Raw genomic sequence first — 40,642 nt, forward strand, 5'->3', positions numbered from 1 at the left:
GTCTAAGTCAAAACTCAATACGGTAAAAGGTGAAATGGCACGATTAAAGCGGATCATATAAGCTCCTGGCTAGTCGGTATTTGAACGTTTTTTAGCGCGAGGGTGCGTGTTGTCATACACTTTAGCTAAATGCTGAAAATCTAAATGGGTATACACTTGGGTGGCCGATAAACTGCTGTGACCCAATAACTCTTGTACTGCTCGCAAGTCACCCGATGATTCTAAAATATGTGATGCAAATGAATGGCGTAATTTATGTGGGTGTACTTGGCTGCTAATACCTTGTTTTATTCCCCACTCTTGCATGCGAAGCCGAACGTGACGTGCTGAAATACGGCACTTTTTGCTACTGACAAATACTGCAATTTCTTCTGGATGAGCAAATTGAGGGCGTAGTTTAAGCCATTTATTTAATGATTCTAGCGCCTTGCCTCCCACTGGTAACAGGCGTTCTTTGTTGCCCTTACCGCGGACTAATATTTCCCCCGCACTGCGATTTATATCTTGTATATTGGCACCAACTAACTCACTAATGCGTAAGCCAGATGAATACATCAGCTCCATCATCGCCTGATCGCGAACTGCAAGAGGATCATCATCGTGAATATCAAGTAACCGTGCCATTTGGTCTACATCAAGGTTTTTAGGCAGGGGTTTGGCAAACTTGGGGCCTTTGATTGCTTCTGCCGGATTATGATAATGGTTTTGTTGACTGATATCTTTGGTTTTTAAAAACTTATACAAACTGCGAATGCAGCTGAGCTTTAAACTAATCGTACGGCCACTTAGTTGCTTGCTTCTAAGTTGCATGCTGTAACGGCGTATATGCTCACCCTGTACGCTTGACCAATCATTACACAGTTTGCTGAAATACAATGCAGCGAAGTTAAGTTGGCTGGTGTACTGGCTGATAGTGTGTGGTGAGTATTGTCTTTCGAAGCGCAGATAATCACTAAATAATAGGATTGGCGTGCGCCACTTATCGCTTAGTTTGTCACATAATTGCTCAACATTTGGCGGCTGCTGCTCGCTCATGCCTGCTCTAGTTCCAATTCCAACAGTCTAAGTTGCAGTGAGCGAACAAACTCAAGTACAAATAAACTATCTTTTGCCGGTTCGAAGTGGTTTGCATCATCACTGCCAAAGGCCAAAATAGCGATAGGGTGCTGACTGTTACCAATTAAATAGAGCGCAGTTGATTGTGTAGCAGGGCTGAACAGTAAATCTCGCTCTTGCTGATTTACGCGACCCAGATAAACGCCATTATGCTCTAAGCGGTGTTCAATTAGTTGCGCAAACTTTTTATCATACTTAAGCAAGTGGCATTCATTAATCGCCGGATTAGTACAAATAATATTGCGTAAGTTTATTGCTAAAGTTTTAAAGTCGTAGTTAGTCCAAAGCTGGCGATGACACTCGCTGAACAAGCTATAAATTAGCTCATTTTCTTTTGCGTGCTTAATTAAGCTGTCAATTTTGCTTTTCAACATGGTGTTGTGTTCACGCAATTGACGCTGTTGGATGTGCACCAATGAGGTTGCGCCTTGTACTTGCTGCAGCTCAAGTTGGGCTAATAGTGCTGGATTTTGAGCTAAAAACAATGGGTTTTGTTGTAAAAACTCACTCACTTGCTCACTAGTTACTTGGTCGTTTGAGTTACTCATAAAGCGACCTGCCCATCAAATACATGCTCTGCAGGGCCGGTCATTCGCACTGGATGGCCTTCACCTTGCCAGCGAATTTGCAAACTACCGCCCGGTAAATCGACCTGTACTGTAGTGGATAATTTACTTTGAATTTGGCCAATTACCATTGCTGCACATGCGCCTGTACCGCAGGCGAGCGTTTCGTTAACGCCACGTTCCCAAACTCGCAATTTAATATGCTCAGAATTAATCACTTGCATAAACCCCACGTTAACGCGCTGTGGAAAACGTTCATGATTTTCAAGTAGCGGGCCTAAAGTGCTGACGTCAGCTGTCTCTATATCATCAACTTCAAGTACACAATGTGGGTTACCCATTGATACTGCACCACTAAATACGGTGTGTTCTTCTGCTCGAATAATATAAGTCAGTTCACGCTTAGTCGCTTTGAGTGGAATTTTGCTCGGTTCGAAATTAGGGTGACCCATATTGACGGTGACTTGGCCATCTTTTTCTATGTATAAGGTTAAATTACCTGATTTGGTAGATACGGTGACTTTATGTTTATTAGTAAGGCCTTTCATCCGTACAAAACGGGCAAAACACCGAGCACCATTGCCGCATTGTTCTACTTCGTTACCGTCAGCATTAAAAATACGATAATGGAAATCAAGATCGGGAGAATAAGGCGCTTCAACCATTAATAGTTGGTCAAAGCCGATGCCGAAATGGCGATCTGCCAGTTTTTTTATTTGGTCTCGTGACAAGAAAACGTTTTGTGTAATGTTATCAATTACAACAAAATCGTTGCCTAGGCCGTGCATTTTGGAAAAATTAACTAACATAGCGCTCTAATTCGGGTTGCTCTGCGCTAATCATGCCACAGAGCAGCCTCGTTACAAAAAGTTTATGGTAAAATTTTCTCGCCTTGCCATAGACTTTCCAGAGTTTCACGCGCGCGGATCAAATGACTCTGCTCGCCATCGACCATGATCTCTGCCACACGTGGCCGTGAGTTATAATTTGAGCTCATGGTAAAGCCGTAGGCACCAGCGCTGCGCTGGGCAAGTAAATCACCTTGTTGTAAGGCTAACAGGCGATCTTTACCTAAAAAGTCACCGGTTTCACACACCGGACCGACAATATCAAAGTTGTATGTGGGTGTGTCGTCATTACGCGGTGTTACCGGCACAATTTTTTGCCATGCTTGATATAAAGCAGGGCGCAACATATCGTTCATACCGGCATCAACGATTGCAAAAAACTTATCTTGGTTTTGTTTTATAAACTCAACTTTTGTAACCAAAATACCCGCATTGGCAGCAATCGCACGGCCCGGTTCAAAAATAAGCTCTAAGTGTTGATAATCAGTTAAACGATCGGTGATATGTGCCACATATTCACTTGGATGCGGTGGCGCTTCGCCATTGTATGGTACGCCTAAACCGCCGCCAATATCTAAGTGGCTGAGTTCAATACCGTTGGCTTTTAAATCGTCAATTAGAGCCAGTACTTTGTCTAGTGCTTCGAGAAATGGTTTGATTTCAGTCAGCTGTGAGCCAATGTGACAATCAACCCCGGTGATTTTTAGGCCAGGCAATGACGCAGCATACTGATAAACACTTGTTGCAGTAAGAATATCGATACCGAATTTATTTTCTTTTAAACCCGTTGAAATATACGGATGGGTTTTCGCATCGATATCAGGGTTTACACGAATTGAAATTGGCGCGACTAAATTAAGTTCACTGGCAACGTGGGAAATACGATCTAGCTCTGAGACAGACTCAACATTAAAACATTTAATCCCGAGCTTGAGTGCGTAGGCAATCTCGTCTGCTGTTTTGGCAACCCCTGAAAAAACCACTTTACTAGCGTCGCCTCCGGCCGCAATGACGCGGGCAAGCTCACCTTTAGAAACAATATCAAAACCTGAGCCCAAGCGTGCCAGCACATTTAAAACAGCAATGTTTGAATTGGCTTTTACAGCATAGCAAACTAAGTTTTTATGATTGGTCGCGGCCTGTGCAAAGGCAAGGTAATGACGCTCAAAGGTTTTGCGAGAATATATATAACAAGGCGTACCGTATTGTGCGGCGAGCTCCTTGACAGCGATGTCTTCAGCATGCAGCTGATTATTTTTATAGTCAAAAAAGTCCATTATTGGTCCTGTTTCGATTCAATTGTTGATGACTGTGTTTGCGTAACTGGAGTTGTTACTTGTTGTGGTTTATTTGGCTCGGCTTTATCTTCTGGCAAATACAGTGGCCCGCTTTGTCCGCAGCCAGCTAAAGTGATGAGTAGTACACCAAGTGGGGAAAGTCGTTTTAATTGTTTAAGATGCATCTCTTTCATTAGATTAATCGTGTTGCTGGCTTTATAATCGCAGATTAACAGAATATCTAAAAAATGCAGCTATTCGCGGATGAATTTATTCCTGTTACACTAGCTGCATGCAATTCGTACCGAATATCTGGCTAAATGCCCGTAAAAGGAAACAATAATGACTGATCATGAATACCACCAATTAGCCGAAGCTCTTATGTTTACCATTGAAGAACAAGTGGATGACTGTGAAGCTGACTTAGACTATGAATCTGCACAAGGTATTTTGGAGATTATTTTTGCTGATCGCAGTAAAATTGTGATTAATAAGCAAGCTCCTTTGCATCAAGTATGGGTTGCGACTAAGTTTAATGGTCACCATTTTGAATTGCGTGGCGATAAGTGGATTGATAATCGCTCGGGCGCAGAATTTTGGCAGTTTATGAATGAAGCAACAACGCGTCAAGCTGGCCAAACGGTAGAATGGCAATCAGCACTATGAGTTTAGAGTTTGTAGAATACGCGGCAAAAGGCCAGCATCAAGCAACGATTATTTGGTTACATGGTTTAGGCGATTCAGGCGATGGATTTTTACCTGTCGCATCGCAACTTGCATTGCCTGATGAATTAGGTGTGCGGTTTGTGTTCCCGCATGCTCCGGTACAACCGGTCACCATAAATGGTGGTATGGCAATGCGTTCTTGGTATGATATTAAATCTATGGATCTAGACAAGCGTGCTGATGAAACTGGGGTACGCGAATCAGCGGCGAAGGTTGAGCAGTTGATTGAGCAAGAGCTTGGTAAAGGTATTCCTGCAGATAAAATAATATTGGCTGGTTTTTCTCAAGGTGGCGTTATTGCGCTACATTTAGCACCGCGTTTAACTCAGAAACTGGCAGGTGTAATGGCGCTTTCGACTTATATGTGCGTGCCAGATAAGTTAACGGCTGAAGCTAAACATACAGATTTGTCGGTATTTATGGCTCATGGTAGCCAAGATCAAGTAGTACCTTATGATGCAGGTCGTCATGCGTTTGACATACTTACAACGCATAACATGGATGTAAGTTGGCAAGATTACCCAATGGGCCATCAGCTCTGCGGGGAAGAACTAATGGCTATTCGCCACTGGTTGATCGCGCGCTTAAGTTAAATAGTGTTGAGTAGCCGAGGCTAAAATGAAACAAAAAATAGTGATCACTGCAAGTATGAGTCGAGAGGCTGCACCTATCGCGCCTGAGGTAACCTATCAATGGCATTGGCAGCGCATTGTTACCGTTACGCTACTGATGATATTTGCGTTAGTTATTTTTACTTATAGCCTGTTGAGCTCCGTTAATGCTGAGCAAAATGATCAACAACAACCCCTTGATAGCCCCGCCGAGTCTGTTGCACAGACAAGCGAAGAAGACGCGCCTTTAGCATCTTCAACAACGGTAGCAGACAATACAGAGTTTGAGGTAATCAGCGAAGCGTCGACACTCACTGATATTGCTGATGATGGTAATGATGCTAGTGTAGTGGATGATAAAAGTGAATCGCTAAAAATGGCGATGATAACTGATAGCCCAGAGCAGCAAATTGTTGATAGTAATCAGCCCGAACAAAGCCAAGCACTTGCAGCTAATACTATTGTTGCTACAAATACCAATAATGAGCCAGTAGAAAGTGACGTTAGTGCGGAGCAACCAGATAGTTTTGCTACATCCGCACATATTGCCAGCGTTGCTCTTGGTGCAAAAATTGATACCGACAAAGTAAGCCGCGCAGTATTGACCCGTGAAGTGGTTGATCGTGAACCCGTTAATGTTTTTAAAGCGGATGTGCGTTTAAATGAATTTACTGAAACAATGGCATTTTTTAGTGAGCTTAAAAATATGCAAGGGCAGACGGTCAAGCATGTTTGGCGCTATGAAAATGAAGTGCTAGCTAGTATTGAGCTTGGTGTAACGTCTCCTCGGTATCGCACTTACTCTAATAAAACTATTTTACCTGAACAAGTTGGCAACTGGCGTGTTGATGTTGTTGACGAACAGGGCCATTTATTGGCACAAAAAGAATTTCGCATTTTAGCTGAGTAAGTGTTTATTCACCTTTAGGCTCAGCAAAGAAAATTAATTGGACTCCTTTTATGACTGAAAACGTGACAAAAAAACCTCAACTTATTCGTATCGCTACGCGTAAAAGTGCATTAGCACTGTGGCAGGCTGAATTTGTAAAGGCACAGCTAGAGCATTTCCATGCCGGCATTACTGTTGAGCTAGTACCAATGTCGACGCAAGGAGATATTATTCTTGATACACCACTTGCAAAAATCGGTGGCAAAGGACTATTTGTTAAAGAGCTTGAGCAGGCCATGTTAGATGGCCGTGCAGATATCGCTGTGCATTCAATGAAAGATGTACCTGTTGATTTTCCTGAAGGGTTAGCACTGCATACAATTTGTGAACGTGAAGATCCACGCGATGCATTTGTGTCAAATACCTTTGCCAACATTGCACAGCTACCACAAGGTGCTATTGTTGGTACATCGAGTTTGCGTCGTCAGTGTCAAATTCGTGAACTGCGTCCTGATTTAGAAATTCGTGATTTACGCGGTAACGTCAATACTCGCCTAGCTAAGCTTGATGATGGCCAATATGATGCGATTATTTTAGCTGCTGCTGGCTTAATTCGTTTACAGATGCATGACCGTATTAAAGCATTTATTGAACCAGAAGAATCGTTACCAGCGAATGGTCAGGGCGCTGTAGGTATTGAATGCCGTATTGATGACGAGGTTACCCAAGCGTTACTTGCACCACTTGAGCATAACGAGACACGTATTCGTGTTAATGCCGAACGTGCAATGAATCGCCGTTTAGAAGGTGGTTGCCAAGTACCAATTGGCGCTTATGCTTTAGTTGATGGCGAGCAAGTACATTTACGTGGTTTAGTGGGCGCAATTGATGGCAGCGAAATTTTACGCGCTGAGATCAGTGGTAAAGCAATTGATGCTGAACAGCTTGGTGTGCAACTGGCTGAACAGTTACTTGCTTTAGGCGCAGATAAAATTTTAGCTGAAGTATATAGAGACGCATAAATGTCACAGATCCTGATAACTCGCCCACATGGAAAAGGCGCCGACCTTGCAGAGCAACTGTCGCAAGGGGGTTATCAGGCGACTTTATTTCCGGTTTTGAAAATTGATTACTTAACCCCAGATAATACTCAACTGACCCCTTTACTGAATGCAGATAAAATTATTTTTATCTCCCAAGATGCTGTCAAAGCATTGTTGGCACTTAAACCCGATATCAATACTAAAGCGCAATTTTATGCCGTAGGTGAACAAACGGCAGAGGCCATTTGGCAGGCATTCGGCGTACGAGCAGCCGTGCCTAAACTGCATGATTCTGAAGGATTACTGGCTTTAAAATCATTACAGCAAGTTGATGGTCTAAATATAGTGTTGGTCAAAGGTAAATATGGCCGAGCAACGATTGCAAAAAACTTAAAGCAACGTGGGGCATTTTTAAATAATTTAGTGGTTTATCAACGAGGCCCTGTAGAAGGTAATGCAACTGACTGGCTAGACCACTGGCAAAGCCTTGATGTTAAAGGTATAGTCATAACAAGTAATGCGGCAGTTGATGCGATTTTTCGTGAACTGGGCGCAAAACAATTAGAGTGGATCAGACAGTGCCAGTTTTATGTTGCCAGTGCTCGCATTAGTGAATACCTTGCGGCGCAACAGATTGACTCGGCAAATATACACATTGCTGCAGGTGCAAGCGATAGCGCTATGTTTACTTGTATTAGCGAAGGTAACATTATGAGTGAAGATACAAAGCCAACATCACAGCTTGCTGACCCTAAAGCAACGCCAAGCAGTTCAACCAAGGCGAATGCTAAGGTTGCAGACTCTGCTTCGGCAACAAAAAAAGACTTTGCTATGAAACAAGAAACGAACCAAAAAAACAAACAAAAAATAAGTAAAACTGGCAGCTTAGCATTACTTATCTCGTTGATTGTGGCCTCTGGTGTTGGTTTTCAGTTTTACCAAAAACTTCATACACAACAGCAAGCAAATCTGTTAGTTAATCAGTTATCAGCTGACAACCAATTACTCGGTAAAGAGCTGCAAGCAGTGAAAGTTGCGCAGCAAACCTTGCAACAAGCGCTGTTTAATAGTGAGCAAAAAGTTGCTGCTAGCTTAGCTGAAAATGCAGATAACACGGCAAAACAATTAGCAGCCGCCTTGCAGCGTGCAGAGCAACAAACATATAGTCTTAATCCACAAGAGGTGACTAGTTTGCAGCGTATGGCTGAGTTTAAACTGTGGGCTGAGCATGATTATAATGGAGCGGCGGCAGTATTAACTCGATTAGATACGTTATTAGCAGAGCATCCAGGAACTGGCGCTATTCGCCAAGCAATTTATCAAGATTTGCAAGCGCTTAGCACTGTTGAGCCGGTTGCAATAGAAGCAATTTATTTAAAGCTGCACGGTGTACTTGGGCAAGTAGATAAGCTCGTTTTCAATGCGGTGGCATTACCACAAGAAGTAGATCAAAAAGAGCAACATGTATTGAGCGAAAACGTTAGTGATTGGCAGCAAAATTTAGCTAATTCGTGGCAGCAATTTAAAGATAACTTTATTAAAATTCGCCAACGTGAAGATATCGCTATTGAACCTTTATTGACAGAGTACGAGCGTCATTTGATCCAACAGCGATTAAGTTTATATTTATCGCAAGCTCAAGATGCGCTTTTGACTAAACAAGCCAGTATTTATTTTACTGCTCTGAGTCAAGCCGAAGTATTAGTAAAAGATTATTTCCAACATGATGAAGCACTAACTAAAAGTACGCTTAAAGCGCTGCAGGAGTTGAGCAAAGAGCAGTTAAACTTTAGTCCAGCTATCACTTTGCAAAGTACTGAGCAGATCAAGGAGTGGGCAAAATGATCCGCTTAATATTGGTTATTTTAGCAGTTGCTGTATTACTTGCTTTATCGCCTATGTTAATAGGTGAAGTGGGTTATGTATTAATTTCGTTTAATAAAACTACTATTGAAGGGTCTATCGTTGCTTTTTGCGCGACCATTTTGGTTATCGCGCTGGGTTTGTATTTAACTTATAAGCTTATTCGTTATATTTTGTCTTTATACAGCAATACTCGCCATCGTTTTTTTGCCCGTAGTGAGGAGCGTAAACAAGCGGCGATTGAACAAGCTGTATGGAGTCTGATCAGTGGTGATAGCGAACAGCTAGAACTGGCATTGGGGAACAATAGCGTGGCTGATAATTGGCAAGATGTGCGCTATGCGTTATTAGCTAAAGCGGCTTTACAAAATAATGACACAAGCAAAGCGATTGGATTACTTGACCAAATTTCACCAGAAAACCAACTAAAAGCGGCTAAACTCTGGTTAGCCAGTGGTGATTGCAGCACAGTAAGCAGTGAATTAAAAGCGTTAGCGGAAGCTAAAAAAGCCACCGCGCTGGAGCTGAAATTGTATGCCGAAGTACTTGTGCAACAGCAAAAATGGACTGCGCTTGAGCAGTTTATGCCGCGTTTACTAAGTAAAAAAGCGTTAACAGATAGCCAATGGTCGATATTATTAACCACCTACTTTATGGCACAGCCAGAATCGCAATTAACCGATAAGTATCAGCAACTATCTAAAAACGTAAAAGTAAAAGCGCATAGCTGTTACTTAGCTGCGATGGCAAAAGCTGGGCGTTTAAATGAGATTGAATTAAGTTTACTTAAAATGCTGAAAAAACCAGAGCAGCATATTGAGCTTGCACATATATTAAAAGTGTCCGCCCCTGGAGACGCATTAAAGTTACAGGCGAGTTTACAAGATACTTTAAAAAAAGAGCCGGATAATCAAGCATTGTTACTGGCACTTGCATGCTTAGCTAATGCTCATGGTGAGTATGAGCTTGCTGCTCGGGTGTTCGATAAAGCGTTAAACACAGAGAACAGCAAAGAATATTTAGTACAAGCACAGCTTAGTTATAGTAAAAGCGCACAACCCCAAAAAGCACTCGACCTTTATTTGTAATTACAGTTAGTTGAGGCCTGAATAGGAGCGCCAGAGCATTGCAAAATATATTTACTCTGACGTTTGGTTTAACTTTTGCTTATTTTATTACTGGGTTTTTCAGTAATTCGCTGCTCGCTATTGATGGTTATGCTGTGGCTTCGTGGCCACCATCAGGCATTGCCCTTGCAGGGTTTTTATTGTGCGGGCGACGCGCCTTAGTTGGGGTTTTGCTCGGTGCTTTACTCACCAATATGATTCATCTCGATCGTGTTGCTGATATTCTGCATTGGCAGGTTTTCTTACAAGCTTTAGCTGTATCTTTTGCAGCCGTTTTGCAGGCCTGGGTAGGCTGCTATTGCATCGTTAAAATAATTAAAGCTCCGCTAGACTTATCCTCTTTAAAACACAGTGTACAAAGCTTGATCATTGCAGGGCCTGCTTGCTGTGTGATTGCTGCAGCGATAGGCACTAGCTTATTGGTGTCCAATAATATAATACCGGTACATACCGCTTTTGATAACTTTGTGGCGTGGTGGATTGGCGACAGTATTGGGGTGTTAATTTTTACACCGTTAATATTGGCGGCTTTTAATTACGAGCAGATGCGCCATCGCTTACAAGTAATTTTACCTTCAATCCTTATTTATGTCGTTATAAGTATTAGCTTTTATGCTGCGGCAAGTGTGAAAAAAGACAAAGATATTCAAAAGCAAGAAGCAAAAGTAGCTGAAGTGCGGTTGGAAATAAATCATAAATTAGATGAGGTATCGGCGCATTTAGCTCTGCTTTCTACTTTTTTTGCCAGTAGTGATGAAGTCAGTTACGCTGAATTTAAGCGTTTTACTACAACTCAACTTAATTACAGCAATGAAGTACTTGCCCTAGAATGGGTGCCAAATGTACCTTTATCAACGGTTGCTCAATACCAACAACAAATTCGTCTAGAAGGCTTTAATGAATTTTATATAAAAGAGCAATCACCCCAGCAACAATGGCAGAGTGTGACGAAACGGGACAGTTATTACCCTGTACAGTATGTACATCCGATGTTGGGTAATGAAGGGGTAGTAGGTTTTGATTTAGCCTCAAATGCGCAAATCCGTGATGTGATGATGATGTCAAAAGCATTGAATGAGTTGATTATTAGCGAGCCGATGAAGCTTGTACAAAGCAACAATGATGATACTGGGGTATTATTTTTCTTTCCGGTTTTTGGTGACTTAGATATGCAAGGTGATTTTAGGGGCTTTGTGGTTGGCGTTATTAACTTAGCGCGCTTGGCTGATACTTTGCAGTTTAATCATCGCAGTCAAATAAGTATGCACTTCTACGATGTGACTGATGCGCAGCAGCGACAACTAATCTACCGCGCATCTCGCACCGATAGCGAACTGCTGAGTGAATACCAGTTAGTTATCGGGCAGCGAATTTGGCAAGTTCAGTTATTTGAACCAACAACACAAACGTCATGGATAATGTACTGGTTTGCACAAATATTAGGGATGTTATTTGTTTGGTTACTGATCACTTTTTTAATCTCAGTGACCGGCACCAATATTCAGGTGCGCGAGCAAGTTGCTCAACAAACACGAGTGTTGCGTCAAGAAAAACAAAAAGCAGATGAAGCAAGTCAAATCAAAAGCCAGTTTTTAGCGAATATGAGTCACGAAGTACGTACTCCGATCAATGGCATTAAAGGTCTGCATTATTTAGCGCTGCAGCAGCAAGATTGGCAACAAGCCCGCCATTATATTGAACAAGCTGATGGTGCGCTGAGTGTGTTGCTGCGAGTATTAAATGATGTACTCGATTTCTCTAAAATGGAAGCTGGCAAACTCGATTTAATACAAGAGCCTATCGAGTTAAATCAGCTTATTGATGAATTAGTTAATTTGGTGCAATTCGACGTTGACATTAAGTCGCTGAAATTAATATTAGAACTAGATAACAGCGCAGATCTACAGCTAGATAGCGACCCAATACGTTTAAAGCAGGTCTTGCTAAATTTATTAAATAATGCGATTAAGTTTACCGCTACAGGCACAATCACACTCAAAGTATGGCAGCAGCAAGACGTCACTTACTTTAGTGTCAGTGATACTGGTATTGGTATTAGCCAAGTAGCTCAACAGCAACTTTTTCAACCATTTGCACAAGCCGATAGCTCTACCTCGCGACAGTTCGGCGGTACAGGTTTGGGGTTAAGTATTTGCAAAAAGTTGGTTGAATTGATGGGAGGAAATATTAGTTTAGTAAGTGAGGAAGGACAAGGTTCAACTTTCACTTTTACCTTACCACGTATCTCGCCTCTCACTAAAGCCGAGCAATTAGAGCCTCTCTTTGCTGAGATTGACACGAGTACTTTATCGCTTGCTGAATTTAAGATCCTATTGGTGGAAGATAATCCGCTAAACCAACATGTTGCTACCGCTATATTAAAAACCAAAGGGTGTATTGCTGATGTTGCCAGTGACGGTTTTGAAGCCATTGAGAAGGTCTCTGAAACCCGTTATGATTTAGTGCTTATGGATATTCAAATGCCTAATATGGATGGTTTGCAAGCCACTAAAGTGATTCGTGATGAGCTATTTATACATCAGCTTCCTATTATTGCTCTGTCAGCAAATGCTCATGATGATGATGTTAAAAAAGCTCTCGCAGCTGGTATGGATGGCTATTTAACAAAACCAATCGATGCCGAAAAGCTATTTAAAACCATATGGCATTACCTACAACAGAGTACTGATTAATTTTTAGTACTTTTATCGATCGGGGCTGACAAATGACCTCAATAATACAAACAAAATGATCTAAACTTGAATTACCGATTTAAGTGCGTATGATCCGCGCAAATTAACTGAACTGAGTGCTAATTATGATCAATAAAAAACTCCCTTTGCTAGATATCCATCGCCATTTAGATGGTAATGTCCGCGCGCAAACTATTCTTGATTTAGGTCGTCAGTTCAATATTAAGCTGCCTGCTGATAATGTTGCAGACTTAATACCGCATGTGCAAGTTATCGATCCTGAGCCTAACTTAATGGCCTTTTTACAAAAGCTTGACTGGGGCGTCACGGTATTGGGTGATTACGATGCGTGTCGGCGTATTGCTATCGAAAATATTGAAGATGCGCAAGCACAAGGTCTTGATTATGTAGAGCTGCGTTTTAGCCCTTACTACATGGCACAAAGCCAAGGCTTACATCCACAAGGTGTGGTTGAAGCTGTAGTTGATGGTATTAAAAGTGCGACTCAAAGTAGCACGGTTAAAGCTAACCTGATTGGTATATTATCACGTACTTATGGCACTAAAGTTTGCCAGCAAGAGTTAGATGCCTTACTCGTGTTTAAAAATGATTTAGTTGCAGTGGACTTAGCTGGTGATGAAATTGGCTTTCCGGGCGAGTTATTTGTCGATCACTTTAAGCAAGTACGTGATGCTTACCTTAGCGCAACGATTCACGCCGGTGAAGCTCTGGGAGCTGCCAGTATTTGGCAAGCAATCAATGAGCTAGGTGCTGAGCGTATTGGCCATGGTGTCAAAGCTATTGAAGATGCCAAGCTAATGGACTACCTACGTGATAAACGCATAGGTATTGAATCGTGCCTAACTAGTAACGTGCAAACCAGCACAGTAGCCAGTTTAGATGTGCATCCACTGAAGCGCTTCTTAGATCATGGTATTTTAGCGTGTATTAATACCGATGATCCCGCAGTGGAAGGCATCGAAATTGAACATGAATACATGGTTGCAGGACCTGCTGCAGGCCTTACTCAGGCTGATATGGAAAAAGCCCAAGCCAATGCACTTGATATTGCATACTTGAGTGATGCTGAAAAACAGCAACTAAAGCAAGCAGTCGCTGCTCGATAGTTACGATGCACAAGCCATTAAATTATGCGCCTAATGCTCACGTTGGCAGCTTAGGTAGTTATCAAACATGGCTTTAAGAATATCACTACGGCCTATCATGCCTATGACCGTAGTGCCTTCTACAACAGGGTAGTTTTTCGGCTTACCGGTTTTCATTTGCTCTGCAAGTTCCATTATGTTGGTGTCGCCGTTGACGGTTACAACCTCGGTTTGCATCAGTTGTGAAACCTTAACCACACCGTCACAAAAATAACTATTTTGCATTAACGGTTTTAGCAGTTCTTGCTCAGAAATAAAGCCCACTAAACATTTATTATCATCAAACACTGGCGCTCCCAGTAGTTTGAATTTTTGTAGTTCTGCAATTGCTGTGGTCATCTCGGTTTCAGGGGTTATATGCGGTAACTTGCGCTGCATAAAATCTTTTACTTTGGTGTTTAACATTTGGGTCTCTCCCAATTAATGAGTTATTCAAAGTATGGTTAAGGATTGGCCGTTTGTGAAATTGTTTATGTTGATTGCGCTGATAGGTAACAACAATCACAGCTAAATTTAATTATGAGCCAGACCATCAGAGTGAGTTTGGTATTTGGCTTTCACTAACTCCATATAATGCGCTAAGCTTTTTTGTGAATTAGTATCAAATGCCTTGGCGAGTGGAATAATGCTTTGAATACGATCTAAGCGAAACTCTCGGTAGTCACTGCGCAACTGACAATAAGCGATAAGAGTCCACTTTGCGCCCCAATATACCAGTCCTAAAGGGTCGACAATACGCTGAGTTGGTCGTTGATTAACATCTAGATAATGAAATTCAATGCAGGTTTTATTAGTGATGGCTTTACGAAGTATCAAAGTGGTCGTTTGGTGGCTTTTATCGTGATGAAATGCAGAGACTAAATACGGCAGCTCTGCAACGCGTTGCTTTAACTTGTTAGGCAACACAGCATTAATTTTAGTCATTGCAGCTTGGGCATTCGCCGCTAACTGTGGATCAGTCCAAGCGCTGACCATTTTACTACCTAACAACAGTGCTTGTAGCTCCTCAAGAGTAAACATCATCGGTGGTAGGTCGTAATCGGTAATTAAATAGCCAGTGCCTGCCTCACCTTCAACGGGCACGCCCGAGCTCTGTAAGTGCTGAATATCGCGATAAATTGTTCGCTGAGATACCTGTAATTTATTGGCAAGTTCGTTTGCAGTGATCGCAAAGCGGCGACTCTTAAGTATGTTTACTAATTGAAATAGCCGCTCTGATTTGTGCATTGGTTATCCTTGTTTTCAAAAATACAGTGTTAGCTTTGTTGGCAAGCTGTTTGGCTAAGCACTTCAAAACGCTCCAGCTTTATCGATTCTTTTGTAATGAGAGAAGTGTACTGTTGGCAAATAGCATTATCAAAAAATGTATCACGCAGTTTTTGGGCATCAGCAACCGTAGCAAAATAAATGATACTACTATATTGCTGGGTATCGGCTTGTTTAGCAAGGGAGCGGTAAAGTACGCCTGATTGGTTATCAATATAACGCTGAAAATCATTATTAGCGATATGGAACTGCGCTAAATTTGTATCAGTCTTTAGTTTGAAATTTACAACTTCGATTAAATTTGTGGTCATCATAGTTCTCCTTGTTTAAGAAGAGCTAAGTAAATCATAGCGGGCTGTCAGGGAGTGTCAGTAACCAGCTTACGGATAAAAATTAAGCTGGTTACTCTGGTTATACTATTTTATAAATGCAAATGCATCGGCGTACATGTTTTCGCGAATTGCACCATGTGCTAGGAAATCATCGCGGACAATACCTATCATGTCAAAACGCCCTGCCATGTAAATATCATATGGGGCAAGCGATACGATATCGTTCATCACCGCTTTATGTACGTAGCCTGTGTGGCCTGTCCAGCTAGCTGTTGGGTTTTCAACTACTGGTATAAAGGTAAAGTTTTCACGGCTATCGGCCCATGTTTGCATTTCAGTATGCGCATACAAGGCTGACTCTTCACGCACACCCCAATAGAACAATACCGGACGCTCACAACCGATTTCACTTAAATGATCAGCTATAGATTTTGCGTATGAAAACCCAGTGCCGCCAGCGAGTAAAATAATTGGGCGTTCGCATTGGAGACGCAACTGTGAAATGCCTAAGCCGGCTTCAATCAACACCTGAGTTTTCTCAGCATGGGCTTGGCGAAGATGCTCTAAAGTTTGCATTGCATATGAATCAACTGCAGATGCGCCAATATGGAGTTCTAGCTCATCAGACTGCGAAGGGCGGCTGGCAATTGAAAACGCGCGCTTGTCTTTTTCGCCAAGCACTACTTGCAAATATTGGCCAGCTTCAAAGGTGACGCTTTCAACAGGTTTTAAAATTACTTTGTGAACAAATTCAGTGAGTGGGCTGATAGCGACAACTTCAGCGTGTAATGTTTGCATGTTTTACCTTAAATTAGCGGATACGCACTTTATTTGAACAATAATAACATATCCGCATAGTGAGTTTATAGCCTCTAAAAGAGCTGTTAAAGAATATCTAAGCTTTGCCAGATTTCATCGACGCGATCTTTAGTCGCTTGATCCATCACAATGGGTTCGCCCCACTCACGAGTGGTTTCGCCGGGCCATTTATTAGTGGCATCCATACCCATTTTTGAACCAAGACCTGAAACCGGTGATGCAAAGTCTAAATAATCAATCGGAGTGTTTTCAATTAGAGTAGTGTCGCGGGCGGGATCCATACGTGTAGTAATCGCCCAGATCACGTCATTCCAATCACGTGCGTTAACGTCATCATCACAGACAATGACAAACTTTGTGTACATAAACTGACGCAAGAACGACCATACCCCCATCATCACGCGCTTGGCATGACCTGGATATTGTTTTTTCATTGTCACTATCGCCATACGATATGAACAGCCTTCTGGCGGTAGATAAAAATCGACTATCTCAGGAAATTGCTTTTGTAAAATAGGTACGAAGACTTCATTGAGTGCGACCCCTAAAATTGCCGGCTCATCTGGTGGACGACCAGTAAAAGTGCTGTGATAAATAGGATCTTTACGATGTGTCATGTGGGTCACGGTCATAACAGGGAAGTTATCAACCTCATTGTAATAACCCGTGTGATCGCCATAAGGGCCTTCAGGTGCCATTTCGCCCGGCATTATATAGCCTTCAAGAACTATTTCAGCACTGGCAGGAACTTGTAAATCATTGGAGATCGACTTAACTACTTCTGTTTTGCTACCACGTAGCAAGCCGGCAAAGGCGTATTCACTCAAGGTATCTGGCACTGGCGTGACGGCACCTAGGATTGTCGCCGGATCAGCACCCAATGCTACCGATACCGGATAAGGTTGGCCTGGGTTTTCTTTACACCATTCTTGAAAATCGAGAGCACCGCCACGGTGTGATAACCAGCGCATAATGATTTTATTTTTACCGAGTAATTGTTGGCGGTAAATACCTAAGTTTTGGCGTTTTTTGAAAGGTCCTTTGGTGACGGTTAAACCCCAAGTGATTAATGGAGCCACATCACCAGGCCAGCAGTGTTGAATTGGCAGCTTAGTTAAATCAACATCATCGCCTTCTAGAATAACTTGCTGACAAGGCGCTTTTTTAACTTCTTTGGCAGGCATATTTAATACTTGCTTAAACACTGGAATTTGGCTAAATGCTTCTCTAATGCCTTTTGGTGGCTCTGGCTCTTTTAAAAATGCCAGCAACTTACCGACTTCCCGTAGTTCGCTAACGTGTTCTTTACCCATTCCCATGGCAACACGCTCTGGTGTACCAAATAAGTTAGCTAGTACGGGGATATCATAACCTTTAGGGTTTTCAAACAATAAAGCGGGTCCCTTAGCACGTAGTGTGCGGTCGGCAATTTCGGTCATTTCAAGATAAGGATCAACTTCTTGGTGAATACGCTTCAGTTCACCTTTTTTTTCTAATAAATCGATAAAATCACGTAGATCTTTGTATTTCATTGTGGGCCGCTTTAAAGCTTAAAAGACTGTTGGCATTATACTTAAATAAAGACGTTAAGCGAATTAATGAGGTGTTTTTAGAGCGCATTTAAGCGATCATTTTTGTTACATTATAAGGTGAGTAAGCTATAGTTTAGGACAAATGTTTGAAATGAGTTTTTGATTAATGGGTGGGCTTATCGTAAAAACATTTATCAAGGCTGTTCTTCTTTGCTGTGTAATTACCTTTGTAGATCAAGTAAGTGCTAAGCAATCATTAAATTCCGCGCTCAATGTGCCGCTTTTTAATGAGCACAGTGCCGTGATGTTAGTGGTAGAACCGCAAACGGGTGAAATTAAATTTGCTAATAAAGCAGCGGCAGCATTTTATGGTTACAGTATTGCGCAATTGCAAACAATGCGTATCCAGCAAATTAATATATTTACTGAGCAACAAGTTGCACAGGAACGCCAAGCTGCTCTGAGTAAAGGGCAAAACTATTTTGTTTTCAAACACCGATTAGCGAGCGGTGAAACACGTACCGTTAGCGTTTATTCAGCCCCATTTACAATTGAAAATAAAGATTTTTTATTTTCTGTCATACATGATATTTCATCTCAACGTAACCTTGAAAAAGCGCTTTGGCATTATCAAGAAAATCTTGAACAATTGGTTGCCATTCAAACTAATGAAATAGAACAAAAACGCACCGATCAATTGCTGTTAGCGCTAATATTTATTTCTGTACTGATAATACTGTTAGCGACTTTAACCTTGTTAGCTTTGCGATTACGCAGAGCTAAAGAGTCGGCGCAAAAAGATAGTGCGACGTTAAAGGCGATTTTCAATAGTATAGATGATCTGCTCGTTTACACTGATACCGATCATGTGGTTATTACAGCCAATACTACGGCTGTGCAGAAGTTAACAGCAGGCGAGCCACTGAAAGACAAAAATATTTACTCATTTACTGAGTGTCCGAAAGGAGTTGTTGGGGTTGATAGTGAGTTTCAATTTCACGGAGCTAAAGAGGTATTTTGGGGAGAGGCACGAGTAACCGCAGTTATCGACGAAAAAAATAGCAAAATTGGTGAAATACATTTAATTCGTGATATCACTTTAAAATTAAAAGCACTTCAACAACAACGACTCGCGAGCACGGTATTTTCAACAACTAATGAAGGTATTTTAGTTTCTAATCGTGATAATGAAATTCAAGCTGTAAATAAAGCCTTCACACAGATCACCGGTTATCAAGAACAAGATGTGCTTGGTAAATCACCTGCAATATTAAATTCGGGCCATCATAAACCATCGTTTTTTAAAGTGTTATATCGACGTTTAAATGAGGCTGGGCACTGGGAAGGTGAAATATGGAACCGCCGCAAAGATGGTAGTATTTACCCGAGCTGGGTCAATATTTCGGTAGTATTTGACGAGGAAAAAGACATTGAAGTTTATGTTGCCTTATTTAATGACATTTCTTTACGCAAAGAAAATGAACAGGAAATGTGGCTACAAACTAATTTTGATACCTTAACGGGTTTGGCAAATCGCTATCATTATAATAGCAAGCTAGATCAAGAAATGATCCGTGCGACAGCTGATAATAAGCGTTTGGCAATTTGTTTTATTGATTTAGATCGGTTTAAAAGCGTTAACGATACCTTAGGGCATAATAGTGGTGATTTACTATTACTTGAGGCTGCCAAAAGGCTTAAAGCATGTATGCGCAGCTCTGACGTAGTTGCCCGTTTAGGTGGCGATGAGTTTGCGCTATTACTGCCAGGGATCAATAAGTTAGCAGATATTGAGCGACTAGCTACAAAAGCTCTGCTGGCGCTTAGTTCTTCATTTAAAATTGGTGAGCAAGATGTATTTGTATCCGGCAGTATGGGGATCACTATTTTCCCCGACGATGGCAGCGATCGAAAAATATTACTACGTAATGCTGATAGCGCTATGTACAAAGCTAAAGCGCAAGGGCGAAACTGCTTTGAGTTCTTTACCAGTGGCTTGCATGAACAAGCGACTGCTCGCAGTAGGCTCGAAAATGCTCTTCATAAAGCGCTTAGTAATAACGAGTTTACCATTTATTTTCAGCCAATTATTAGCCACGATAAAAAAACGGTCGGCTGTGAAGCATTATTGCGATGGCATAGTGCGGAGCTTGGCGATGTTTCGCCGGCACAATTCATTCCTGTATGTGAAGAGTTAGGATTAATCATTCCAATTGGTGAGTGGGTACTCAGAGAAGCATGCCGCGAAGCTGCTAAGTGGTGTGGTTGTTTCGGTGATCAGTTTTTTGTTACGGTAAATATGTCTAGCGTGCAATTTATTCGCCAAGATATTGAAGCGTTAGTTAAAAGTGTTCTACAGGAAACGCAGTTATCAGCTCAGTGTTTAACCCTTGAAATTACAGAAACGCTACTTGCTGATAATAGCTCAAATATTTTGCAGCAGTTGCAAGCATTACGCGCAACCGGCGTGGGTTTAGCAATTGATGACTTTGGCACCGGTTACTCATCGTTGAGTTATTTAAAGCGTTTTCCGCTGAGTAAGTTAAAAATAGATCGGGAGTTTATAAAAGACTTACCGGATGATCTTGAAGATTGTGCGATGGTTAGTGCAATAATTTCAATGGCTAGTAACCTACAGCTCAAAGTTGTTGCCGAAGGAGTTGAAACCTTTGCACAGCTGGCTTTTTTAAACGCTCTAAATTGTGATTATATTCAAGGTTTTTTATACAGCAAACCACTGCCTGCGGCACTATTTGATAAATACATTAGGGAGTTTATCGCGGAGCAAAATAATAAATAAGTTGCTACACGCCACTGCAACGTTATTTCTGTGGCGTGTATTTATCATTATCACAATAGCTGCAGATGGGTTTTATATTCAGAGTTAGAACTTAAATCTTTCTACTGCGCTGGTTAATGAGTGAGCGAGTTGGTTAACGTCTTCACTTTGATTGGCGAGTGACTTTGCATGTTCGGCATTCGTTTGTGCTTGCACCGTTACTTGCGCCATAATCTGTTTTATCTCATTGCTGTTATCAAGCTGGTGATGTGATGAACTAGCAATTTGCATACTCATTTGGTTAATTGTCACTAAAGTACTTTTTATTTTATCCACCGCTTGGTTTAATTCACTACTATTTGCTACACATTCTTTTGCTTGTTGTTGCCCATCGTTAATTTCATGATGAGCAGTATTGGCCTGATGTTGCAGTGTTTGGATCATTGTATGTATTTCGCTAGTCGAGTTTTGCGTTCGTGCAGCTAAAGAGCGAACTTCATCTGCCACAACAGCAAAGCCTCGGCCATTTTCTCCTGCACGGGCAGCTTCAATAGCAGCGTTTAGCGCAAGTAAATTAGTTTGTTCAGCAATACTGCTAATTGTATCCACGATTGCGCCAATTAATTGTGTGTGTTGGGTTAGCTCATTAGTACTTTGTACAGCTTGATCAAGCCGAGTCAGTAACGCTGCAATACGCTGGCTGTTACGATCAGCAATCTGATTTACATCATTGGCAAACTGCGAAGCGTTAGCAACTTCATTAGAGGTGTTATCAGCTCGTTCACAGACCGCTTGGGAATTACTATGCATGCTATGCGCCACCGAGTCGGCCTCTGCAATACGATCTAATTGCTGCTGTGCTGCTTCGGTCATATGTTGGCCTTGTGCACTGGTTTGAATTGCTGATTGATCTAAGGTGTGGGCGTTATCACTTATCGCACTTAGTAATGTACTTAGATCATCGCTTAATTGATTGATATTGTTTAAAAGTACACCAAATTCATCATCATTATGGGGCTTTGTACGTTTCGATAAATCCCCAGAAGCGATACGTGATAGTGCTTTATTTACAGCATTGAGTGGTTTTAACATTGCTTTGGTGGTTAAAAAGCAGATCAAGGCTGCAAACGAAATAAGCACTAAACTTATAATAATCGCGAGTCGCGAACCTGTAGTGATCACCGACTGAGCATCCGCCTGCAAGGTATCAAAGCGTTTATCGGCTAAATGATTTAACTCAATAATGAGCTGCTCGGTAAGTTGAAACTGTTGCTGGAATGCAGCAAAGGCTTGCTCGGTCGCAACTTTGCTGGTCAAAAGAGTACTTTGTTGCTGGTACAGTGTTGCCAACTGTTGATTAATTAAGCTGAGAAGGTCTTTTAGGTTGCTGAAATTTGTTTGATTTTTTAACTCACTCGCTTGCTGTTGTAGGTATGTAAAATTAGATTGGATATTGTCTAATAAAAAAGCGGTATCTTGTTGGTGTTCTGTGAGTGTTTGTAGGGAACTAATGTGGTTGATGCTCTTAACATTATTGCCTAAGGTGAATAGTAAGTCGTCAATGCGGGTCGCGGTACCAACAATAGCGGCTAATAACGATTGTTGCTCCGGTGTTACTTCGATTAGTTCTAAATCAAGTAAGCCACTACTTAAGTCAGCAAGATTATTAGCGTAATCATTTGCTAATGAGGTAACCTGAGTTGCTGCTGTTAGGCCTTGTTGTTTGGTGTTAAACATTGTTGCGCTAGTGGTACTAAATTGCTGATAGCGTTGTGTTATTTTCGATAGTAATTGCAGCATTTGCGGTTGGTCGTGTAGCTGAGAGCTTAATTCTTCTAGCTTGGTTTTAAATAAAGCTTGTTCTTCATGAGTTCTCTGTTGCTGCTGTTGCAAACTGGCTTTACTTGTTTGGCTGTATGCAACGGCATTAAATTTGGTGATTGATAACAGCGATAACCGCAAGGCATGACTTTGCTGTTGTACCGGTACAGCTAAAGTTTCTATATCCGAAGTGGCGTGATTAATTTGTCCTAATGACCAGTAAAAAAAACTACTGCTGGCGAGCATTAAAAAACCAATTGTGGCAAAGGCAAAAATTAGTTTCGTTTTAATAGCAATAGCGCGCATAGTAAACCCGTAAATACTTAATTATTTATGAGTGTAGCAGTATTTTTATAAATTATAAGTTTGGCGAGCGATTGTATTACTCTAAATTACAGTGATATTTGTTGCCATCAATTATCAACATAGCTTCATTCCCTTTGGTCCAAAACAGCACATCTTCATTGGTATATTTTACGCCCGAGGCACTGATTTGTTTGGTCAGCGAATGATCTACTTGATTGTAATTTAGCGTGGCACTTTCTTCATCATTACTGGTAATAACGGCGCTTAGCTGGCTATCGCAGGAGAAAGACTGACTATTTAATTGTTCTGTGCATGCACTGAGGCTAATAACACCGAGTGCAATTAATAGGGTTTTATACATTAACAAGTACCTTGGCTAAATGTGTTGAGCAACTAGCATAGCAAACGAAAATTAACCTTTGGTGAAAATACTCGTTTAGGCTATGTTGATAATTATAAATTTTTTAACTGCAAAGGAAATGAGATGGCAGGTACTAACCTATTGACATTATTGGACGATATCACCACTTTATTAGATGATATTGCCACTATGAGTAAAGTCGCCACGAAGAAAACTGCGGGTGTTTTAGGGGATGATTTAGCTTTAAACGCGCAACAAGTGACAGGAGTCACTGCCGATCGTGAGCTACCGGTCGTGTGGGCGGTAGCGAAAGGCTCATTTTTAAATAAAGCTATTTTAGTTCCTGCAGCGTTATTAATAAGTGTCTGGCTGCCTTGGCTTATTACACCTTTATTGATGGTTGGTGGATTATTTTTGTGTTTTGAAGGTGCAGAAAAGTTAGTTGAAAAGTTATTACCAGCTACGAAAAATGATGATGTAGATGCTGTCGAAAATTTAGATTTAGTTGAGTACGAAAAACAAAAAGTAAAAGGGGCTATTCGAACCGACTTTATTTTATCGGCAGAAATAATAGTTATCACTCTAGGCACCGTGGCGGGTGCAAGTTTACTAAATCAAGCGCTAGTCTTAAGTGTTATTGCGGTGATCATGACCATAGGCGTTTATGGGTTAGTGGCAGGGATTGTAAAACTCGATGATGCTGGTTTGTATTTGCTTAACCAAGCACAGCAAACAGGAAACCGTTTTAAAGCATTATTAGGTAAAGGTTTATTAGCCGCAGCACCACGTTTAATGGCGTTTTTAGCATTTGCAGGTACGGTAGCGATGTTTTTAGTGGGTGGAGGAATTTTAGTGCATGGTATTAGTGTGTTGCATCATTGGCAAACCGCTGTTGCTGAGTTTGCACTGGCAAACTTAGGTACGCTGGGAGAGATTATTGCGCCTTTACTGTTCGATGGTTTATTAGGTGTATTAGCCGGTGCGATTGCTGTGTTAGTTCATCATGGAATTGTCAGCATGAAAGCAAAAAAGCCAGCAAAGTAAATTTGCTGGCAATGAATTAGCAAGGGAATGCTATGAAAGTTATTTGCTTGAATTAATTAGTGTTCATGTTTTGATTCAGCAGCTATACCTAACCAGGTAATTTGATTAGGGATAAAATCAAGGTTAAGAATAGTTTTAGTCGTTTGCTCATGGGTGTCGATACTTAATACTGTTTGGCTGTTTGCATCACTGATATATAAAGTATCGTCGGCCGCTGAGGCCGCGAGTGCATAGTTACCAGCTGGGTTTTCGAGTACTTTAAAGCGTGCGCTGACTTGCCAATCATCTTCAGCATGTAGCACTGACAAGAAACCATCACTTTCAAGTACATAAAACTCGCCGGTAATCCTATCCAGTGCACTTGCTAATACGGTATTTTCAGTATTTTGTTGCCATGCAAGCTGTGTCATTTCAGCTGATGCTGGGTCGATGGTGTAAAAAAGCTTACTTTGTGCAATACCTAAAAATAGTTCGCTGTGTTCACTCGCTTTAATTGTGCCAATACGCGTACCTTCAGCAAAGTTGTTGAGATTAGCTACTTTGGCTGCGTTAAACACATTATCTTTTTCAGTTATAACTAATACACCATCGCTACAGCCAAAAGCGATATGCTGGTGATTTTGCGCACTGCCATGTAGTGCAGGGCAATCCACTGCAAACCGCTGTTCTTGATGAAAGTGATCACCATGAATATGCAGTTGTTCAACATAATTTGGCAGCACGCTAGTTATATCTTCGCTGCGATAAGTTGTGATTACCGATTCACCGCGAATTTGCGCTGTACCATGCATGGCATTGTTAAAGCTATGTGCTGCTAACGTTTTCCCAGCAGCAAGTGATTCATCACTTAATAACACAAAGCTTGCAGGGATCCCTGCATCAAGATCGCCATCAAAAAACAGTGCAGCTTGCTGTCCACTAACATCAAAGTGGGTTGGTTTACTATCGTTAAAGATTAAATCATGCAGCTCGGGTTGCTGTTCATAACTATGTTGGTGATCACCATGATCTTCTGTAAATAATCCACCGTCAATGAACTCAACATAATTTTCTGCTCGCTGGATCAATACTGCATAACGGAAATTAGGACTGGCATATAGACCACTTATTACGTTGCTGGTATTAAAGGTCTCCAGCAACGAGTTGTTGTCAGCGTTAAAAACAGATACGTTAGCAATATCAGCATGGCTAATCGCTAATCGCCCTTTTGCAGTGATTTCAGTGTGGTCATGGTCATCTTTCTGCTCAGCATTTTTATCTACAAGATCATCAATTTCACTGTTACAGGCACACAGTACAGCAACCATAGAGGCAATTAAGCAAGTTTTAAAGTTAGGTAAAATCATAAACAGTCCGGTGTTTTGTTATAATATATCGGTAATGTTATAATGTAACCTTAACAAAGTAAATAAGTACTCTTCGTTCTTTACTTACGTATTTGGATGGATATCTATTTAAAACCTTATTGGGTACAATTGTAGCAATTATAAAAATATAAATTTAAAAGAATGTTGTATGAGCAAAATGATGCAGTTGATTGTTGTTATTACTTTGTGTGTTGTCAGCTTCATGAGTGATGCAAATCAATCAGCTCCAGCAGTCGATGACTTCAGCCGCAGCAGTGAATATAGCCAAGTTAAAATCTCTCCTAATGGGAGCTACCTTGCAGTAATTATGCAACCTGAAGGTAAAAAAGTGCTGGTTATTTTAGATGCTAAAAAATTTACAATTCACCACGCTATTAATTTTGAGAGCAATGCCCAAGTTGGTGCTTATCATTGGGTAAGTGATGATCGGGTTGTAGTTGCAAAAGAATACTTACACGGCTGGCAAGATCACCCTGAATATTATGGTGAATTATATGGCGTGAATGCTGATGGCTCAAAAGCTAAGTACTTAGTTGGCTATCTTGGCGAAATGCAAACTGGCTCTCATATCAAAAAAGCCACACCACTTTATGGCACCTCTTATTTGCTGGATCCTTTAATCCACGATGAAGATAAAATGCTTATAGTGACTTACCCGTGGACATCAAGTAGTGAACCGCACACTGTTGTTTATGAGGTTGATATTTTTTCAGGGAAGCGTCGTAAAGTTACGCGCTCCCCGTCACGTATGGCCAACTTTTTGACCGACCATGAAGGAAATGTCAGAGTGGCTGTTTCCAGTGATGATTATATTAAGTCTACAATACATACCCGTGAAAAGTCAGGTGGAGATTGGCAAGCACTTGATTTAGGTGATTTGACTTACAGTGATGTGGAGTTGCACGCTTTTGATAGTAGTGGTGATGCTGTCTATATCACAGCATCAATAAGTGGTGAAGCTCAAGGCTTATATAAATTGAATCTAAAAACCAGAGCAGTTGATTTAATTCATAAAGAAGAGAAAGTCTCACCAAAGCAAATATGGGTCGATGAAGCATCAAAAGAGCTATTTGCGATTGAAACCGAACTAGGTTATCCAACTTATGCTTTTGTCGATGGGCAATCAGATAAAAGCATGCGTTTAAAATCATTAATCTCCGCTTTACCTGGTGAACAAGTGCAACTCGTTAGCAGTACTGAAGATGGCGACACTAATATTATTTATGCCTCTAATGATCGTAACCCTGGACAATATTATTTATTCGATGCCAAAAGTAATAACTTACGATTTTTGTTTGCATCCCGTCGTTGGATTGATGCAGAACAAATGGCGCAGACCAAGCCTGTAAGTTATACCAGTCGAGATGGTTTAACTATTTATGGCTACTTAACAGTACCGAATAATACCATAGAAAAAAACTTACCTTTAGTGGTTATGCCACATGGTGGTCCACATGGCCCGCGCGATTGGTGGGGATTCGACCTTGATGCACAGTTGCTTGCAAGCCGTGGTATGGCCGTACTAAAAGTTAATTTTAGAGGTTCAGGTGGTTTTGGCCGTAACTTTGAGCATGCTGGGCATCGAAAATGGGGAGCTGAAATTCAATTTGATATTATAGATGGTGTGAAGTATTTAGTTGAGCAGGGTACAGTTAATAAAAACAATATCTGCATTATGGGCGCGAGCTTTGGTGGATACTCAGCGTTACAAAGTGCGATTTTAGAACCTGATATGTTTAAGTGTGCGATTGGCGTTGTTGGCGTTTATGATTTGCCCTTAATGTTTAAAGAAGGGGATGTTGCGGAGCGCGATAGTGGCCAACGTTATTTACAGAATGTATTGGGTACAGATGAAGCGCAACTAAAGGCTTTTTCACCTAGCTATAATATTGATAAGTTAAAGGCTCCAGTGCTGATAGTGCATGGTGGTGAAGATCAGCGTGCACCGATTGAGCAAGCCGAATCACTGATTGCGGCTCTTAAAAAAGCTAAACATCCTTATATATATGAACTGCTTAAAGATGAAGGGCATGGTTTTTATAAGCAAGAACATCGCACTCGTTATTATCAACAAGTGCTGACCTTTTTAGACTAACACTTAACAATGTAACAGTCGTATTTACGTGTTAAATGGCAAGCTAAAAGCTTGCCATATTTATATCCACTTGTTGTAGGTAGTTTGGCTATATTAACAGGAATACTCAAGGCACAGCTCTTTGAGTTGTAATTTGGCTTTGTGGTTATTTTGCCCTGCAGCTTGTTGATACCAATAAATAGCTTGGCTGATATCTTTTTCTACCCCTTCACCATCACGATACATTTGCGCAGTATTAAGCTGACCCCATTGTGAGCCTTCTTTGCTGGCGAGTAAAAAGCTTTCGAACGCTTCAGGAAATAACCCATCTTTGTAATAGATGATGCCTTGCTGATTATTTTTATTAAGCTTCACCCCTTCATATAGCGGTTTAGGGCGTGGTGGGAACATCACAAAACCACCATATAAGCTATATGCGTAAGGGCGCAGTACATCATAAATAGCACCTTCATCATATAAACGCTGTACTTCGCTGCGCGGTAAAGTAATTGTTTTTGATGAAAAATAATCTTTTTGTACCAATAAGCTGGTACGCATAGCCATAGTAATGCCGCTGTCGCGTTTATAGCGATAATTGCTGATTTGAAAGGTGATATTTTGGTCATCAAACTCGAGTACTTGGGCTACTTTTAGGTTTTCAGGGCGCAATGGTTCGTTAGAAAACTTATCAGCATGTACCAAGTAAGTATCGAATGCTTGTGGCTGGCTGAGTATTGCTTGTTTGGCTTTTAGCTCATCAAGATGTTGTGTATAAAAGTAAATAGATAACCAGATAAGTAATATCGAGCCTATAAAATATTTGATCAAAGAAAGCTTTTCTAACCATGGCAGTTGCATAATTGAAAGCTGTACATTGTGCTGGCAATGGCTACACTGGTATTGATAATGCCATGCTAATGGCAGCATAGGGACAATTGAAAAACGCAAAAAGCGGCTGTGGTTTTGTAGTCGATAGTCATCATGATGACAGTGTGGGCAGGTTTTTATTTGGCTGAAAAACGACAATGAATCGCTGGTATTGAATAGTAGCATATGACCTTTTTTCCCTTCCTTGTTTTACGTTAAATTAAAACAAGGAAGGTTAGATGCAAAGCAGAAAACTGTAAGAAAGTATGTTTGGTTAGCTTATTTGCTTGCTACAGGCTTTGCTTTAATTGTAGTTTTAGCATCAGCTGCCATTAACGCAAATACAGCATATGCTGCGGTATTTTGCTTAAGTTTAGCCGGATCGATCTTATCAAGCGTATCATCAGCAGTGTGATGGTAGTCAAAGTAATCAGTACCGTCTTGGTGCAGCTCAAAAATTGGCGCGCTGGTGGCATTTTTAAATGGAATTAAATCAGGCCCACCATTAGCGCTATTTTTACCTATGTATTCAACATTTAACGGCGCAAGTTGCTTGGCTATTGCACGCACTACTGGCAACGAGGCTGCAGATACATTCGATTCAAAGCCATACACTACATCAGCACCAAAGTCAGATTCAGCGGCGGCAACAATTTTATCAAGTTCATTTGCATGCTTTTTAAAATAAGCTTTAGCGCCCCATAATCCTAGCTCTTCGGCGGCAAATAACACTACACGAATGCTGCGTTTAGGGCGTTTTATTTCACTAATATGTTTGGCAGCAGCCATGGTTAACGCAACGCCTGCACCATCATCAAGTGCGCCAGTGCCTAAATCCCAAGAATCTAAATGACCGCCAATCAGTACGTATTGTTCAGGGTTTTGTGTGCCATTGAACTGACCAATCACGTTATAGCCAGTACCTTGGCCGCGATCTTCAGTTTGCACATTGATATTTACGGTAACATTTTTACCTAGTGCAACTAAGCGAGCTAGCTGATCTGCATCAGGATTAGCAATGGTCACATTAGGGATTTTCGTAACACCTTCTTGATAGTGACTGCCACCGGTATGAGCAAAGCGGTGATGTGCGGTGCTAACAGAACGCATCATATAACCAATCGCGCCTTTTTTTGCAGCCTCAACTGAACCTGTTGAGCGAGCACGAACAGCAGGACCATAACCATTGCCATCAATATGGCGGTTCATATGGTAATTTATATAAGCTATTTTACCTTTTAAGCTGTTTGCTGGTGCTGCGATAAGTTCATCAAGCGTTTCAAATAATACAACTTCAGCGGTAATGCCATCTTTTGGTGTGCTAACGCTGTGGCCTAATGCTGTTAGGTGCAAAGGTTGCTCGCTTGGCGTTAAAATTTTGCCACTTTCACTAAAACGACGCCACTCAGGGAAGGTTGCCTCTTCTAGCCATACTTTATCAAAACCAAGCTCTTTAAATTTAGCTTGGGCCCACGCAACGGCTTTTTTATCATTTTCTGTACCAGGTAAGCGAGGTCCTATTTCAGTAGTAAGCGATTCAAGCAATTGATAGCTTAACTCGCTGTTACTGGCATTAGTTCTTAGTTCGGTGACTTGCTGAAGTTGCTTTGCGGTAAATTCAGGCTCGGCGGCATTGGCTAAAAAGCTGCCGGCTAGCAGTAATCCGGTGATGATTTTTTTCATTATTGACCTGGTTATATTTTCAAGTGAGGGTTATTAAAGCATTTAATACTGAGCAACAAAAGTAGATGAGATAAATGCCTATCGGTGGTGATGTTATGGTGAATGTTTATTGAGAATATGGTCAGCTTAATGGTAGCAATTTGTATATTCTGCTATTATGCAGCATAACTAAGTCGGGCATCTGCAGCGGCTTTTCATGTTTACTTATTGCACTGGAAATTACTTTGACCGCTACAGCTTTTTCATCACTCGCTTTACCATCAGGTTTGGTCGATAACTTATCGACTTTAGGTTACACCCAAATGACCGCTGTACAGGCGCAAAGCCTGCCGCCAGTGCTTGAAGGTAAAGACATCATTGCACAAGCTAAAACTGGCTCAGGTAAAACTGCCGCATTTAGTTTAGGTGTGTTGGCCAAGCTTAATGTTAAGCGTTTTCGTATACAGTCTTTAGTGCTTTGTCCAACCCGTGAGTTGGCTGAGCAAGTAGCTGTGGAAATGCGTAAATTAGCGCGTGGTATTCACAATATAAAAATATTAACTCTATGTGGTGGCGTGTCGATTGGTCCACAAATTGGTTCACTAGAGCATGGTGCACATATTATTGTTGGCACACCTGGGCGTGTAGATGATCATATTCGCAAAGGTACGCTACGTTTAGATGATGTAGACACGCTAGTACTTGATGAAGCCGATCAAATGCTTGATATGGGCTTTCAAGACACTTTGGATGCAATTATTGAGCGTATTCCAAAACAGCGTCAAACTTTATTATTTAGCGCCACTTTTCCGCGCGCAATAGAAGCGATTGCCAAGCGTGTATTAAGCAATCCTGTTATGGTGAAGGTTGAAGAAGAGCAAGAAAAAAGTACTATTAAACAGTACTTTTATAAAATGGATAATAACAAACAACGTTTTAATACATTAAAATTGTTGCTGCTGAAGTTTCAACCAGAAAGTTGTGTGGTGTTTTGTAATACCAAGGTCGAAACTCAACAGGTGTGTGATGATTTAGCTGATGAAGGCTTCAGTGCCGTGTCATTGCATGGTGATTTAGAGCAGCGAGATCGTGAGCGCACCTTGATCCACTTTGCTAATAAAAGCGCCTCGATTTTAGTGGCCACTGATGTAGCCGCTCGTGGTTTAGACATCGATGATATGGATATGGTGATTAACTACCACCTTGCCCATGACCCACAAACCCACGTACACCGTATTGGTCGAACTGGTCGTGCTGGTAAAAAAGGCATTGCATGCTCTATTTATGGCGATGCAGAACAATTCAAAGTGGCACAAATTGGTGACCATTATGAATGTGATTTTTTACCAGAACAATTACCGCCGTTTAGCCTACTTGAAAAGCCACCATACAAACCACAAATGGTGACACTAATGATCGATTCAGGTAAAAAGCAAAAGGTACGCGCAGGTGATATTTTAGGTGCATTAACCGGTAAAGATGGTGTTGCCGGACGTCAAGTCGGTAAAATTAATGTGCTTGATAATGTGGCTTTTGTGGCTGTCGAACGTAATAGCTCAAAGCCCGCGCTACGAAAATTAACGGAAGGTAATATTAAAGGCCGTAAAATTCGTGCCCGTCGTTTAACTCGTTAATTATTGCTTATGATGCTTTTGAGCAGCTTGCCCTAAGCTGCTCATATTCATTTTTTAACTGTTTAAACTGCTCTGCATTACCATGTTGTTTATCTGGATGATATTGTGTTGCCAACTGCCGCCAGCGCTTTTGCAATGCCTGCATAGAAAAATCGTCAGGTAATTCCCAGTGCTTTAATAATGTCTGGCGTTGTTGTTGATCAAGCGTATTTATTGTTGGTGATGCACGAAAAGTACGCCAAAATTTATCTAACAGTGATTTAACTTCTGTTATCGAGGCATCGTAATTTTGCCAATCTAGATAGTACGCTTGTAATGAGTCATGCGCTGCAATGGTTATCTTATCTGGATTATCGGTGAGCTCTATATGTAAACTGGCTACCAATAAATATTGATTTGGCAACAGTTGTTGCTGCAGTTGATAAAGTGCATTCATAATTAAAAAGTTACGCTTAAACAGATCACGGTATGGATCTGTATCTAAGTCATTAATTACACCACGCTCAGATAATTCCAATGCTAAAGTGTGAACCTTCCAAATGTGCTTCGTTAAAATTAACTCGAAAATCTCATCAATCAGTGGGTTAAGCATTGTTTACAGTCTAGTTATTGGTGTATCTTGACTAAACTATCATAGCTTCTACTGCTAACAAAATTCCAAGGAAAAAATTATGCTGGGTCAGTTTAAGCGCCTATTATTTATTTGCTCGATTAGTGTGCTTGGCGTTTTTTCTCAATCAGGTAATGCTCAACAACCAATCGCACTTTTTGAACAATTTAAAGTTACGGATGAATGGTCTGAAAAGCAGCTGTTAGCTACCCAATTATTGTCTACACAATTATCAAATCAGCAACAAGTTGCTATTTATTCTGGTTTAGCTGAGCGTGCGTTTGAGTTGAGTAATTATCCCCAAGCATTGCATTATTATCAGTTGCTTGAGCAGCATAGTACATTTGAAAACCTGCCTGAGTTACATTTTCGAGCAATAAAAATGCAGGGCGTGGTGCAATATTTTCAAGGTTTATTACAACAAGCCATTATTGATTACAGCCGTGCGTTAAACTTAGCGGTACGTTTAAAGAGTCCATTAAAACAAGCCAACTTGCTAAGTAATATTGGCCTTGCATATTTTAATATGCACAACATGGAGCTTGCTTTAGAGCATTACCAGCAGGCAAAAGCACTTTATGAAATAGATGGTAGCGCGCAAGACAAAGCTGATATTCTTCATAATATTGCGGGCATCTATATTCGTTTATCTAGCTATGATTCGGCACTTGAAATTTATCGTGAAGTGCTCGATGTATTTCAGCAATTGGGTGATGAAGAGGGGATTGCTCGTGCCTATGGCAACATGGGGGTTGCTTATACTGAGTCGGGTCAAAATCAATTAGCGTTGCACTATTACCAGCTCGCTTTACGCTATTATCAAAGTGTTAATGACGCCTATCAATTATCCGTACAGCATACCAACTTAGCTAACATAAATTTAAAAATAGATGAGTTGGATGCAGCTTTGTATCACGCACAAGCAGCTCAAAAATACGCCCTGCAGATAGATAATCAATCCTTACGGTTAGCTTCTTTACATGTTTTAGCTAAAGTGCAATTAGTGATGGGGGATATTGATATTGCGGAGCAAAATTTACAACAATCAATATCACTAGCCAAAGAATATAAAGATGAATTGCGCATTAAAGACGGCTTAGGTATCGAGGCGTTGTTAAGTGCTGGTGCCGGTGACTATAAGCGGGCTATTCATCTGCACCAACAGTTTGTCGATTATCAACGTAGCATAACCAGTGAAGAGGTTATGAAAGCGTTAAATGTATTTCAGTCTCAGTTTCAGTCGAACCAGTTAAACCAAGAAATTAAACAGCTTAAACAAGAGCGTAGCCTACAAGAATTAAAGATTGAAAAACGCTCACAGTTAACTATTTTACTGTCTATTGTGCTGATGTTGGTATTGATCTGTGCAGTTGTATTATATCGCCGTGCAATCGAAAAAAAGGCCAAAACCCAATTAGAGCAAAAAGTTGAGCAACGTACTCAAGAATTACAATATGTGGCACAAGAGCTACGTGCCGCGAATCAAGTTAAGAGCCAGTTTTTGGCTAATATCAGCCATGAAATACGCACACCACTTACCGCTATTTTAGGGCAAACAGACGACTTGTTACATGGTTTATATCAGCCCCAACAATTACAAACAGAATTGTTAGTTATTAAAAAACATAGCGATCATTTAAAAGATTTGATTAATGATGTGCTCGATATTAGTAAGATAGAAGCAAACCGTTTAGATTTACATGTTAGCGAGTTTGACCTCGTGGGGCTTGTTAATGATGTTTATGCTATGTCAAGTATGCAGGCTAAAAGCAAAGGTTTAACGCTGCTATTAGAAAATCACTTAGGCTCGAGTTATTGGACTAAGTTAGATATGATCCGCGTTAAGCAAATACTAATAAACCTACTGACTAATGCGATCAAATTTACCGAGCATGGCAGTGTTACTCTGGATATTAATCACACCGAACAAGGCGTATGCTTTAAAGTGATTGATACGGGGATTGGTATGAATACAGAGCAAATAAAAAACATTTTTGAATGTTTTCAACAAGGCGATAATACCATCACTCGCAGGTTCGGTGGTTCAGGACTTGGTTTGAGTCTTTCCCAGCAATTAGCAATTATGATGGGGGGTTATATTAGTGTTGAAAGTGAGCATGGTAATGGCAGTGAGTTTATTTTTAATGTGCCATGTAAAGAGTATGCGCCAACCCTTCTTGCTACCGACAACTCAAAACCAGCTGCAACTAAAGGTCTAGTTGGGCGAGTATTATTAGCAGAAGATCATCCCGACAATCGTAGACTAATAACGCGCTTTTTAAAGTCGATTGGCCTTGAAGTGATCTCAGTAAGTAATGGTGAGCAAGCAGTTGAACAGTGCCTCAGTGAATTTCCAGATGTTGTTTTATTAGATATACAGATGCCAGTAATGGATGGCCTTAGTGCATTTGAACTGTTAAATAAGTGTGGTTTTAATAAACCTATTTTTGCTTTAACAGCTAATGCAATGAGTCATGAAATAGATAATTACTTAGCGATGGGATTTACTGGCTATTTAAGTAAGCCAATAGAAAAAGAAGTGTTTTATCAGGCACTCGCAGCGCATTTAAATAGTACCAGCACGCTACCTTTAGCTAATCCTGATATTAGCGATTTAGTGACGAGTTTTATTGCCAGCTTTGATGATGAAATAGCATCACTTACACAGCACCTTGCAGCAAAGGACTATATTGCATTACAGCAAGATAGCCATCGTATCCTTGGTGCCGCACAGATATTTTCATTAACTGATGTAGCTAATGCAGCGATGTGCTTAGATAAATCACTCTTATCACAGAAACATAACCCCAGCAGTGATGCAGACGTAAAAGAATTAGTAGATGATTTGATTAAGCAGCTATCACAACAGCTGACTTAAAAGAGCGATATATAAGCTTAATGGGTCGTTACATCAAGGCTATAAGTTACTACTAACCAATAAAGCGAGTTGAGCGTTTTATTGAGTGGCATTACTGTGTGCTAGATTTAAATAATCGCAGTTTTAATATTTACTCAATACTGCGCAGTCTGATGATTTTCGTCTATAGGAAACAGAGCAAAGAGATTAATAAAACAAATTTATAATAGGAGTGATATTTAGGGATGGGCAAAAAAAATGCCTGTATTAACAGGCATTTTAGAATCTAGTAAAGAGAATTATTGACGCTTCATCGAATCAAAAAATTCATCATTGGTTTTGCTCATAGAGAGTTTATCAATTAAAAACTCCATAGCATCAATTTCAGACATTTCATGAACTATTTTGCGTAAAATCCACATTTTTTGTAGTTCATCAGGTTTAGTCAGTAGCTCTTCGCGACGGGTACCTGAGCGGTTAAAGTCGATTGCAGGGAATACACGTTTTTCAGCAATCTTACGATTTAAGTGTAATTCCATATTACCAGTACCTTTAAACTCTTCGTAGATAACTTCATCCATCTTAGAGCCGGTATCGATAAGCGCAGTTGCGATAATAGTTAAACTACCGCCTTCTTCAACGTTACGCGCAGCACCAAAGAAACGCTTTGGTTTATGCAGGGCGTTAGCATCAACACCACCAGTAAGTACTTTACCTGATGAAGGAATTACCGTGTTATAAGCACGTGCTAAACGTGTGATTGAATCCAGTAAGATGATTACATCTTTTTTGTGCTCAACTAAACGTTTTGCTTTTTCAATTACCATTTCAGCAACTTGTACGTGACGGCTTGCTGGTTCATCAAACGTTGATGCAATAACTTCACCTTTTACTAGGCGTTGCATCTCAGTAACTTCTTCTGGACGCTCATCGATAAGTAGTACCATCAATGTCGCATCTGGGTGGTTATGGGTAATCGATTGCGCAATATTTTGTAGTAGCATTGTTTTACCCGCTTTAGGCGGTGCTACTAATAAACCACGTTGACCACGGCCAATTGGTGAGGCTAAATCAAGTACTCGAGCAGTGATATCTTCGGTGCTACCATTACCGCGTTCCATACGTAAACGTTCGTTTGCATGTAGCGGGGTAAGATTTTCAAAAAGAATTTTCGTGCGAGAGTTTTCAGGTTTATCAAAATTTACTTCGTTTACTTTTAGTAATGCAAAGTAACGTTCACCGTCTTTAGGTGGACGTATGAGACCCATTATAGAATCACCAGTACGCATACTAAAACGACGAATTTGGCTAGGTGATATATAAATGTCATCAGGACCAGCAAGGTAAGAGGCTTCTGATGATCTTAAGAAACCAAAACCATCCTGTAAGATTTCTAATACACCACCGCCAAAAATGTTCTCTCCACTTTTGGCGTGGGCTTTAAGGATAGCAAAGATAATATCTTGCTTTCTTAAGCGGGCTACGTTTTCGAGCCCCATGGACTCAGCTAAGTCTACAAGTTCTTTGATCGACTTGTCTTTTAATTCGCGTAAATGCATATTGGTGGGTTCTTTATTACAGTTATCATGCTCATATAATCGATATTGATTAGTGAGAGAGGTTTGTTGGTAAACTAAGGATTAGTTGGCTTTATAAACTAGCAGGTCATTCGCTAGGCGTCCAGTCTTTATACAAAAAAAATTAAAAAAAAGGGCAGTTGCCCTTTTTTTAGGCATATTTTTAGATGTTGTTTTCTAAAAACTCAACAAGTTGAGTTTTAGAAAGTGCACCCACTTTAGTTGCCGCAACTTGGCCTTCTTTGAAAAGAAGTAACGTAGGGATACCACGAATACCAAATTTAGGTGGTGTGCCCGCATTTTGGTCGATGTTTAATTTACCGATTACAACACGGCCATCAAACTCTTCTGCCACTTCATTAAGAATTGGCGCGATCATTTTACACGGTCCACACCATTCTGCCCAAAAATCAACTAATACAGGCTTGTCTGATTGTAAAACGTCAGCTTCAAAGCCATCGTCAGTTAATTGAATAATTTTCTCGCTCATTGCGCTCTCCGATAAGTTAGGCGAATTATTTAATGCGTATTTAAACACTCTTGTTTCTTATTGCAAGTTTAAACGTTATGCTTAAACGCTATGACTAAGACACATTTGACCGATAAAAAGTTTTCAGACTTTGCTATTGCACCGGAAGTGGTTGCCGGGTTAACCGAAAGTGGGTTTGAATATTGCACACCCATACAAGCTAAATGCCTACCTTTTATTTGTGATGGCCGCGACATTGCGGGTCAAGCACAAACAGGTACAGGCAAAACGTTGGCGTTTTTAACTGCCACGTGCCATCGGTTATTACAATCTAGCAAAGCACCTAGTAAACATCCAAGAGCCCTGATCATGGCCCCTACTCGGGAGCTTGCGATTCAGATCCACAAAGATGCAAAAATTTTAGCGCCACACTGTAATCTTAACTTAGGTTTAGTATATGGTGGCGAAGATTACGAAAAACAACGTGCACAATTAGAAAAAGGCGTTGATATTTTAATTGGCACCACAGGGCGCTTAATCGATTTATATAAACAAGGGTGTTACACCCTCAATGAAATCGAAGTAGTGGTACTTGATGAAGCCGATCGTATGTTTGATTTGGGTTTCATAAAAGACATTCGCTATATGTTCCGCCGTATGCCGGATACATCACAACGCCTTAATTTATTATTTTCAGCAACGTTATCGTATCGCGTACAAGAACTGGCGTTTGAGCACATGACAAACCCAGAGCATGTACAAATTGAACCTGATGTGAAAACTGGCAAGCGCATTGTTGAAGAGTTATTTCATCCTTCTCAAGAAGATAAAGTTAAGCTGTTATTAACTTTGATTGAAGAAGAATGGCCTGAGAAAGCCATTGTGTTTGCAAATACTAAACATAGCTGTGAAACGGTTTATGCATGGTTAAAGTCTGATGGACACCGGGTGGGAATGCTCACTGGTGACGTAAATCAGAAAAAACGCCAATCAATTTTAGCGCAATTCTCTAAAGGTGATTTAGACTTCCTTGTGGCAACAGATGTTGCTGCTCGTGGCTTACATATCCCTGAAGTGAGTCATGTATTTAACTTCGACTTACCAGATGATTGTGAAGATTATGTTCATCGTATTGGCCGTACAGCACGCGCTGGGGCATCAGGTAAGGCAATTAGTTTTGCATGTGAGCAGTACGCATATAATCTTCATGAAATTGAAGAATACATAGAGCACAGCATTCCTTTATCACATTATGATAAAAGTGCATTGCTTGATGATTTAACTAAGCCTACTATTCAAAGAAAGCGTAATTATTCAACAGGCCCACGTAGTCGTAGTAACAACAGCGGACGTAGACCAAACAATAGTTACCAAAAAGCACGGTCGTAATTGCGACCGTCGTTATAGTCGTAGTAGTAACTAGAGGTTTTTGAACGGTGGGGCAACTTAAACCGCAAAAAAATGTTTATGCAGTAATTGATTTAGGATCTAACAGTTTTCACATGTTGATCGCTAAGTCAATTGCTGGCGGCTTACAAACAATAGGCCGAGTTAAACGCAAAGTCAGATTAGCCGCAGGGCTAAATGATGATAATTTACTGAGCACAGAAGCAATGCAACGAGGCTGGGAATGTCTCGCACTATTTGCAGAGCGTCTTCAAGATATCCCTAAAAACAACATTACTATTGTTGCCACCGCTACTTTGCGCTTAGCAACGAATGCTGATGAATTTAAAATCAAAGCCGAGCAAATCCTTGCGCATAAAATTAATGTCATTAGTGGTGAGCTAGAAGCGCGCACTATTTATAAAGGCGTTGCGCATACATCTTCATGTAGTGGTCGCCAACTAGTAATAGATATTGGCGGTGCCAGTACTGAGGTAGTTATAGGTAAGGGATTCGACGCACTACATTATAAAAGCCTAAACATGGGCTGTGTTACCTACCTAGAACGTTACTTTAAAGACTGTAAACTCAATGACGCTAATTTCAATGCTGCTATTAAAGCCGCACGAGTAGTTATTGATGATATAGCGCCAAGTTATAAAGTGGCGGGTTGGGAGATTGCATCAGGTGCATCGGGTACTGTACAAGCTATCCAAGAAATTATGGTGGCACAATCACTCGATGAAACACTGAGTTTAGATAAACTCAATAAAATTAAAAAGCAATCGATCGCCTATGAGACCATCGCTGAGCTCGATTTACCTGGGCTTAGTGAAGAAAGACGTTTAGTTTTTGTGTCAGGGCTCGCTATTTTAATTGCTTTATTCGAAGCGCTTGAAATTGATAAAATGGGATTAGCAGGAGGCGCACTTCGTGAAGGTGTGCTTTATAGCATGGTCCCTGAGTTTCATAATCATGATATTCGAAAGCGCACTGTTGATGGCCTGATGAGCCGTTATCATGTCGATCAAAAACAAGCGAACCGAGTTGCAGAACTCGCCAGTCACCTCGCAGCTCAAGTCAGCGAGCAGTGGCCACTATTCAACAATAGTGGCCTGCCTTTACTAAAAGCGATTGCGCAATTGCATGAGATTGGTTTGTTAATTGAGTATAAGCAATATCAAAAGCACACCGCTTATATTTTAGAAAACACCGATATGCCAGGCTTTTCACAATCGGAGCATAAAATTATTGCGGCTGTAGCGAATGCACATCGTTCAGATCTGCAAAAGAATGTTTTTGAGTATTTAGGCTGCCATGCTCAGCTTACTCAGTATGTAACACGGTTGCTTAGGATCGCAGTGATCTTATCAATGCGTCGCCAAGATGATGTATTACCAAAATTAGTATTAACTGTTAATAATGACGCTCTAACACTAATATTTGAAAATGATTGGCTAAAAGCGCACCCGCTAATGGCAAGTGAGCTCCAACAAGAGTCTAAACAGCAAGCAAAAGCTGGTTGGAAGTTTATTGTTAAGTAACAAAAGGGCTGTAAAAGCCCTTTTATTGTATTAAAAACCACCTTTATGCACTAAATTTGTTCGAACAGTCAATTAAATCAAAAAAGATCAAAAAAAGTGTTGATCTGTTTTTGGATCTCCCTATAATGCGACCCCACTGAGACGGGAAACGCCAACGCATAGCGAAGCACGAACAACTCAGAGAGTTAAATAAAACTTCGGTTTTAAATATTCGCAAGAAAGTTTAAAACTAAGTGTTGACTCGAAAAATAAAGGATGTATTATACGCATCCCTAGCGACAATGTCGCAACGTTCTTTAACAATATAAAGCAATCATCTGTGTGGGCACTCGTACAGATTGAGTTCTAACAGCCGAGCTTAACTTTCTTTTAGATAGCTAAGCAAGGCAAAAAATTTAGAGTCTCAATTG

General features: G+C 40.8%; 34 protein-coding genes (1 of these 34 only partly in view). 15 read left to right on the forward strand and 19 right to left on the reverse strand.

Annotated elements, in window-relative coordinates:
- The 6 genes from H5200_RS03595 to H5200_RS03620 all read right to left on the reverse strand — a co-directional run.
- Positions 1-57, reverse strand: the 5' end (the start) of a protein-coding gene (locus tag H5200_RS03595) for an HAD-IA family hydrolase (protein WP_182739437.1). Its footprint begins 657 nt before the window's first position; 57 of the gene's 714 nt are visible here — the first part of the coding sequence; its start codon is at positions 55-57; its stop codon lies beyond the left edge, outside the window.
- A gap of 12 nt (positions 58-69) precedes the next feature.
- Positions 70-1,035, reverse strand: coding sequence for a tyrosine recombinase XerC (locus H5200_RS03600; RefSeq protein WP_182717476.1), 966 nt, complete (start codon positions 1,033-1,035; stop codon positions 70-72).
- Entirely contained in the window at positions 1,032-1,664 is a 633-nt protein-coding gene (locus H5200_RS03605; protein WP_182717475.1) for a DUF484 family protein, read from the reverse strand. The genes H5200_RS03600 and H5200_RS03605 overlap by 4 nt, the downstream gene beginning before the upstream one ends.
- Positions 1,661-2,491, reverse strand: coding sequence for a diaminopimelate epimerase (gene dapF, locus H5200_RS03610; protein ID WP_145239950.1), 831 nt, complete (start codon positions 2,489-2,491; stop codon positions 1,661-1,663). The genes H5200_RS03605 and dapF overlap by 4 nt, the downstream gene beginning before the upstream one ends.
- Positions 2,492-2,553: 62 nt before the next feature.
- Entirely contained in the window at positions 2,554-3,807 is a 1,254-nt protein-coding gene (gene lysA, locus H5200_RS03615; RefSeq protein WP_149982184.1) for a diaminopimelate decarboxylase, read from the reverse strand.
- The gene (locus H5200_RS03620; RefSeq protein WP_145239946.1) at positions 3,807-4,001 is read right to left on the reverse strand and encodes an LPS translocon maturation chaperone LptM; all 195 of its coding nucleotides are present in this window, start codon (positions 3,999-4,001) and stop codon (positions 3,807-3,809) included. The genes lysA and H5200_RS03620 overlap by 1 nt, the downstream gene beginning before the upstream one ends.
- A gap of 148 nt (positions 4,002-4,149) precedes the next feature.
- Here H5200_RS03620 and cyaY point away from each other — a divergent pair, with 148 nt between their 5' ends.
- From cyaY to add, 8 genes are all read left to right on the forward strand, one after another.
- Entirely contained in the window at positions 4,150-4,473 is a 324-nt protein-coding gene (cyaY, locus tag H5200_RS03625; RefSeq protein ID WP_145239944.1) for an iron donor protein CyaY, read from the forward strand.
- On the forward strand, positions 4,470-5,126 hold the full coding sequence (locus H5200_RS03630) for an alpha/beta hydrolase (protein WP_149982182.1): 657 nt from the start codon (positions 4,470-4,472) through the stop codon (positions 5,124-5,126). The genes cyaY and H5200_RS03630 overlap by 4 nt, the downstream gene beginning before the upstream one ends.
- 25 nt (positions 5,127-5,151) lie before the next feature.
- Positions 5,152-6,054, forward strand: a complete 903-nt coding sequence (locus H5200_RS03635) for a DUF2914 domain-containing protein (protein ID WP_182739436.1) — start codon at positions 5,152-5,154, stop codon at positions 6,052-6,054.
- 62 nt (positions 6,055-6,116) lie between these two features.
- Positions 6,117-7,055: a hydroxymethylbilane synthase gene (hemC, locus tag H5200_RS03640; RefSeq protein ID WP_149982317.1), complete on the forward strand. Its 939-nt coding sequence runs from the start codon at positions 6,117-6,119 to the stop codon at positions 7,053-7,055.
- A complete protein-coding gene (locus H5200_RS03645; RefSeq protein ID WP_182760959.1) occupies positions 7,056-8,921 on the forward strand; it encodes a uroporphyrinogen-III C-methyltransferase in 1,866 nt (621 codons plus the stop codon).
- A complete protein-coding gene (locus H5200_RS03650; RefSeq protein ID WP_182717471.1) occupies positions 8,918-10,027 on the forward strand; it encodes a heme biosynthesis HemY N-terminal domain-containing protein in 1,110 nt (369 codons plus the stop codon). The genes H5200_RS03645 and H5200_RS03650 overlap by 4 nt, the downstream gene beginning before the upstream one ends.
- A 38-nt stretch (positions 10,028-10,065) precedes the next feature.
- Positions 10,066-12,759 (forward strand): CHASE domain-containing protein, encoded by a 2,694-nt coding sequence (locus tag H5200_RS03655; protein ID WP_182739434.1) that lies wholly within the window; start codon positions 10,066-10,068, stop codon positions 12,757-12,759.
- Positions 12,760-12,884: 125 nt separating this feature from the next.
- Positions 12,885-13,886 carry an adenosine deaminase gene (gene add / locus H5200_RS03660; protein WP_182717469.1) on the forward strand — a complete coding sequence of 334 codons (1,002 nt, stop codon included), beginning with the start codon at positions 12,885-12,887 and terminating at the stop codon, positions 13,884-13,886.
- A gap of 30 nt (positions 13,887-13,916) precedes the next feature.
- On the opposite strand, the gene H5200_RS03665 is transcribed toward add, so the two are convergent.
- The 5 genes from H5200_RS03665 to ubiD all read right to left on the reverse strand — a co-directional run bounded on the left by H5200_RS03665 (position 13,917) and on the right by ubiD (position 17,874).
- The gene (locus H5200_RS03665) at positions 13,917-14,330 is read right to left on the reverse strand and encodes a CBS domain-containing protein (protein ID WP_149982176.1); all 414 of its coding nucleotides are present in this window, start codon (positions 14,328-14,330) and stop codon (positions 13,917-13,919) included.
- A 108-nt stretch (positions 14,331-14,438) separates the two neighbouring features.
- Positions 14,439-15,152: a YafY family protein gene (locus tag H5200_RS03670; RefSeq protein ID WP_145239926.1), complete on the reverse strand. Its 714-nt coding sequence runs from the start codon at positions 15,150-15,152 to the stop codon at positions 14,439-14,441.
- Positions 15,153-15,181: 29 nt separating this feature from the next.
- Entirely contained in the window at positions 15,182-15,505 is a 324-nt protein-coding gene (locus H5200_RS03675; protein WP_259398450.1) for a hypothetical protein, read from the reverse strand.
- Between the two features lie 102 nt (positions 15,506-15,607).
- A complete protein-coding gene (gene fre, locus H5200_RS03680) occupies positions 15,608-16,321 on the reverse strand; it encodes an NAD(P)H-flavin reductase (RefSeq protein ID WP_182739433.1) in 714 nt (237 codons plus the stop codon).
- A gap of 86 nt (positions 16,322-16,407) precedes the next feature.
- Positions 16,408-17,874, reverse strand: coding sequence for a 4-hydroxy-3-polyprenylbenzoate decarboxylase (gene ubiD / locus H5200_RS03685; RefSeq protein ID WP_145239922.1), 1,467 nt, complete (start codon positions 17,872-17,874; stop codon positions 16,408-16,410).
- A gap of 166 nt (positions 17,875-18,040) precedes the next feature.
- Here ubiD and H5200_RS03690 point away from each other — a divergent pair, with 166 nt between their 5' ends.
- Positions 18,041-20,674, forward strand: coding sequence for an EAL domain-containing protein (locus tag H5200_RS03690; RefSeq protein WP_182760960.1), 2,634 nt, complete (start codon positions 18,041-18,043; stop codon positions 20,672-20,674).
- An 84-nt stretch (positions 20,675-20,758) separates the two neighbouring features.
- Here the strand turns inward: H5200_RS03690 and H5200_RS03695 are convergent, their stop codons facing one another.
- Together H5200_RS03695 and H5200_RS03700 are read right to left on the reverse strand one after the other, a co-directional pair.
- On the reverse strand, positions 20,759-22,780 hold the full coding sequence (locus H5200_RS03695) for a methyl-accepting chemotaxis protein (protein WP_182760961.1): 2,022 nt from the start codon (positions 22,778-22,780) through the stop codon (positions 20,759-20,761).
- 76 nt (positions 22,781-22,856) lie between these two features.
- Positions 22,857-23,141: an MliC family protein gene (locus tag H5200_RS03700; protein ID WP_182717466.1), complete on the reverse strand. Its 285-nt coding sequence runs from the start codon at positions 23,139-23,141 to the stop codon at positions 22,857-22,859.
- Between the two features lie 123 nt (positions 23,142-23,264).
- On the opposite strand from H5200_RS03700, the gene H5200_RS03705 reads away from it, so the two are divergent.
- Positions 23,265-24,185: a DUF808 domain-containing protein gene (locus tag H5200_RS03705; protein WP_149982169.1), complete on the forward strand. Its 921-nt coding sequence runs from the start codon at positions 23,265-23,267 to the stop codon at positions 24,183-24,185.
- Positions 24,186-24,241: 56 nt separating this feature from the next.
- Here H5200_RS03705 and H5200_RS03710 read toward each other — a convergent pair whose 3' ends face one another.
- The gene (locus tag H5200_RS03710) at positions 24,242-25,531 is read right to left on the reverse strand and encodes a hypothetical protein (protein ID WP_182760962.1); all 1,290 of its coding nucleotides are present in this window, start codon (positions 25,529-25,531) and stop codon (positions 24,242-24,244) included.
- 169 nt (positions 25,532-25,700) lie between these two features.
- On the opposite strand from H5200_RS03710, the gene H5200_RS03715 reads away from it, so the two are divergent.
- The gene (locus H5200_RS03715; protein ID WP_259399166.1) at positions 25,701-27,647 is read left to right on the forward strand and encodes a S9 family peptidase; all 1,947 of its coding nucleotides are present in this window, start codon (positions 25,701-25,703) and stop codon (positions 27,645-27,647) included.
- 93 nt (positions 27,648-27,740) lie between these two features.
- Here the strand turns inward: H5200_RS03715 and H5200_RS03720 are convergent, their stop codons facing one another.
- Positions 27,741-28,679 carry a tetratricopeptide repeat protein gene (locus H5200_RS03720; protein WP_182717464.1) on the reverse strand — a complete coding sequence of 313 codons (939 nt, stop codon included), beginning with the start codon at positions 28,677-28,679 and terminating at the stop codon, positions 27,741-27,743.
- Between the two features lie 93 nt (positions 28,680-28,772).
- On the reverse strand, positions 28,773-30,176 hold the full coding sequence (locus H5200_RS03725) for a M20/M25/M40 family metallo-hydrolase (RefSeq protein ID WP_182717463.1): 1,404 nt from the start codon (positions 30,174-30,176) through the stop codon (positions 28,773-28,775).
- 224 nt (positions 30,177-30,400) lie between these two features.
- Here H5200_RS03725 and dbpA point away from each other — a divergent pair, with 224 nt between their 5' ends.
- Positions 30,401-31,789, forward strand: a complete 1,389-nt coding sequence (gene dbpA, locus H5200_RS03730; protein WP_145239907.1) for an ATP-dependent RNA helicase DbpA — start codon at positions 30,401-30,403, stop codon at positions 31,787-31,789.
- A gap of 7 nt (positions 31,790-31,796) precedes the next feature.
- Here the strand turns inward: dbpA and H5200_RS03735 are convergent, their stop codons facing one another.
- A complete protein-coding gene (locus tag H5200_RS03735) occupies positions 31,797-32,381 on the reverse strand; it encodes a DNA-J related domain-containing protein (protein ID WP_182739428.1) in 585 nt (194 codons plus the stop codon).
- A gap of 79 nt (positions 32,382-32,460) precedes the next feature.
- Between H5200_RS03735 and H5200_RS03740 the strand changes: the two genes are divergently transcribed.
- Entirely contained in the window at positions 32,461-35,277 is a 2,817-nt protein-coding gene (locus tag H5200_RS03740) for an ATP-binding protein (protein WP_182760963.1), read from the forward strand.
- A 278-nt stretch (positions 35,278-35,555) separates the two neighbouring features.
- On the opposite strand, the gene rho is transcribed toward H5200_RS03740, so the two are convergent.
- Together rho and trxA are read right to left on the reverse strand one after the other, a co-directional pair.
- Positions 35,556-36,815 (reverse strand): transcription termination factor Rho, encoded by a 1,260-nt coding sequence (rho, locus tag H5200_RS03745; protein WP_064666866.1) that lies wholly within the window; start codon positions 36,813-36,815, stop codon positions 35,556-35,558.
- A 181-nt stretch (positions 36,816-36,996) separates the two neighbouring features.
- Positions 36,997-37,323, reverse strand: a complete 327-nt coding sequence (gene trxA, locus H5200_RS03750; protein WP_145239901.1) for a thioredoxin TrxA — start codon at positions 37,321-37,323, stop codon at positions 36,997-36,999.
- A gap of 90 nt (positions 37,324-37,413) precedes the next feature.
- On the opposite strand from trxA, the gene rhlB reads away from it, so the two are divergent.
- Together rhlB and gppA are read left to right on the forward strand one after the other, a co-directional pair.
- Positions 37,414-38,691 carry an ATP-dependent RNA helicase RhlB gene (rhlB, locus tag H5200_RS03755; protein ID WP_145239899.1) on the forward strand — a complete coding sequence of 426 codons (1,278 nt, stop codon included), beginning with the start codon at positions 37,414-37,416 and terminating at the stop codon, positions 38,689-38,691.
- A 47-nt stretch (positions 38,692-38,738) separates the two neighbouring features.
- Complete coding sequence (gppA, locus tag H5200_RS03760; RefSeq protein ID WP_182739426.1) at positions 38,739-40,232, forward strand: guanosine-5'-triphosphate,3'-diphosphate diphosphatase; 1,494 nt, start codon at positions 38,739-38,741, stop codon at positions 40,230-40,232.
- The last annotated feature ends 410 nt before the right edge of the window (positions 40,233-40,642 follow it).

This window comes from Pseudoalteromonas sp. SG43-7 (assembly GCF_014164295.1).
Lineage (GTDB): Bacteria > Pseudomonadota > Gammaproteobacteria > Enterobacterales > Alteromonadaceae > Pseudoalteromonas > Pseudoalteromonas rhizosphaerae.

What these genes read in the sequence shown, in the direction of transcription:
- rhlB (WP_145239899.1), top strand. Translation starts at nt 37,414, where the DNA reads ATGACTAAGACACATTTGACCGATAAAAAGTTTTCAGACTTTGCTATT.
- H5200_RS03605 (WP_182717475.1), bottom strand. Translation starts at nt 1,664, where the DNA reads ATGAGTAACTCAAACGACCAAGTAACTAGTGAGCAAGTGAGTGAGTTT.
- H5200_RS03620 (WP_145239946.1), bottom strand. Translation starts at nt 4,001, where the DNA reads ATGAAAGAGATGCATCTTAAACAATTAAAACGACTTTCCCCACTTGGT.
- H5200_RS03665 (WP_149982176.1), bottom strand. Translation starts at nt 14,330, where the DNA reads ATGTTAAACACCAAAGTAAAAGATTTTATGCAGCGCAAGTTACCGCAT.
- ubiD (WP_145239922.1), bottom strand. Translation starts at nt 17,874, where the DNA reads ATGAAATACAAAGATCTACGTGATTTTATCGATTTATTAGAAAAAAAA.
- H5200_RS03635 (WP_182739436.1), top strand. Translation starts at nt 5,152, where the DNA reads ATGAAACAAAAAATAGTGATCACTGCAAGTATGAGTCGAGAGGCTGCA.
- H5200_RS03710 (WP_182760962.1), bottom strand. Translation starts at nt 25,531, where the DNA reads ATGATTTTACCTAACTTTAAAACTTGCTTAATTGCCTCTATGGTTGCT.
- H5200_RS03725 (WP_182717463.1), bottom strand. Translation starts at nt 30,176, where the DNA reads ATGAAAAAAATCATCACCGGATTACTGCTAGCCGGCAGCTTTTTAGCC.
- H5200_RS03720 (WP_182717464.1), bottom strand. Translation starts at nt 28,679, where the DNA reads ATGCTACTATTCAATACCAGCGATTCATTGTCGTTTTTCAGCCAAATA.
- H5200_RS03715 (WP_259399166.1), top strand. Translation starts at nt 25,701, where the DNA reads ATGAGCAAAATGATGCAGTTGATTGTTGTTATTACTTTGTGTGTTGTC.
- dapF (WP_145239950.1), bottom strand. Translation starts at nt 2,491, where the DNA reads ATGTTAGTTAATTTTTCCAAAATGCACGGCCTAGGCAACGATTTTGTT.
- H5200_RS03695 (WP_182760961.1), bottom strand. Translation starts at nt 22,780, where the DNA reads ATGCGCGCTATTGCTATTAAAACGAAACTAATTTTTGCCTTTGCCACA.
- H5200_RS03705 (WP_149982169.1), top strand. Translation starts at nt 23,265, where the DNA reads ATGGCAGGTACTAACCTATTGACATTATTGGACGATATCACCACTTTA.
- H5200_RS03700 (WP_182717466.1), bottom strand. Translation starts at nt 23,141, where the DNA reads ATGTATAAAACCCTATTAATTGCACTCGGTGTTATTAGCCTCAGTGCA.
- H5200_RS03690 (WP_182760960.1), top strand. Translation starts at nt 18,041, where the DNA reads ATGGGTGGGCTTATCGTAAAAACATTTATCAAGGCTGTTCTTCTTTGC.
- H5200_RS03670 (WP_145239926.1), bottom strand. Translation starts at nt 15,152, where the DNA reads ATGCACAAATCAGAGCGGCTATTTCAATTAGTAAACATACTTAAGAGT.
- H5200_RS03740 (WP_182760963.1), top strand. Translation starts at nt 32,461, where the DNA reads ATGCTGGGTCAGTTTAAGCGCCTATTATTTATTTGCTCGATTAGTGTG.
- H5200_RS03650 (WP_182717471.1), top strand. Translation starts at nt 8,918, where the DNA reads ATGATCCGCTTAATATTGGTTATTTTAGCAGTTGCTGTATTACTTGCT.
- lysA (WP_149982184.1), bottom strand. Translation starts at nt 3,807, where the DNA reads ATGGACTTTTTTGACTATAAAAATAATCAGCTGCATGCTGAAGACATC.
- fre (WP_182739433.1), bottom strand. Translation starts at nt 16,321, where the DNA reads ATGCAAACATTACACGCTGAAGTTGTCGCTATCAGCCCACTCACTGAA.
- H5200_RS03630 (WP_149982182.1), top strand. Translation starts at nt 4,470, where the DNA reads ATGAGTTTAGAGTTTGTAGAATACGCGGCAAAAGGCCAGCATCAAGCA.
- H5200_RS03600 (WP_182717476.1), bottom strand. Translation starts at nt 1,035, where the DNA reads ATGAGCGAGCAGCAGCCGCCAAATGTTGAGCAATTATGTGACAAACTA.
- rho (WP_064666866.1), bottom strand. Translation starts at nt 36,815, where the DNA reads ATGCATTTACGCGAATTAAAAGACAAGTCGATCAAAGAACTTGTAGAC.
- H5200_RS03735 (WP_182739428.1), bottom strand. Translation starts at nt 32,381, where the DNA reads ATGCTTAACCCACTGATTGATGAGATTTTCGAGTTAATTTTAACGAAG.
- H5200_RS03675 (WP_259398450.1), bottom strand. Translation starts at nt 15,505, where the DNA reads ATGATGACCACAAATTTAATCGAAGTTGTAAATTTCAAACTAAAGACT.
- cyaY (WP_145239944.1), top strand. Translation starts at nt 4,150, where the DNA reads ATGACTGATCATGAATACCACCAATTAGCCGAAGCTCTTATGTTTACC.
- add (WP_182717469.1), top strand. Translation starts at nt 12,885, where the DNA reads ATGATCAATAAAAAACTCCCTTTGCTAGATATCCATCGCCATTTAGAT.
- trxA (WP_145239901.1), bottom strand. Translation starts at nt 37,323, where the DNA reads ATGAGCGAGAAAATTATTCAATTAACTGACGATGGCTTTGAAGCTGAC.
- H5200_RS03645 (WP_182760959.1), top strand. Translation starts at nt 7,056, where the DNA reads ATGTCACAGATCCTGATAACTCGCCCACATGGAAAAGGCGCCGACCTT.